The sequence below is a fragment of the Streptomyces sp. NPDC085927 genome, assembly GCF_044540975.1.
Taxonomy (GTDB): Bacteria; Actinomycetota; Actinomycetes; order Streptomycetales; family Streptomycetaceae; genus Streptomyces; species Streptomyces hirsutus.
In genome coordinates, this window is record NZ_JBITSN010000012.1 from 186966 (window position 1) to 232376 (window position 45411).

33 protein-coding genes are annotated in these 45411 nt (G+C 72.0%); 23 read left to right on the forward strand and 10 right to left on the reverse strand.

All coding sequences use genetic code 11. The features are described 5' to 3' along the window. Positions 1–164: 164 nt before the first annotated feature. Complete coding sequence (locus ACIF80_RS27670; protein WP_399809666.1) at positions 165–3083, reverse strand: glycoside hydrolase family 48 protein; 2919 nt, start codon at positions 3081–3083, stop codon at positions 165–167. A gap of 837 nt (positions 3084–3920) precedes the next feature. Here ACIF80_RS27670 and ACIF80_RS27675 point away from each other — a divergent pair. The 3 genes from ACIF80_RS27675 (at position 3921) to ACIF80_RS27685 (ending at position 7537) form a co-directional block, all read left to right on the forward strand. Then, positions 3921–5642, forward strand: a complete 1722-nt coding sequence (locus ACIF80_RS27675; protein WP_399809667.1) for a glycoside hydrolase family 6 protein — start codon at positions 3921–3923, stop codon at positions 5640–5642. A 182-nt stretch (positions 5643–5824) separates the two neighbouring features. Beyond that, entirely contained in the window at positions 5825–6748 is a 924-nt protein-coding gene (locus ACIF80_RS27680; protein WP_399809669.1) for a class I SAM-dependent methyltransferase, read from the forward strand. 87 nt (positions 6749–6835) lie between these two features. Continuing rightward, the gene (locus tag ACIF80_RS27685) at positions 6836–7537 is read left to right on the forward strand and encodes an SDR family oxidoreductase (RefSeq protein ID WP_399809671.1); all 702 of its coding nucleotides are present in this window, start codon (positions 6836–6838) and stop codon (positions 7535–7537) included. A gap of 84 nt (positions 7538–7621) precedes the next feature. Here ACIF80_RS27685 and ACIF80_RS27690 read toward each other — a convergent pair whose 3' ends face one another. The 3 genes from ACIF80_RS27690 to ACIF80_RS27700 all read right to left on the reverse strand — a co-directional run bounded on the left by ACIF80_RS27690 (position 7622) and on the right by ACIF80_RS27700 (position 11713). Next, complete coding sequence (locus ACIF80_RS27690; protein WP_399809736.1) at positions 7622–8443, reverse strand: aldo/keto reductase; 822 nt, start codon at positions 8441–8443, stop codon at positions 7622–7624. Positions 8444–8586: 143 nt separating this feature from the next. Beyond that, positions 8587–10413, reverse strand: coding sequence for an AMP-dependent synthetase/ligase (locus ACIF80_RS27695; protein ID WP_399809673.1), 1827 nt, complete (start codon positions 10411–10413; stop codon positions 8587–8589). A gap of 421 nt (positions 10414–10834) precedes the next feature. Next, positions 10835–11713: a LysR family transcriptional regulator gene (locus ACIF80_RS27700; RefSeq protein WP_399809738.1), complete on the reverse strand. Its 879-nt coding sequence runs from the start codon at positions 11711–11713 to the stop codon at positions 10835–10837. A gap of 206 nt (positions 11714–11919) precedes the next feature. Between ACIF80_RS27700 and ACIF80_RS27705 the strand changes: the two genes are divergently transcribed. Beyond that, positions 11920–12987, forward strand: a complete 1068-nt coding sequence (locus tag ACIF80_RS27705) for a bile acid:sodium symporter family protein (RefSeq protein WP_399809740.1) — start codon at positions 11920–11922, stop codon at positions 12985–12987. Here the strand turns inward: ACIF80_RS27705 and ACIF80_RS27710 are convergent. The 6 genes from ACIF80_RS27710 to ACIF80_RS27735 all read right to left on the reverse strand — a co-directional run bounded on the left by ACIF80_RS27710 (position 12923) and on the right by ACIF80_RS27735 (position 20960). Next, the gene (locus tag ACIF80_RS27710; RefSeq protein WP_399809741.1) at positions 12923–14128 is read right to left on the reverse strand and encodes a DUF4185 domain-containing protein; all 1206 of its coding nucleotides are present in this window, start codon (positions 14126–14128) and stop codon (positions 12923–12925) included. The genes ACIF80_RS27705 and ACIF80_RS27710 overlap by 65 nt on opposite strands. A gap of 288 nt (positions 14129–14416) precedes the next feature. Next, positions 14417–15262: a formate dehydrogenase accessory sulfurtransferase FdhD gene (gene fdhD / locus ACIF80_RS27715; protein ID WP_399809675.1), complete on the reverse strand. Its 846-nt coding sequence runs from the start codon at positions 15260–15262 to the stop codon at positions 14417–14419. 26 nt (positions 15263–15288) lie between these two features. Then, the gene (locus tag ACIF80_RS27720; protein ID WP_399809677.1) at positions 15289–16149 is read right to left on the reverse strand and encodes a 2Fe-2S iron-sulfur cluster-binding protein; all 861 of its coding nucleotides are present in this window, start codon (positions 16147–16149) and stop codon (positions 15289–15291) included. Further along, positions 16146–17999 (reverse strand): NAD(P)H-dependent oxidoreductase subunit E, encoded by a 1854-nt coding sequence (locus ACIF80_RS27725; RefSeq protein WP_399809679.1) that lies wholly within the window; start codon positions 17997–17999, stop codon positions 16146–16148. Before ACIF80_RS27725 ends, ACIF80_RS27720 begins: the two co-directional genes overlap by 4 nt. A 28-nt stretch (positions 18000–18027) precedes the next feature. Continuing rightward, entirely contained in the window at positions 18028–19992 is a 1965-nt protein-coding gene (locus ACIF80_RS27730) for a molybdopterin oxidoreductase family protein (RefSeq protein ID WP_399809680.1), read from the reverse strand. Beyond that, positions 19989–20960 carry a 2-dehydropantoate 2-reductase gene (locus ACIF80_RS27735; protein WP_399809682.1) on the reverse strand — a complete coding sequence of 324 codons (972 nt, stop codon included), beginning with the start codon at positions 20958–20960 and terminating at the stop codon, positions 19989–19991. Before ACIF80_RS27735 ends, ACIF80_RS27730 begins: the two co-directional genes overlap by 4 nt. Positions 20961–21242: 282 nt before the next feature. On the opposite strand from ACIF80_RS27735, the gene ACIF80_RS27740 reads away from it, so the two are divergent. From ACIF80_RS27740 to ACIF80_RS27830, 19 genes are all read left to right on the forward strand, one after another. Further along, positions 21243–22586, forward strand: coding sequence for an OFA family MFS transporter (locus ACIF80_RS27740; protein WP_399809683.1), 1344 nt, complete (start codon positions 21243–21245; stop codon positions 22584–22586). Beyond that, positions 22555–22710: a hypothetical protein gene (locus ACIF80_RS27745; protein WP_399809685.1), complete on the forward strand. Its 156-nt coding sequence runs from the start codon at positions 22555–22557 to the stop codon at positions 22708–22710. Before ACIF80_RS27740 ends, ACIF80_RS27745 begins: the two co-directional genes overlap by 32 nt. Positions 22711–22900: 190 nt before the next feature. Further along, positions 22901–23848, forward strand: a complete 948-nt coding sequence (locus ACIF80_RS27750) for a beta-ketoacyl-ACP synthase III (protein ID WP_399809687.1) — start codon at positions 22901–22903, stop codon at positions 23846–23848. 161 nt (positions 23849–24009) lie between these two features. Then, positions 24010–24687 (forward strand): GntR family transcriptional regulator, encoded by a 678-nt coding sequence (locus ACIF80_RS27755; RefSeq protein WP_332431850.1) that lies wholly within the window; start codon positions 24010–24012, stop codon positions 24685–24687. A gap of 193 nt (positions 24688–24880) precedes the next feature. Continuing rightward, positions 24881–26062 (forward strand): ROK family protein, encoded by a 1182-nt coding sequence (locus ACIF80_RS27760; RefSeq protein WP_399809743.1) that lies wholly within the window; start codon positions 24881–24883, stop codon positions 26060–26062. A gap of 310 nt (positions 26063–26372) precedes the next feature. Beyond that, positions 26373–27890, forward strand: a complete 1518-nt coding sequence (locus ACIF80_RS27765) for a sugar ABC transporter ATP-binding protein (RefSeq protein ID WP_399809689.1) — start codon at positions 26373–26375, stop codon at positions 27888–27890. Continuing rightward, positions 27887–28906: an ABC transporter permease gene (locus ACIF80_RS27770; RefSeq protein WP_399809691.1), complete on the forward strand. Its 1020-nt coding sequence runs from the start codon at positions 27887–27889 to the stop codon at positions 28904–28906. Before ACIF80_RS27765 ends, ACIF80_RS27770 begins: the two co-directional genes overlap by 4 nt. A 17-nt stretch (positions 28907–28923) precedes the next feature. Continuing rightward, complete coding sequence (locus ACIF80_RS27775; RefSeq protein ID WP_399809693.1) at positions 28924–29973, forward strand: substrate-binding domain-containing protein; 1050 nt, start codon at positions 28924–28926, stop codon at positions 29971–29973. 79 nt (positions 29974–30052) lie between these two features. Further along, positions 30053–31261, forward strand: a complete 1209-nt coding sequence (locus ACIF80_RS27780; protein WP_399809694.1) for a Gfo/Idh/MocA family protein — start codon at positions 30053–30055, stop codon at positions 31259–31261. A gap of 15 nt (positions 31262–31276) precedes the next feature. Beyond that, complete coding sequence (locus ACIF80_RS27785) at positions 31277–32275, forward strand: sugar phosphate isomerase/epimerase family protein (RefSeq protein ID WP_399809696.1); 999 nt, start codon at positions 31277–31279, stop codon at positions 32273–32275. Positions 32276–32540: 265 nt separating this feature from the next. Then, positions 32541–36254 (forward strand): ThuA domain-containing protein, encoded by a 3714-nt coding sequence (locus tag ACIF80_RS27790; RefSeq protein WP_399809698.1) that lies wholly within the window; start codon positions 32541–32543, stop codon positions 36252–36254. Positions 36255–36385: 131 nt separating this feature from the next. Then, complete coding sequence (locus ACIF80_RS27795) at positions 36386–37561, forward strand: inositol-3-phosphate synthase (RefSeq protein WP_399809699.1); 1176 nt, start codon at positions 36386–36388, stop codon at positions 37559–37561. Beyond that, positions 37558–38634 (forward strand): SCO3242 family prenyltransferase, encoded by a 1077-nt coding sequence (locus ACIF80_RS27800; RefSeq protein WP_399809701.1) that lies wholly within the window; start codon positions 37558–37560, stop codon positions 38632–38634. Before ACIF80_RS27795 ends, ACIF80_RS27800 begins: the two co-directional genes overlap by 4 nt. Then, complete coding sequence (locus ACIF80_RS27805) at positions 38631–39593, forward strand: sugar phosphate isomerase/epimerase family protein (RefSeq protein ID WP_399809703.1); 963 nt, start codon at positions 38631–38633, stop codon at positions 39591–39593. Before ACIF80_RS27800 ends, ACIF80_RS27805 begins: the two co-directional genes overlap by 4 nt. Beyond that, positions 39590–40429, forward strand: coding sequence for an EboA domain-containing protein (locus ACIF80_RS27810; protein WP_399809704.1), 840 nt, complete (start codon positions 39590–39592; stop codon positions 40427–40429). Before ACIF80_RS27805 ends, ACIF80_RS27810 begins: the two co-directional genes overlap by 4 nt. Continuing rightward, the gene (locus ACIF80_RS27815) at positions 40429–41322 is read left to right on the forward strand and encodes a TatD family hydrolase (RefSeq protein WP_399809705.1); all 894 of its coding nucleotides are present in this window, start codon (positions 40429–40431) and stop codon (positions 41320–41322) included. The genes ACIF80_RS27810 and ACIF80_RS27815 overlap by 1 nt, the downstream gene beginning before the upstream one ends. A 3-nt stretch (positions 41323–41325) precedes the next feature. Then, the gene (gene eboE, locus ACIF80_RS27820) at positions 41326–42495 is read left to right on the forward strand and encodes a metabolite traffic protein EboE (protein ID WP_399809707.1); all 1170 of its coding nucleotides are present in this window, start codon (positions 41326–41328) and stop codon (positions 42493–42495) included. Further along, the gene (locus tag ACIF80_RS27825; RefSeq protein ID WP_399809708.1) at positions 42492–43937 is read left to right on the forward strand and encodes a nucleotide pyrophosphatase/phosphodiesterase family protein; all 1446 of its coding nucleotides are present in this window, start codon (positions 42492–42494) and stop codon (positions 43935–43937) included. The genes eboE and ACIF80_RS27825 overlap by 4 nt, the downstream gene beginning before the upstream one ends. 129 nt (positions 43938–44066) lie before the next feature. Beyond that, positions 44067–45284 (forward strand): sugar phosphate isomerase/epimerase family protein, encoded by a 1218-nt coding sequence (locus tag ACIF80_RS27830; RefSeq protein WP_399809710.1) that lies wholly within the window; start codon positions 44067–44069, stop codon positions 45282–45284. Positions 45285–45411: the final 127 nt, after the last annotated feature.

Below are 45411 nucleotides of genomic sequence, written 5' to 3' on the forward strand. Positions count from 1 at the left end.
GGGGGGGGGGGGGGGGGGGGGGGGGGGGGGGCGGGGGGGCGCGCCGGGGGGGGGGCGGGGGGGGGGGGGGGGGGGGGGCCCCCCCGGGGGGGGGGGGGCCCCCCCCCGGCCGCCGTGACCCCGGCGTCAGGTGCCGGGGCCGGCACGCGGAGCGCCGGCGGGGGCTATTCGAGGAGCTCCGCGTACGAGCCCATGGCCAGGGCGATGTCGGCCTGGGCCCAGAACCGGTGGTACGTGAAGGTGGGCGCGGCGCCGCCCGCCAGATAGGACTCGATCTTCGACCAGGCCGGGTCGTCCTGGTAGAAGGAACGGATCGAGTCGAACGTCGACGACGAGTCGATCCTGTCGCCGTTCGGCATGGTGCCGGTCCAGCCGCTCGGGACCTGAAGGGGGTCGTCGAAGCGGTGGTAGTCGGCGCGGGTCTCCGGGACGGCGATGCCGAGGTCGTCCTGGTGGTGGTCCCACATGCCGTCGAGGAGTGCCTTCGCCGTGTCCGCGGCCTCGGTGTCGCCCGAGCGGTCCGCGTAGTACGTCAGCGTCTTGGCGTAGGCCGCGGCCACGCCGACGTCGTTGGTGTAGTCGGCGACGGTGACGTGCAGCGAGCTGTTGGCACCGGGGGAGGAGGGGTTCCAGGTGTCGGGCCTGCCCGACCACTGGAGCGTCGACGGGACCCGGAAGGTGCCGTCGGGGTTGACGGTCGTCTCGGACAGCGCCCAGTCGACCCACTTGTCGAGCACGGTCTTGGCGTCCGCGTCGCCGCTCTGCTGGTAGTACTCGGCGACCCGCTCCATGGACCACGCCTGGAAGCCGAACCACTGGTTGGACGGCGGGTCGTGGTACACCGGCTTCTCGTCGTAGTACATGCCGTGGAACGTCGGCGTCCCGGCCGGCGGCGTCGCGTAGCGGCCCGCCCAGCTGTTGGTGGCGCCGCCCGCGATGGCACCCTCGTCGGACTGCAGCCAGCGGTAGAACTCCAGCTGCCGGTCCAGGGACCTGCCCCAGTCCTGCGCACCCGTCGCCGACTTCGGCTTCAGGGCGTCGTAGGAGCTGAGGGCGTAGGCGGCGAGGGGGTTCTGGTAGCCGCCGTGCGCGTGGCTGGAGCCGATGCGCCAGGCCCAGCCCGCCGAGGTGTCGGTCGCGCCGCCCCAGGCGTAGTACCAGGACATCAGGTAGTGCGAGGCGTCCTTGCCGGTGCCGGCCGGGCAGGAGGACGGGCTCGTGCAGTTCCCGACCTTCTTGAAGTACTTGTCATACATGGAGTAGCGCAGGTAGTCGCCCATTTTGGCGGCCTTGGCGACGGTCGCGGAGATGTCCCCGCCGTTGCCCTGCTCCTTCGCCCACAGGTCCGCCCAGTAGGCGGCCTGCACCGCGCGCGCGTCGGCGTCCGGGGCGTTGGTGAACTTCCACTGCTTCGCGTAGGAGGCGTCCTGGGTGAACAGGTCCAGATACCCGTTCGGGCCGCCGTACTTGAAGGCGTCGCAGGTGGGCTGCGGCACCGTCTCCCACACCGACTCCTGCGAACCGCGCTGGAAGGTGTTGATGTACGACGGCCCGGTCGCCGCCGGACCCGCCTCGCACGTGCCGGGCTCGTTGCCGTAGCCGTAGGTGTTGTCCACGTCCTGGAGCCAGTGCATACCGTAGACGTCGTCCGTGCCGTACGCGGACTTCAGCTCGGCGGCGATCGGATCCGGACCGACGGAGACGCCGGTGTCCAGCGGCGCCGGGTACTGCGCCGGGGTGTCGAGCTCGGGCGCGTACGTCGCCGGCTTGGAGGCGTTGTAGAAGGAGTTGGTCGGCTGGTCCGCGTGGGTCGGGATCATGTACCGCTCCATGATGTCCCAGGCCCCGTTGAACTTCGACCAGTCACCGGTCACCTTGCCGTACATGGCCTGCAGCCACAGCAGATAGCTGTACGCCTCCGAGGTGGTCTCGTGGCCGTGGTCCGGCGCCTCGACGATCAGCGTCTCCACCGAGTGGTACGGGATGCCCTCGGGCGAGAAGTAGCCGTTCGCCGGGTCGGTGATCTTCCCGTACAGCTCCAGGAAGCGCGCGTCGTACGCCTTCGTCGCGCCCAGCTGCGTCACCGTGACCGCGGCCTTGCCGTGGCCTGGGGCCGAGGATTCGAAGAGCGCCGAACCGGTGCCCGAGGCGGCGGCGGAGATCGTGACCCTCTGCGCGGTGTTCCAGTTCGACGGTGTGAAGGTGAGCGAGCCGCCCGCGGTGACCGACAGCCCGGAGTTGCCGCTCGCACGGGTCGTCGTGATGGTCGTGTTCGCACTGGGCCGGGTCGACAGCTTGACCTCGTACGTCCCGGACTGGCCCTGACGGACGCCCAGTTGGGACGGTGTCGCCACCACGGCCGGGCCCGAGGCGACGGTGATGCCGACCGGGGTCGAGTTCGCGGAGGCGCCCAGACTGTCGTAGGCCTTCGCCGTCAGCGAATGACTGCCCACGGTCAACCCAGCGGCGGAGAGCGTGAAAGGCGCGCTCGTGTCCGTGCCCAGCAGCTCGGTGTCGTCGTAGAACTCCACCTCGGTGATCGTCGCGTTGTCGGCCGCCGCCGCGGTCGCCGCGAGCGGAACCGTTTCGCCCCGCGTGTAGACCGCGCCGGCCTCGGGGCTGGTCAGCACGGTGATGGGCGGCTGGTGGGCCCCCGTGCAGGTGGTGCCGTTGACGGCGAAGGAGGCGGGCGCGGTGTTGCTGCCGCTGTAGGAGAACTGCGCACCGGTGGTGACGGCGCCGCCGGCCGCGATCCGCGCGTTGTGCCCGGCGTCGCGCACCGTGACGGTGCCGCCGGACTGGCTCCAACTGCCGTTCCAGCCGTTCACCAGCCGCTGGCTGCCCGCGTAGTCGTAGGTGAGGGTCCAGCCGTCGATGGCTTCCGCGGCGCGGTTGGTGAGGGTCAGATCCGCGGTGAAGCCGGAACCCCAGTCATTGGTGCGGTAGTCCACGCTGCACTGAACAGCGGCCGCCTGAGCGGGAGTCGATCCTGAGGAGAGCATCGTCAGCGGAAGTGCGAGCGCTGCCGCGGCGGCCGTCAGCAGTCGCCGGACGCCGCGGCGTCTTCTGGGTGGGGGGCGCATGGTGCTGGTTCCTCCTGCGACTCGGAGAGGTCAAGGCTTGAACCAGTGGGAGCGCTCCCATAGTGAGGATGGGGTCAGAGGCGGTCAAGGCTTGTGGAGAGTCGAAAAGATTCGATGACCGGAGTTCATTGAATGTCGGTGACTCCCCTGTTCTTTGCCGTCACTTGGCGCTAGCTTCATGTGCACCAGTGGGAGCGGTTCCATCAGTCGACGCGTCCGTCACGACGCGTCCGAACTGCAAGGAGTCGCTCATGCGGCACCCCCCGCGTTCAGTACTTTTACGTCCTGTCGCCGGTACGTCCGTGCCCCGCGCGGGCATCCCGGTCGCACCGGTCGTCACGACGCACGAGTTCGCACCCGTGTGCACGGCGGAGCACTCCGCCACGGCCTCCCCGAAGGACGCCGGCACCGGAACCGCGATGTTCCCGCTCCACGGCACCACCCGCACCTCCGGCGCGGGGGCAGCGCACTTCCGTGGGACCCCTCCGGGCCCCGTCGTCACACTCCCGTCTGCCGCGCGACACCCTGCACGCTTCCCCGAGTTCTCGGCTGCGCCCGAGCAGGGGGGAGCCCCATGACGCCGCACGGCCCGCCCTCCGGCCGGACGACGCGAGTCCGACGACAGGACCCGGGCCGGTCCGGCCCCCGCACGCCCCGTACCGCGGACCGGACCACGTCCTGATCCTCCGCTCCCGAGGCACCCCCACGCCGTACGGCACCGGGCGTGCGAGCCACGCGCGCCCGGGTCCGGCCACTGCCGGCCTTCGACTCCCCCTATGGACACCCCTCTTCGTACAGCGCGTCCGGACACCCCCAACGGATAGGAAACCCGCACTCATGAGTCGCACGAGAACCGCGCTCCTCGCTGCCATGGCGCTGGTCGCCGGCGCCACCGGCACGGCGTACGCCGTCGTCCCCGACGGTGTCGGTGCCGCCGCCGTTCCCTGCACCGTCGACTACCAGGTGCAGAACCAGTGGGACACCGGCTTCACCGCCGCCGTGACCGTCACCAACCTCGGTGCCGCCAAGTCGTCCTGGGCGCTGAAGTGGTCCTACGCGGGCAACCAGCGGATCACCAGCGGCTGGAACGCCAAGGTCACCCAGTCCGGCAGCAACGTCACCGCCGCCAACGAGTCCTACAACGGCACGCTGGCGACCGGTGGTTCGGCCACCTTCGGCTTCCAGGGCACCTACAGCGGCAGCAACGCGGTCCCCGCCACCTTCACCCTCGACGGTGTCACGTGCAACGTCGACGGCGGCGGCCCGACCGACCCCACGGACCCGACCGATCCGACCGACCCCGGCGACCGCGTCAACAACCCGTACAGCGGCGCCAAGGTGTACGTGAACCCCGAGTGGTCCGCGAAGGCCGCCGCCGAGCCGGGCGGCAGCCGCATCGCCGACCAGCCCACCGGCGTCTGGCTGGACCGCATCGCCGCCATCAACGGCGTGAACGGCGGCATGGGCCTGCGCGACCACCTCGACGAGGCACTCGTGCAGAAGGGCTCGGGCGAACTCGTCATCCAGCTGGTCGTCTACAACCTGCCCGGCCGTGACTGCGCCGCCCTCGCCTCCAACGGCGAACTCGGCCCGACGGAGATCGGCCGCTACAAGACCGAGTACATCGACCCGATCGCCGCGATCCTCGCCGACGACAAGTACAGCTCGCTGCGGATCGTCACGACCGTCGAGATCGACTCCCTGCCCAACCTCGTCACCAACACCGGCAGCCGGCCCACCGCGACGCCGGAGTGCGACGTGATGAAGGCCAACGGCAACTACGTCAAGGGCGTCGGCTACGCCCTGAACAAGCTCGGCGACGTGGGGAACGTGTACAACTACGTCGACGCCGGCCACCACGGCTGGATCGGCTGGGACGACAACTTCGGCGCCTCCGCCGACGTGTTCCACGACGCGGCCACCGCCGAGGGCGCGACCCCGTCGGACGTGCACGGCTTCATCACCAACACCGCCAACTACAGTGCGCTGAAGGAGAGGAACTTCACCATCAACGACTCCGTGGCCGGCAAGTCCGTCCGCGAGTCCAAGTGGGTCGACTGGAACCGGTACGTCGACGAACTGGGCTTCGCCCAGGCCTTCCGCAACGAACTCGTCTCGACCGGTTTCGACACCAACATCGGCATGCTCATCGACACCTCCCGCAACGGCTGGGGCGGCAACGCCCGGCCCACCGGACCGGGCGCGACGACCAGCGTCGACACCTACATCGACGGCGGACGCTACGACCGCCGCATCCACATCGGCAACTGGTGCAACCAGTCCGGCGCCGGACTCGGCGAACGCCCGAAGGCGGCACCGGAGACCGGCATCGACGCCTACGTGTGGATGAAGCCCCCGGGTGAGTCCGACGGGGCCAGCAAGGCCATCCCGAACGACGAGGGCAAGGGTTTCGACCGGATGTGCGACCCCGCCTACACGGGCACCCCGCGCAACGGGAACAACCTCACCGGCGCCCTGCCGGACGCCCCGGTCTCCGGTCACTGGTTCTCGGCCCAGTTCCAGGAGCTCATGCGGAACGCGTACCCGCCGCTGCCCTGACCGGCGGCCCGACCGGCCGGCCGACCTCCGGCTGACTCCGATCCACCGGTAGGCCCCCGGCGGACCGCTCACGCCCGGAGGAGCGATTTCGGGAAACCGCTTTGCCGTAACGGCAACAATACTGGCCTCTCCCCGGTGCGTCGGCGCACTCTGTCCGCATCCGAGCGGAGAGGCTGACCTCCATGGCGCACCACGACCACCATCACCACGAGCCCCGGAACGACGACCGGCACGGCCACCACCACGGCCACGGCACCACGGACACCGGGACCGACTGGGCGGAGATGGCCTCCCTGCTCGAATCGGAGGCCGAACTGTTCACGCCCCTGTACGAACGGGCCCTCGGCTGGCTCGCGAAGGAGGTGACGGAGCCGGGACTCGTCGTGGACGCGGGCAGCGGGCCGGGCGTCATCTCGTGCCTGTTCGCCGAGGTCTTCGAGGGCGCCCGCATCGTGGCCGCAGACAGCTCGGCCCCGCTGCTCGACCGGGCAGCGGAACGCGCCGCCCGGTACGGCTTCGGCGACCGCTTCGGCACCCTCGCCGGTGAACTCCCCGGCGTGCTCGACGAACTGGAGTACCCGGCCGACCTGTTGTGGGCCAGCCGCAGCGTCCACCACCTGGGCGACCAGCGCGCCGCACTCGCCGCCTACGTCGCCCGGCTCGCGCCCGGCGGCACGCTGGGCGTCATGGAGGGCGGCCTGCCCACCCGGTACCTGCCGCGCGACATCGGTATCGGCCGGCCAGGACTCCAGGCCCGCATCGACGCCGTGGAGGCCGACTGGTTCACCCGCATGCGCACCGAACTGCCGGGCTCCGTCGCGCACACCGAGGACTGGCCCGCCCTGCTGACCGCGGCCGGACTGCACCACAACCGCTCCCGCACCTTCCTCCTCGACCTCCCCGCCCCGGCCCCCGACCGTGCCCGTGCCCACGTCGTCGAGATCCTCACCCGCACCCGCGACAGGCTCGCCGGGGAACTGGACGCCGACGACCGCGCCACCCTCGACCGCCTCCTCGACCCGGCCGACGAGGCGAGCGTGCACCACCGCCCCGACGTCTTCTACCTGGCGGCCCACACGGTCCACACGGCCGTCCGCCCGGTGTAGCCCGCCCGGTCCGGTGGCGCGGGCTTGACTTGGAGAACTCTCCAAGTGATGGACTTCCCGGCACTCGACGACACACAGGGGGTATCCATGACCGACTCACCGGTCACGCTCATCACCGGCGGGGGGAGCGGAATCGGCGCCGCCGTGGCCCGGCGGCTGCTGGACGCGGGAGAGAGAGTGGCCGTCACGGGCCGCGGCCAGGAGCGGCTGTGCCGCTTCGCGAAGGAGCTCGGGGAACCGGAAGGACTGGTGACGATCCCCGGAAACGCGGCCGAGTACGCTGACGTGAGGTTCGCGGTCGACACCGTGCTGACGGCATTCGGCCGGCTGGACACGGTCGTCGCCAACGCCGGTGTCGCCACCCACGATTCGGTCGCCGAGGGCGACCCCGCCGGGTGGACCGAGATGGTGCTGACCAACGTTCTCGGCCCCGCCCTGCTGATCAGGGCCTCCATCGACGCCCTGAAGGAGACCCGCGGACGGATCGTCCTGGTCGGCAGCGTCGCCGGGTTCGTGCCGACGCCGGGCAACCTCTACGGTGCGACCAAGTGGGCGGTGACCGGGCTCGCCGAGAACGCCCGGCGGGAGGTCACCGAGTGGGGCGTCGGTGTCACCCTCGTCGCGCCCGGTCGCGTCGAGACCCCGTTCTGGGACTCGTACGGCAGCCTCCCGCCCGGTCGTCTGCTCACCGCCGACCGGATCGCGGAGTCGATCGTGTGGGCGATGCGGCAGCCGGCCGGGGTGGACGTCAACACCGTGGTCGTCCGTCCCGTGGGCCAGCCCAACTGACGAGCCCCGGCCGGACGGCCGGACGGCGGCCTCCCCGGCGAGGGGGAGGCCGCCGCCGTGTCCGCGGCCGGGCGGGCCCGGAGGTCAGTTCACCGTCGCCGGGTCCGGGCCCAGACGGCGGTCCTCGTCGAGGGCGCTGATCGCCGCGAGGTCCTCCGCGTCCAGGCTGAAGCCGAACACGTCGATGTTCTCCTCGATCCGCGACGGCGTCACCGACTTGGGGATGACGACGTTGCCGAGCTGGAGGTGCCAGCGCAGTACGACCTGTGCCGGAGTGCGCCCGTGCTTGCGGGCGATGGCCACGATCGCCGGGACCTCCAGCAGGCCCTTGCCCTGGCCGAGCGGCGACCAGGCCTCCGTGGCGATGCCCCGCTCCGCGTGGTACTCCCGGGCGGCGGACTGCTGGAGATGCGGATGCAGCTCGATCTGGTTGACGGCCGGTACGACCGACGTCTCGTCGATCAGGCGCTCCAGGTGCTCGGGCAGGAAGTTGGACACGCCGATGGCACGGACCCGGCCCTCGGCGTACAGCTTCTCGAACGCCCGGTACGTGTCGACATAGCGGTCGCGGGCCGGTGTCGGCCAGTGGATGAGGTACAGGTCCACGTAGTCCAGGCCGAGCCTGGACAGGGAGGTGTCGAAACCGCGCAGGGTGGCGTCGTACCCCTGGTCGTCGTTCCAGAGCTTGGTGGTGACGAAGAGGTCCTCGCGGGGAACGCCCGAGGCGGCGACGGCCCGGCCGGTTCCCTCCTCGTTGCCGTACACGGCCGCGGTGTCGATGCTGCGGTAGCCCGCCTCCAGCGCCGCCGCGACGGCCGTCTCGGCCTCGTCGTCCGGTACCTGCCAGACGCCGAAACCCAGTTGGGGCATCGCGACGCCGTTGTTCAGGGTGATCGGGGGGACCATGCTCACGAGCTCTCGATCCTTCGGTCGGGGTCCGGTGTAACTTCCATGGTCAACGATCATCGCCCGTGATGCGTTCCTGACGGCACGATTCACGCACGGTGAGCGCGCCTCCGGGGCGCGGAGCACCGCCGTGCGGCGGTACCTCACACGCGGTACAGCGCCTCGACCTCTTCCTCGTACGCCTTCTCGATCGCCCTGCGCTTCAGCTTCAGCGACGGTGTGAGCAGCCCCTGCTCCTCGGTGAACGGCTGCGCCAGAATCCGGAAGGTCCGGATCGACTCCGCCTGCGAGACCAGGGTGTTGGCCGCCACCACCGCCCGCCGCACCTCCGCCTCCAGCGCCGCGTCCCGCACCAGCTCGGCCGGCGCCGGACGCGGCTTGCCGCGTATCGACAGCCAGTGCTCGACCGCCTCCGGGTCCAGGGTGACCAGGGCGGCGACGTACGGGCGGTCGTTGCCGACGACGATGCACTGGTTCACCAGCGGATGGTCCCGCACCCGCTCCTCCAGCAGTCCCGGTGAGACGCTCTTGCCGCCCGAGGTCACCAGGATCTCCTTCTTGCGCCCGGTGATGGTGAGATAGCCGTCCTGGTCCAGGGAGCCCAGGTCGCCGGTGGCCAGCCAGCCGTCGTGCAGGGTCTCGTCGGTGGCCTCGGGACGGTTGAGATAGCCCTGGAAGACGGTGCCGCCGTTGAGCCAGATCTCACCGTCGTCCCCGAGACGCACGCTCACCCCCGGAATGGGCCGGCCGACCGTGCCGTACCGGGTCCGCTCGGGCGGGTTGGCGGTGGCGGCCGCCGTCGACTCCGTCAGCCCGTACCCCTCGTAGACGTGCACGCCCGCGCCCGCGAAGAACAGCCCGAGCCGGCGGTCCATCGCCGAACCGCCCGACATGGCGTGCCGGATCCTCCCGCCCATCGCGTCGCGGATCTTCGCGTAGACCAGCTTGTCGAACAGCTGGTGCTGCATCCGCAGGGACGCCGAGGGGCCGGGCCCGACGCCCCAGGCCTTCGCCTCGACGGCGTCCGCGTATCTGACGGCGACCTCGACGGCCCGCTCGAACGGTCCCGAGCGGCCCTCCCGCTCCGCCTTGCGCCGCGCCGTGCTGAACACCTTCTCGAAGACGTAGGGCACGGCCAGGATGAACGTGGGCCGGAACGCGGCCAGATCGGGCATCAGGACCGCCGCGTCGAGCCGCGGCTGGTGCCCCAGCCTCACCTTGCCGCGGATGCCGGCCACCTCCACCATCCGCCCGAAGACGTGCGCCAGCGGCAGGAACAACAGCGTCGCCGGCCGGTCGCCCTTCCGGGAGTGGAACACCGGCTCCCAGCGGTCCATGACGGTGTCGGCCTCGTACATGAAGTTGCCGTGCGAGAGGACACAGCCCTTGGGGCGGCCGGTGGTGCCGGAGGTGTAGATGACGGTCGCCACCGTGTCGGGGGTGACCGCCCTGCGGTGCCGGTGCACCACCTCGTCGTCCAGGTGCGCGCCCGCCTCGTACAGCTCCTGCACCGCGCCGGAGTCGAGCTGCCACAGCCGGCGCATCCGCGGCAGCCGGTCGATGACGGTGGCGATCGTCATCGCGTGGTCCTCGTGCTCCACCACCGCCGCCGTCACCTCGGCGTCGTGCAGCATCCAGCAGCACTGCTCGGCGGACGACGTGGGGTAGACCGGCACGACCTGCGCGCCGACCGTCCACAGCGCGAAGTCGAACAGCGTCCACTCGTAGCGGGTACGGGACATGATCGCGACCCGGTCGCCGAACCGGATGCCGTCGGCCAGCAGGCCCTTGGCCAGCGCCAGCACCTCGTCACGGAACTCGGCGCTCGTCACGTCCTGCCACTCGCCGGCCGCGTCCTTGCGGCCCAGCGCGACCCGCCGCGGGTCCTCCTCGGCGTACTGGAAGACCACGTCGGCCAGACCGCCCACCGGGGGCGGCAACGCCGGGGCAGGGCTGGTGAACTCGCGCAATCCCCGCTCCCCGCTCCTCGGCCGTCGAATGGTGGACCCGCATTCCCCCTGCACAGCGCGGTGAAAGCTACCCCAACCGGTCGGAGGGCGGGAGGGGCCGGAAAACCGGCCGGTACGCTCGTCCGGGCCGGCCGGCGAAGGAAAAATGCGCTCACATGGGGAAGGGCCGGACAGAAACCTGACCGTTGAGTAAGGTTCGGCGCCGCAATCTCCACCGAATCTCTCCATCGAAGGGGGCGGGGTGCGTCGGCGGGCGCGGGGCGGGAGTTCCGGGCGCGCAGGGTGCGCAGGGCGCGCCTGGTGTGCACGGTGCGCCTGGTGTGCACGGTGCGCCTGGTGTGCACGGTGCGCAGGGTGGGGCCTGTGCGTCGGAGAGGGCCCCCGGGCTCCCGGGGCGGCGGATCCCGGACGGCGCCCCCGGTCAGCGGGCCTGGCCGCCGGTGCGGTGCAGGCGGTCGCCGCCCGACAGGATCGCCGCCGCCAGCGCGTGCGCCGCGCCCTGCGCGGAGGGGCGCCGCCGGCCGTGCGCCACCACGAAGTCCACCCGGCCCGGCTCCGGCAGCTCCGCCCGGTCCGGCACCCGCACCAGCCCCGGCGGGATCATCCCGCGCGCGTGCACCATCACGCCGAGCCCGGCGCGGGCCGCCGCGACCAGGCCGTTGAGACTGCCGCTGGTGCAGACGATCCGCCACTCACGGCCCTGCCGCTCCAGCGCCCGCAGCGCGAGTTCGCGGGTGATGCCCGGCGGTGGGTACACGATCAGCGGCACCGGACGGCCGGGAGCGAGACGCAGCCCCTGCGCACCGATCCACACCAGCTCGTCGTGCCACACCAGCTCGCCCCGCAGGTCCTTCGGCCGCCGTTTGGCGAGCACCAGGTCCAGCTCACCCGCGGCCAGCTTCTCGTGCAGCGTGCCCGACAGCTCGACCGTCAGCTCCAGGTCGACCTCCGGATGCTCGTACCGGAACCGCTCCAGGATCTCCGGCAGCCGGGTCAGGACGAAGTCCTCCGACGCCCCGAACCGCAGCCGGCCGCGCAGCCGGGTGCCGGTGAAGAACTGCGCCGCCTGCTCGTGCACGTCCAGGATCCGCCGCGCGAAGCCCAGCATCGCCTCACCGTCCCCGGTGAGCTCCACCGAGTGCGTGTCCCGGGTGAACAGCTGCCGCCCGGTGGCGTCCTCCAGCCGCCGCACATGCTGGCTGACCGTCGACTGCCGCACCCCGAGGCGGCGCGCCGCCCGCGTGAAGGACAGCGTCTGCGCCACGGACAGGAAGGTCCGCAGCTGCGCCGGGTCGTACATCTCGTCCGCCATCCCGGCAGACTAACGCGGCTATCGCGGTAAGCGATGACAGTGAGAGCGGTATACGGGATTCCCGATCACGGAGGGAGGGAGCAGGATGGGGAGGGGTCCCCCGTGCCCGTACGGGGACGCCCCGGCGGAATCCAGTGGACCCGAGTGAGTGGAGCAAGTGAAACACCGTGAAACGCCCGCACTGGCCGAGCCGGATGCCGGTCGACCCGTACATCCTGCTCCTGCTCGGGACGGTGGGCCTGGCCGCGCTGCTCCCGGCGCGCGGCACCGGCGCCGACATCGCCTCCGGCGCCTCCACCGCGGCCATCGCCTTCCTCTTCTTCCTCTACGGAGCCCGCCTCTCCACCCGTGAGGCACTGGACGGACTCCGGCACTGGCGGCTCCACGGCACCGTCCTGGCCTGCACCTTCGTCGTCTTCCCGCTGCTCGGCCTGGCCGCCCGCGGCTTCGTCCCGGCCGGGATCCTGAGCGACCCCCTCTATCAGGGCCTGCTCTTCCTCACCCTCGTCCCGTCCACCATCCAGTCGTCGATCGCCTTCACCTCCCTCGCCCGCGGCAACGTGCCCGCCGCGATCTGCGCCGGCTCCTTCTCCTCGCTGGCCGGCATCGTGGCGACCCCGCTGCTGGCGGCGGCGCTGCTCGGCGGGGGCGGAGACGGGAGCCTGGGCGCCGGCGGGTTCTCCGCCGGCTCGGTGACGAAGATCGTGCTGCAGTTGCTGGTGCCGTTCGTCGCCGGGCAGGTGCTGCGCCGCTGGGTGGGGGAGTTCGTCCTCCGCCACCGGAAGGTGCTCGGGCTCGTCGACCGGGGCTCGATCCTGCTCGTCGTCTACACCGCGTTCAGCCAGGGCATGGTCGAGGGCGTCTGGCACCGGGTGAGCCCGGCCCGGCTCGGCGGCCTGCTCGCCGTGGAGGTTGTACTCCTCGCCGCGATGCTGCTGCTGACCTGGTACGGGGCCAAGGCGCTGAAGTTCGGCCGGGCGGACCGGATCGCGATCCAGTTCGCCGGTTCGAAGAAGTCCCTGGCCGCCGGACTGCCCATGGCGAGCGTGCTGTTCGGCGCGCAGGCCTCGCTGGCCGTGCTGCCGCTGATGCTGTTCCACCAGATGCAGCTCATGGTGTGCGCGGTGATCGCCAAACGCCGCTCGCGCGACGCAGTCGGCCCGCCCGGGGCCGTCACCCCGGCGGTCACCGAGGAGGTCACCGCCCCGGTCCCAGCCGGATCGTCACGAACCGGGGCCGGTACAGGGACACGTTCCGGCTGAGCGTCACGGCGGCGCCGGCACCGGACGTCTCGAGCAGGTTCACGTCGTAACTGAGCACCAGCCGCCCGTCCCCGCTCAGCTCCGGGTGCGTCTGCGGGTTGTACGCGCCGGTCCCGCCGTGCGGCAGCGCGGGGCTGAACTCCTTCGCCGGGCCGCGCCACGGCCCGGTGGGGGAGCAGGACCAGTACGCCGCCACCGCGGTCAGCCCCTTGACGCCCGCGGCCATCGTGAACAGGACGTACGTCCCGCCCTCCCGCACCACCGAGAAGGCGCTGCCCACACCGGTGCGCCGTCCGTCCCCGAGCACCGGGCGCGGGCGGGCACGGGTCTGCCACGCCGTGCCGTCCCAGTGCTCCCAGGCAGCCGGGTCGGCGAGCCCGCCCTCCGGGACCCGCGCCACGTACGCCTGCGAGGCCTCGCGGCCCACGGCCCGGCCGTCGTCGCCGCCGAAGACGTACGTCCAGCCGTCCTCCTCGACCAGGGTCGTGCCGAACAGCACCCGCCGGGACGGATCGCTCACCTCCCGCTGGTCGAGCACCGTCTCCACCGACTCCAGGCGCAGATCGGGCAGGGAGAGCGTGGCGACCTCGGTGGCGGTGGGCACCCCGTAGATCCACGGGGACCGCCCCGCCGTACGCACCCACAGCAGGACGCGGACGACCTGCTCCGTGGAACCGGGGGAGCGGGGTTCGACCCGGGCGCCGACCGGCCAGCGCCACTGGTCCGGGGCGGGATCGGGGAAGAGCGGGGCGGGGAGCGTGGACTCCAGCCGGCCGTCGCGCATCAGGACGGCCGAGTTGCGCACCATCGGCGCGGTCATGTCCCGCCAGGCGTACGACTCGCCGACCGGGTTGGGCGGGCCGTGCACGCGGCCCAGGAACGTGTCGGAGAACAGCCACAGCAGCCGGCCGTCGGGCAGCCGCACCGAGTGCGTGCCGTCGCCGCCCGTCCAGTCGTCGGTACGGGCGCCGTCGTCGCCGTAGCGGGCGAACTCGGAGGTGAGGGCGTCGTCCTCGGCCCAGGACGCGACGGTGTGCGGAGTGCAGGCGCCGCCGCCGTCCTGCCGCCCGGCCTCGCGGTCCGGGAGGCCGAGGACCAGCAGGGTCCCCAGGAGCAGGGCCAGGGCCAGGACCGGGCCGATCCAGGGTCCTGCTCCCCGTCGTGGCCGCGGTGGTGTCTGTGGCGGTGACGGTGGCTGTGTCGGGGGCTCCGTGCGTGTTCCTGCGCGTGCTGGCGCTGCGTCGTCGGGCACGCTCCGGGACGTTAGTGGCAGGAGTGGCCCGGGTCCATGGGGCCTGCCGCCCTGCCGCACCGCCGCCCTGCCCCGTGGAGCACGGCGCGGCGGCGGTGGGTTCGAGGCGGGGCCCCGGCGGCGCAGGGGGCGCTCCCCGCCGGCAGGGGCCCCGCCGCCGTGCCGCGGGGGACCGGGTCAGCCCTGGGCCGCCGCCCGCAGGGCTATGCGGTCCTCACCCGCGTACACGTTCATGGAGCTGCCCCGCAGGAACCCGACCAGCGTCAGGCCCGTCTCCGCCGCCAGGTCCACGGCCAGCGAGGACGGCGCCGAGACGGCCGCGAGCATGGGGATGCCCGCCATGACAGCCTTCTGCGCCAGCTCGAAGGAGGCACGGCCGGAGACCATCAGGACGGCCCGGGACAGCGGCAGGTTCCCGCCCTGCAGGGCGCGGCCGACCAGTTTGTCGACCGCGTTGTGCCGGCCCACGTCCTCCCGGACGTCCAGCAGCTCCCCGGCCTCGTCGAACAGGGCCGCCGCGTGCAGGCCGCCCGTCCGGTCGAAGACCCGCTGGGAGGCGCGCAGCCGGTCGGGCAGGCCCGCCAGCAGCTCCGGGCCGACGCGCAGCGGCGGACTGTCGGCGATGGGATGGCGGGTCGTGGTGCGCACCGCGTCCAGACTCGCCTTGCCGCACAGGCCGCAGGACGAGGTCGTGTACACGTTCCGCTCGAGCGTGATGTCCGGGATCCGCACGCCGGGGGCGGTCTGCACGTCGACCACGTTGTACGTGTTCACCCCGTCCGCGGTCGCGCCCGCGCAGTACACGACGTTCCGCAGATCGGATGCCGTCGCCAGGACTCCTTCGCTCACCAGGAAGCCGACGGCCAGCGCGAAGTCGTCACCCGGGGTGCGCATCGTGATCGCCAGCGGCTTCCCGTTCAGCCGGATCTCCAGGGGCTCCTCGGTGACGAGCGTGTCCGGGCGGCTGGACACCACCCCGTCCCGGATGCGGACCACCTTGCGTCGTTCTGTGACTCGTCCCATGTCCCCAGTCCCTGGTCGGTTCCTGGTCAGTCCCGGTTCTGTACGTGCTGATAGCCGAAGCGGCCCTTGATGCACAGATTGCCGTGGGTCACCGGATTGTCGTGCGGTGAGGTGACCTTGACGATCTCATTGTCCTGCACGTGCAGGGTGAGGTTGCAGCCCACACCGCAGTAAGCGCACACCGTCGTCGTTTCCGTCTGCGCCGACTCGTCCCAGGTACCCGCCGCCCGCATGTCGAACTCCGACTTGAACGACAGCGCGCCCGTCGGGCACACCTCGACGCAGTTCCCGCAGTACACGCACGCCGATTCGGTCAGCGGACCGTCGTGCTCGACCGCGATCCGGGCGTCGAAGCCGCGGCCCGCGACCGAGATCGCGAAGGAGTTCTGCCACTGGTCGCCGCAGGCGTCCACGCACTTGTAGCAGAGGATGCACTTGCCGTAGTCGCGCACGTACAGGTCGTTGTCGACCCTCGGTTCCTCGTCGACCCGGGCCGCGTCCGGGCCGAAGCGGTCCGGCTTCGCCTCGTACTCCTTGATCCACTCGGCGGCCCGCGGGGTCGTCGACAGGTCGACGGAGGACGCGAGCAGTTCGAGGACCACCTTCCGGGCGTGCCGGGCCCGCTCGGTGCCGGTGCGCACCTCCATGCCCGGCTCCGCCTTGCGCGAGCAGGCCGGGACCAAGGTGCGAGCGCCCTCGACCTCCACCACGCACACGCGGCACGCGTTCTTCGGGGTCAGGGTGTCGCCCTCGCACAGGGTCGGCACGTCCTTCCCGGCCGCCCGGCAGGCGTCCAGGATCGTCGCCCCCTCGGGCGCCCGGACCGGCTCGCCGTCGAGGGTGAACTCCAGCAGACGGCGGGGAATCCCCAGCGATGTCACGGTCATTCGTAGGCCCCCAGACGGTCGATGGCGGATTCCACGGCGTTCCACGCGGTCTGGCCCAGACCGCAGATCGAGGCGTCCCGCATCGCGCTGCCCACCTCGCGCAGCAGGGCGATGTCACCGGCGGCCCCGGCCCCGGTGCGCTCCACGATCCGGGTGAGCGCCTCCTCCTGGCGCACGGTCCCCACCCGGCACGGCACGCACTGCCCGCACGACTCGTCACGGAAGAACTGGGCGATGCGCAGCAGCAGCCGGGGCAGCGGGACGGTGTCGTCGAAGGCCATGACGACCCCCGAGCCGAGCGTCGTGCCTGCCTGACGGGTCCCTTCGAAGGTGAGCGGGATACCGAGTTCGTCGGCGCGGACGAAGCCGCCCGCCGCCCCGCCGAGCAGCACCGCCCGCAGCCCGTCCCGTACGCCGGCCAGCTCCAGCAGCCCGCCCAGCGTCGCCCCGAACGGCACCTCGTAGACGCCGGGCCGCCCGACGCTGCCGGAGACGCAGAACAGCTTGGGACCGGTGGACCGTTCGGTACCGATCGCCGCGTACGCCGCGGCGCCCATCGTCAGGACGGGCAGAACGTTGACGAGCGTCTCGACGTTGTTCTCCACCGTCGGCTTGCCGAACAGGCCCTTCTCCACCGGGAAGGGCGGCTTGGAGCGGGGCTCGCCCCGGTAGCCCTCGATGGAGCTGAACAGCGCGGTCTCCTCGCCGCAGATGTAGGCGCCCGCGCCGCGCCGGATCTCGATGTCGAAGGCGAAACCCTGGCCGAGGATGTCGTCGCCGAGCAGCCCGCGCGCCCGCGCCCGGTCGATCGCCCACCGCATACGGTGCAGCGCCCGCGGGTACTCGCCGCGCAGATAGAGGTACCCCTTGTGGGCACCGGTCGCGTACGCGGCGATCGTCATCGCCTCCACCAGCGCGAACGGGTCGCCCTCCATGATCACCCGGTCCTTGAAGGTCCCGGGCTCGGACTCGTCGGCGTTGCACACGAGATGGTGCGGCCGGTCCGGCTGGGACGCCGTGGCCTGCCACTTGCGGCCGGTGGGGAAGGCGGCACCGCCCCGCCCGACCAGACCCGAGTCGGTGACCTCCCGGATCACCCCGGCCGGGCCCAGCGCGAAGGCCCGGCGCAGGGCCGCGTAACCGCCGTGGGCGCGGTAGTCGTCCAGCGATTCCGGGTCGGCCACCCCGACCCGGCGCAGCAGCGTCAGCGTGGGGTCCCCCGCCTGGGGCACGGCCATCACCGCGGGCGGCTCGTCGGGGGCCGCGTCGGGCGCGGTCGCCGCGAGCACCGCGGACTCCACCGTCGCCGGCGCGGAGACCGCCGTACGCACCGGGTCCCCGGCCCGGATCGCCAACGCCGCCGGGGCGCGTTCGCACAGGCCCAGACAGGGGCTGCGCTCCACGCTCACCCCGCTGATGCCGCCGGCGGCGCCGCCGGCCCCGGGCGTGGTCCCGAGCCGTGATTCGATCCCGGCGCACAGGGCGCCGGCCCCGGCCGCCGCGCACGCGAGGTCGGTGCACACGTGCAGTACCGTCGCGGGGCGCGGGCGGACCGAGAACATCGCGTAGAACGTGGCGACCCCGTACGCCTCCGACGGCGGCACCGTCAGCCGCCGGCACAGGTAGTCCAGGGCGCCCTCGCTGATCCAGCCCACCCGGTCGTTGACCGCGTGCAGCCCCGGCAGCAGCAGGTCGCGGCGGCCCCGGGCCTCCCGCCCGCCCCGGGCCCACCTCAGATCGGCGTCGGTACGGTCGGCGCCCTCCCACGAGGACTCGGGAGGGCCGAGCAGCGCGTCGACCGCCGCCCGCTCCTCGTCCGTCGGTTTGCTGTCACCGAAGCGCAGGTCCACTTACGTCACCTCACCTGGGTCCCATGGGTCACATGGGTCGGATGGCAGGAGGAGCCGGACGGTTCGCGCGGCCGGGAACCGGAAGTTTCTCGATCCGGATCGCCGACGCCTTGAACTCCGCCGTCCCCGCGATCGGGCAGTTCGCCTCGATCGTCAGCTTGTTGGTGTCCACCTCGTCGGGAAAGTGGAACGTCATGAACGCCAGGCCCGGCCGCAGCGCGGTGTCCACCCACACCGGCGCCAGAACCGATCCGCGCCGCGAGGTCACCCGCACCTCCTCGCCGACCACCACCCCGTAGTGCTCCGCGTCCTCGGGGCACAGCTCGACGGACTCGCCGCGCCGCAGCGGCGACGGGTAACCGCTGCTCTGAACACCGGTGTTGTAGGAGTCGAGCCGTCGTCCCGTGGTGAGCCGGATCGGGAACTCCTCGTCGGTGAGGTCGACCGGCGGATCGTGCTGCACGATCCCGAACGGCGCCGGCCTGCCCCGCCGCCGCTCATCCGGCTCCCACAACCTGCCGTGCAGATAAGGCGGTTCGAGGGACTCGGTGCTCGGGCACGGCCACTGGATGCCCTGGTGCTCCTCCAGCCGCCCGTAGGTCATGCCGTGGTGGTCGGGGGAGAGCGACCGGAGCTCGTTCCAGACGGCCTCGGCGTCCGCGTACTTCCAGTCGTGGCCGAGGCGGGCGGCGAGATCGCACAGGATGTCGATGTCCTCGCGCGCCTCGCCGGGCGGGGTGACCGCCCGGCGGACGCGCTGCACCCGGCGTTCGCTGTTGGTGGTGGTGCCGTCGGTCTCCGCCCACCCGGCGGTCGCCGGCAGCACCACGTCCGCCAACTCGGCGGTCTTCGTCAGGAAGATGTCCTGCACCACCAGGAAGTCCAGCCCGCTCAGCCGCCGGACCGCCTGGGCGCTGTCCGCCTCGGACTGCGCCGGGTTCTCGCCGATGCAGTAGACGGCCCGCAGCGAACCGTCCTCCATGGCCTCGAACATCTCCGTCAGGGTCATCCCGTGACGCGGCTGGAGGGCGGTGCCCCAGGCGGACTCGAACTTCAGCCGGACGGCGGGGTCGAGGACGTCCTGGAACCCGGGCAGCCGGTTGGGGATCGCCCCCATGTCGCCGCCGCCCTGCACGTTGTTCTGGCCGCGCAACGGCTGCAGACCGGCGCCGTAGCGGCCGACCTGGCCGGTGAGCAGGGACAGGTTGACCAGGGCGCGGACATTGTCGGTGCCGTTGTGGTGCTCGGTGATACCGAGGGTCCAGCACAGCTGGGCGCGCTCGGCCCGGGCATAGGCGTGCGCCAACTCCCGTATGGCGGCAGCCGGAACCCCCGTCACCTTCTCGGCGAGGGACAGCGTCCACGGTTCGACGAGTTCCCGGTACTCCTCGAACCCGGTCGTCGCCCGCCGGACGAACGCCTCGTTGACCAGGCCGGCGTGGATGATCTCGCGGCCGATCGCGTGCGCCATCGGGATGTCCGTGCCGACGTTCAGCCCGAGCCAGCTCTCCGCCCACTCGGCGGTCGACGTCCGCCGCGGGTCGACCGCGTACATCCGGGCGCCGTTGTGGATGCCCTTCAGCACGTGCTGGAAGAAGATGGGGTGGGCGAAGCGGGCGTTGGAACCCCACATCACGATGAGGTCCGTGTGCTCGATCTCCTCGTACGACGACGTCCCTCCGCCGGAGCCGAAGGCGGCCGACAGCCCGGCCACGGACGGGGCGTGACAGGTACGGTTGCAGGAATCGACGTTGTGGGTGCCCATGACGACGCGGGCGAACTTCTGGGCCACGTAGTTCATCTCGTTCGTCGCGCGGGCGCAGGAGAACATCCCGAACGCGCCGCGCGCGGCGCCGAGTCCCCGGGCGGCCCGGTCCAGGGCCTCCTCCCAGGTCGCCCGCCGGAACGGCTCGTCCCGCGCGTCACGGACCAGCGGATGGGTGAGCCGGGTGTAGGTCTTCGGGCTCCGGTCGCGTTTCCTGGTGCTCTTCATGCGGCGCTCCTCAGCGCGAGCAGGTCCGAAAGGGCGTGCACGGTGCGCAGGGTGGGCACCTCCACGCCGGTGATCTCCGCCAACTCGACGACGGCGGCGAGCAGTACGTCGAGCTCGAGCGGTTTGCCGCGCTCCAGGTCCTGGAGCGTGGACGTGCGGTGGTCGCCGACGCGCTCGGCACCGGCCAGCCGGCGCTCCACGGACACGCCGACCTCGCAGCCCAGGGCACGGGCGACCGCGAGCGTCTCGTGCATCATGATCTCGATGACCCTGCGGGTGCCGCCGTGCAGACACATCTGCCGCATGGTCGCGCGGGCGAGGGCGCTGATCGGGTTGAAGGAGATGTTGCCGAGCAGCTTGACCCAGATGTCGCCGCGCAGTTCGGGCTCCACCGGGCACTTCAGCCCGCCGTCCACCATCGCCCCGCTGAACGCGAGACAGCGCGCGGAGACACTGCGGTCGGGCTCCCCGATCGAGAACCGGGTGCCCTCCAGATGCCGTACCACGCCCGGCCCTTCGAGCTCGGTGGCCGCGTAGACGACACAGCCGATCGCCCGCTCGGGCGCGAGCACCGCACCGACCGCGCCGCCGGGATCCACACTCTCGAGACGATGGCCGTCGTGGGGGCCGCCGTGCCGGTGGAAGTACCACCAGGGGATGCCGTTCTGGGCGGCCACGACCGCCGTGGTGTCGTGCAACAGGGGTGCGATCAGCGGCCCGCACGCCGCGTACGCGTTGGCCTTGAGGCCGAGGAAGACGTAGTCGGCCGGGCCGACCTCGGCCGGGTCGTCGGTCGCGTGGGGGCGGGCGGTGAAGTCACCGCGTGGGCTGAGCACCCGCACGCCGTGCTGCCTCATGGCCGCCAGATGCGGTCCACGGGCGACGAGGTGCACATCGGCACCCGCGCGATGGAGCGCGGCGCCGACGTAGGCGCCGATGGCCCCGGCGCCGAGAACTGCCACTTTCACTGGGGAACGCTCCGTTCGGTCGAGGGAGTACCGCGGAGGTGGCTGCCGACGGATCGGATTCCGCATCATGTCGACGAAATATTGTCTACAGTATGGAAGAGGGTGCAGCAAGGGTTCGCGTACGGTCTGCTTCGCACGGCCCGCCCCTCGGCCCCGCCACCCTGCCCCTACTGAAGAAACCGGTTGGTCCGACCGTTCGTCGCAGACCGCATACCGTTCACCGCATACGGTCGGCCCGCGGGGTTTTCAATTCCCTGATGATCTCCCTACCGTCCGGGTTTCATGAGTCCTCCCGTCGCACCCCCGGGCTGGAGCCGCTGGCTCGTACCGCCCGCCGCTCTCGCAGTCCACCTCTCCATCGGCCAGGCCTACGCGTGGAGCGTGTTCAAGCCGCCGCTCGAGTCCGCGCTCGGCCTCAGCGGCACCCAGAGCGCACTGCCGTTCCAGCTCGGCATCGTCATGCTCGGTCTGTCCGCCGCCTTCGGCGGCACCCTCGTGGAGCGCAGGGGGCCGCGCTGGGCGATGACCGTCGCCCTGATCTGCTTCTCCTCCGGCTTCCTGCTCTCCGCCCTCGGCGCGGCCACCGAGCAGTACTGGCTGATCGTCTTCGGCTACGGCTTCGTCGGCGGCATCGGCCTGGGCATCGGTTACATCTCGCCCGTTTCGACCCTGATCAAGTGGTTCCCGGACCGGCCCGGCATGGCCACCGGCATCGCGATCATGGGGTTCGGCGGCGGCGCGCTGATCGCCTCGCCCTGGTCGGCGCAGATGCTCGATTCCTTCGGCGGCGACCACACCGGCATCGCGCTCGCCTTCCTCGTGCACGGGCTGACGTACGCCGTGTTCATGCTGCTCGGCGTCCTGCTGGTGCGGGTGCCCCGCCCCGCCCGGCCGACGAGCGGTGCGCCCGCCGCCGCCCTCACCGGACCGCAGGTCTCGGCCCGCGACGCCCTGCGCACCCCGCAGTTCTGGCTGCTGTGGCTGGTGCTCTGCACGAACGTCACCGCCGGTATCGGGATCCTCGAGAAGGCCGCCCCGATGATCACCGACTTCTTCGCGGACACCTCCGCGCCGGTGTCGGTGACCGCCGCCGCCGGCTTCGTCGCCCTGCTGTCGGCGGCGAACATGGCGGGCCGCATCGGCTGGTCCTCCACCTCCGACCTGATCGGCCGCAAGAACATCTACCGTCTCTACCTGGGCGTCGGCGCGCTGATGTACGCCCTGATCGCGATGTTCGGCGACTCCTCCAAGCCGCTGTTCGTCCTGTGCGCGCTGGTGATCCTCTCCTTCTACGGAGGCGGTTTCGCGACCGTCCCGGCCTATCTGAAGGACCTCTTCGGCACCTACCAGGTCGGCGCCATCCACGGGCGGCTGCTCACCGCGTGGTCCACGGCCGGTGTGCTCGGCCCGCTCATCGTGAACTGGGTCGCCGACCGGCAGGAGGAGGCGGGACGGCACGGCTCCTCGCTGTACGGACTGTCCTTCATCATCATGATCGGGCTGCTGGTGGCCGGCTTCGTCGCCAACGAACTCGTCCGCCCCGTGCACCCCCGGCACCACGTGTCCCGCCCCCACGAGACGAAGGAGGCCGCCGATGAGCGGCGAGAGCAGCACGAGTCCGCCTGACGCGCCCGCGACGGGCCCCGACCGCCGCGGGCTGATCGTCTTCGCCTGGCTGTGGGTGGGCGTTCCCCTCGCCTACGGCCTGTACGAACTGGTACGAAAGGCGACCCAACTGTTCACCGGATGACGTACGGCCCCGGGCGCGGACGTCCGGACGCGCCCGCGGGGCGCGCCGAAGGGCGCGTCCCGGCGTCCGCGGGCCTGACCGAAGCCGACAAGCCCGGCCTCCGAATCCTGTCGTATCACCTGTCGGCGTACCCGTGGGTCACTGATCAGACTGGTGAATCCCGCAACCGCAACACGAGGGGGACCCACCCATGATCGGCTCGCGCATCGCCGCCGTCGGCCACTACCAGCCCGCCCGGGTGCTCACCAACGAGGACCTGGCGGGCATGGTCGACACCAGCGACGAGTGGATCACGAGCCGGGTCGGCATCCGCACCCGCCACATCGCGGGCCCGGAGGAGCCCGTCGACGAACTGGCCGCGCACGCCGCGGCCAAGGCGCTGGCGGCGGCCGGCCGCACCCCCGCCGACGTCGACCTGGTGCTGGTCGCCACCTCCACCGCGATCGACCGCTCGCCCAACATGGCGGCCCGGGTCGCCGCACGCCTCGGCATCCCCGGCCCCGCCGCGATGGACATCAACGTGGTGTGCGCCGGATTCACCCACGCGCTCGCCACCGCCGACCACGCGGTACGGGCCGGATCGGCGCGCCGCGCGCTGGTGATCGGCGCCGACAAGATGTCCGAGGTCGCCGACTGGACCGACCGCACCACCTGCGTACTCGTCGGCGACGGGGCGGGCGCCGCGGTCGTCGAGGCGACCGAGGCCGCCGAGGAGCCCGGGATCGGGCCCGTGCTGTGGGGCTCGGTGCCGGAGATGGGCCACGCGGTGCGGATCGAGGGGACGCCGCCGCGGTTCGCGCAGGAGGGCCAGAGCGTGTACCGCTGGGCGACCACGCGGCTGCCGTCCATCGCCCGCCAGGCCTGCGAGAAGGCGGGGTTCGCGCCGGAGGACCTCGCCGCGGTCGTGCTGCACCAGGCCAACCTGCGGATCATCGAACCGCTCGCGTTCAAGATCGGCGCGGTCAACGCGGTCGTCGCCCGGGACGTCACCGAGTCGGGCAACACCTCGGCCGCGAGCATCCCGCTCGCCTTCGCCAAGCTCGTCGAGCGGGGCGAGGTGTCGTCCGGCGACCCGGTCCTGCTGTTCGGCTTCGGCGGAAACCTCTCCTACGCGGGGCAGGTCGTCCGCTGCCCCTGACCGTCCCCCGCGAGAAGTCCCTCGTAAGGGTGTGACGCGGTCGACTCTCCCTCCCCCTGGCATCCGTGCGCTGTAGACTGTAGACGAAAGACAATCACTACAGGCGGTGCCGTACGACCGGCCGTGCGGCCGGGCGGGGGCTGCCGAGGAGGGGGACCGCGATGCTGTCGACCGGACTGCCCCAGGGGGCGGTGCCCAAGCTCGAACGTCCGGGCCCGCTGCGCGACCGTGTCTACGAGGCACTGCTCGAACTCATCACCACCCGCGCTCTCAGGCCCGGCCAGCATCTGGTCGAGAGTGAACTCGCCGGCCACCTCGGCGTCTCCCGGCAGCCCGTGCGCGAGGCGCTCCAGCGGCTGAACACCGAAGGATGGGTCGATCTGCGCCCCGCCCAGGGCGCGTTCGTGCACGAGCCGACGGAGGCGGAGGCCGACCAGCTCCTCACCGTCCGCACGCTGCTGGAGGCCGAGGCCGCCCGGCTCGCCGCGCTCAACGCCGACAGTGCGGGCATCGAGGCCCTGGACGAGATCGTGGCCCTGGGCCTGCGGGCCGTCGCCTCCGACGACGTGGACGAGGCCGTCGCCCTCAACGCCCGCTTCCACGCCAAGATCATGGAGCTGGCCGGCAACGCCGTCCTCGCCGAACTCGCCGCCCAGGTGGGCCGCCGCGTGCGCTGGTACCACACCCCCGTCGCCCGGCAGCGTGGCGGGAAGTCCTGGGCCGAGCACCGCGACCTCATCACCGCGATCGTGAACCGCGACGAACGGCTGGCCGAGCGGCTCATGCGCGAACACACCGAGCACACCCGGCGCTCGTACCTCGAACAGGCGAAATCCTGACGACGGACACCCGGGGAAGCGGCTCCGCGCCGGCCCCTTTGTCCTGCGAGTGGAAAAAGTAGGGGGCAATTCCTGCGCGACTTCTTCCCACCTCCGGCAGCCGCTGCTACTTTCCCTTCGAAAGCACGCCACACACGTGGCCGGAATCCGGCGCGCAGAGGCCGATCGAGGCGGGGAGGGGTTCGTGAGACGCATGACGGCACGGCCCGCGAACGCCCACCAGGCCCGACTGCTCAGGCTGTTGCGCGACGGCGGACCCAACTCCCGTGCCCAGCTGGGTGACCAGGTCGACCTCTCCCGGTCGAAACTGGCCGTGGAGGTGGACCGGCTGCTGGAGACGGAACTCGTCGTGGCCGACGGACTCGCCGCCTCGCGCGGCGGCCGGCGTTCCCACAACATCCGTCTCAACCCGCACCTGCGGCTCCTCGGCGTCGACATCGGCGCGACCTCGGTCGACGTCGCCGTCACCAACGCCGAACTGGAGATCCTCGGACACATCAACCAGCCCATGGACGTACGCGACGGACCGGTCGCGGTCTTCGAGCAAGTGCTGTCCATGGCGGCGAAGCTGAAGGCCTCGGGACTCGCGGAGGGGTTCGACGGCGCCGGCATCGGTGTCCCGGGCCCGGTCCGGTTCCCCGAGGGCATACCGGTGGCACCGCCGATCATGCCCGGCTGGGACGGCTTCCCCGTGCGGGAGGCGCTCAGCCAGGACCTCGGCTGCCCGGTCATGGTCGACAACGACGTGAACCTGATGGCGATGGGGGAGCAGCACGCGGGCGTCGCCCGCACCGTCCCCGATTTCCTCTGCGTCAAGATCGGTACCGGCATCGGCTGCGGCATCGTCGTCGGCGGTGAGGTCTACCGCGGTACGACGGGCAGCGCCGGCGACATCGGCCACATCCAGGCCGTACCCGACGGGCGCCCGTGCGCCTGTGGCAACCGGGGCTGCCTGGAGGCCCACTTCAGCGGTGCGGCCCTCGCCCGGGACGCACTGGAGGCCGCCCAGCAGCAGCTCTCCGCCGAACTCGCGAGCCGTCTGGAGACGAACGGCACGCTGAGTGCCGCCGACGTCGCCGCCGCGGCCGCAGCGGGGGACGCCACCGCGATCGACCTGATCCGCGAGGGCGGCAGCCGCACCGGCCAGGTCATCGCCGGCCTGGTCAGCTTCTTCAACCCCGGCCTGGTGGTGATCGGCGGCGGGGTGACCGGTCTCGGCCACACCCTGCTCGCCGCCATCCGCACCCAGGTCTACCGCCAGTCGCTGCCTCTGGCGACCGGCAACCTGCCCATCGTTCTGGGGGAGTTGGGCCCCACCGCCGGAGTCATCGGCGCGGCCCGGCTCATCAGCGACCACCTGTTCTCACCCGCGTAAGCAGCCCACCGCTCCACCGCTCCACCGCACGCAGCAGCAAGCCCGGCTCCACCGCCCAAGACAGCTCCGCCCTCCACCGCGCGGAGCACCCACCGTTTCCACCGACGGAACAGCGCACCGGCACCACGTACCCCCACCCCGCCGCACGCACGGCCCGGCACCACCCGAACCACCCGCTCCGCCCGTGTCCCCCACCCCGTCCCTCCCACACAGCGCCGCACCGTCCCGGCACCCCGGCCTGCCCGAAAACACCCTCCCCGCAAGGGGACCGCCCTGACACCGGCCCGCACGCCCGCCGAGGGGAATCCGCATGGCACCCGAACCACCGCTGCTCAGCATGTCCGGCATCACCAAGTCCTTCCCCGGCGTCCGGGCCCTGGACGGCGTCGACCTCGACGTCCAGGCCGGCGAGGTGCACTGCCTGCTCGGCCAGAACGGCGCCGGCAAGTCCACCCTGATCAAGGTGCTGGCCGGCGCCCACCAGCCCGACACGGGCACCATCCGCTGGCACGGCGAAGCCGTCACCCTGCGCTCGCCGATCGCCGCCATGCGCCTCGGGATCGCCACCATCTACCAGGAACTCGACCTGGTGGAGCACATGACGGTCGCCGAGAACGTCCACCTCGGCCAGGAACCGACCACCGCCGGGTTCGTCGTCCGTCCCAGGACGGCCAGGGAGTCGACGGCCGAGCTGCTGACCCGGCTCGGGCACCCGGAGATCGAACCGGGGCGCACGGTAGGGGAGTTGTCCGCCGCCCAGCAGCAGATCGTCTCGATGGCGCGGGCGCTCTCGCACGACGTACGCCTCATCGTGATGGACGAGCCGTCGGCCGCGCTCGACCCGGACGAGGTCGACAACCTCTTCCGCATCGTCGACGGCCTCACCGCCGACGGGGTCGCCGTCGTCTACATCTCGCACCGCCTCGAGGAGATCCGGCGCATCGGCGACCGGGTGACCGTGCTCAAGGACGGCCGCGCCGTCGCGGGCGGGCTGCCCGCCAGGTCCACCCCCACCCGCGAGGTGGTCGCCCTGATGACGGGCCGCGACGTCGAGTACGTCTTCCCCCGGCGGCCGGCCTCCCCGCCCACCGGAGAACCGGTGCTGACCGTCGAGAACCTCTCCCGCAAGGGCGAGTTCGCCCCCCTCGACCTCGAACTGCGCCCGGGGGAGATCGTCGGGCTCGCGGGGCTCGTCGGCTCCGGGCGCTCCGAGATCCTGGAGACGGTCTACGGTGCCCGCAAACCGGACTCCGGCCGGGTCCTGGTCGACGGACGCCCCCTGCGGCCGGGCAGCGTGCGCGCCGCCGTCCGCGCCGGGATCGGACTCGCCCCCGAGGAACGCAAGGCGCAGGCCCTGCTCATGCTGGAGTCCGTCACCCGCAACGTGTCGCTCTCCGCCATGTCCCGCTTCTCGCGGGCCGGCTGGATCGACCGCGGCGCCGAACTGGGCGCGGCCCGCGCGGCCACCCGCGAACTGTCGCTGAGGCCGGACAACCCGGACGTGCCCGTGCGCACCCTGTCCGGCGGCAACCAGCAGAAAGCCGTGCTCGCCCGCTGGCTGCTGCGCGGCTGCCGGGTGCTGCTGCTGGACGAACCCACCCGCGGCGTCGACGTCGGCGCCCGCGCCGAACTGTACGCAGTCATACGGAGACTGGCCGACGAAGGCCTCGCCGTCCTGCTCGTCTCCAGCGAGGTGCCCGAGGTGCTCGGCCTCGCCGACCGCGTCCTGGTGCTCCGGGAGGGCGACGTCGTCCACACGGCCCCCGCCCCGGAACTCGACGAACACCGTGTACTCGACCTCGTCATGGAAGGAAGCCCGGCGTCATGACGCAGCCCGTCTCCCCGCCGCGGGACAGCACCGACAAGGTGCCGGCGGCCGGCCCCCCGCCCGCCTGGCGCACCGTGCTGTTCCGCGCCGACGTCCGCACCCTGTCGCTGCTCGGCGTCCTCGCCGCACTCGTCCTCATCGGCGGCATCACCAGACCGGACGAGTTCCTGGACACCCGCAACCTCCAGCTCGTCCTCACCCAGGCCTCCGTCATCGGCGTCGTCACCGTCGGCATGACCTTCGTCATCACCTCCGGCGGCATCGACCTGTCGGTCGGCGCGATCGTCGCCCTGGCCTCGGTGTGGGCGACCACGGTCGCCACCCAGGAGTTCGGGTTCGCCGGCATCCTGTTCACGGCCGTCCTCGTCGGCGTCGGCTGCGGTCTGGTCAACGGGGTGCTGATCGCGTACGGCGGGATGGTCCCGTTCATCGCGACGCTCGCCATGCTCGCCTCGGCCCGCGGCCTCGCCCTGCAGATCACCGACGGGCGGACCCAGGTCGTCACCATCGACAGCGTCCTCGACCTCGGCGAACGCGACGCCTACGTCCTCGGCATCCCGCCGCTGGTCCTGGTGTTCGCGGCGGTCACCGTCATCGGCTGGCTGGTCCTCAACCGGACCACCTTCGGGCGCCGCACCGTCGCCGTCGGCGGCAACGCGGAGGCGGCCCGGCTCGCCGGCATCGACGTCCGCCGCCAACGCCTGTACCTGTACCTGCTGTCGGGGCTGTGCTGCGGCATCGCCGCCTTCCTGCTGATCGTCCTGTCCGGCTCCGGCCAGAACACCAACGGCAACCTCTACGAGCTCGACGCCATCGCCGCCGCGATCATCGGCGGCACCCTGCTCACCGGAGGCCGCGGCACCATCGTCGGCTCCGTGCTGGGCGTCCTGATCTTCACCACGATCACGAACATCTTCGCCCTGAACAACCTGCAGAGCGACGTCCAGCAGATCGCCAAGGGCGCGATCATCGTCGCCGCCGTGCTGGTCCAGCGCCGTACCGCGAGCACGACCTGACGAAAGGGTTCACCACCATGCCAGAGCCGACACCTCTCACGAGCCGCAGAGGGCTGCTCTTCGGAGCCGCCGCCGTGTCCGCCGGAGTCCTCGTCACCGGCTGTACCAGCAACGAGCCGAGCGACGCCGAGCCGACCGCCAGTGACCGGCCGGCCGCCGACGACAAGCCCGGCAAGCCGGTCACCATCGGCTTCGCGGGACCGCAGGCCGACCACGGCTGGCTCAACGCCATCAACGACAACGCCCAGAAGCGCGCCGAGACGTACTCGGACGTCACCATGGAGACCACCGAGGGCTCCAACGACACCGCCCAGCAGATCGGCCAGATCGAGACCCTCATCAACAAGAAGGTCGACGTCCTGGTGGTGCTCCCCGCGGACGGCAAGGCGCTCACCCAGGTCGGCTTGAAGGCGATGCGCGCCGGCATCCCCGTCGTCAACCTCGACCGCATCTTCAACTCCCCGCAGGCGTACCGCTGCTGGATCGGCGGCGACAACTACGGCATGGGCCTGAACGCCGGGCACTACATCGGTGAGAAGCTCAAGGACACTCCGGACGCCCGGGTCATCGAACTGGCCGGCCTGGACAACCTGGAGCTCACCAAGCAGCGCACCCAGGGCTTCGACGACGCGCTGAAGAACTACCCCAACATCAAGAAGGTGGCCCGCCAGGCCGCCGACTTCACCGTCGAGTCCGGCCAGGCCAAGATGGCCCAGCTCCTCCAGGCCCAGTCGAAGTTCGACGCCCTGTGGAACCACGACGACGACCAGGGCGTGGGCGCGCTGCGCGCCATCGAACAGGCCGGGCGCGACGACTTCCTCATGGTCGGCGGCGCGGGCGCGCTCTCCGCCTTCCAGGCCATCAAGGCGGACAACGGCGTCCTCAAGGCGACCGTGCTCTACCCGCCGTCGATGGCCGCCTCCGCGATCGACCTCGCCCGCGCCCTCGGCCAGGGCAAGGGTGTCGGCGGCCTCGCCGAGTTCGAGATCCCCACCTCGCTGACCTGCTACTCGGCCGTCGTCGACAAGGAGAACGTCGACCAGTACATGTCCACCGGCTTCAAGTGAGGAACCCCGCCCCACGGGCCTGACCAGCCCACCGGGCGGGGCCACCCCCGCCTGCCACGACGACGAGGAGGACATCCGTATGGCACAGCCGCAGCAGTCAGATGGGGCGGAGACGGGGAAGCCACCCCTGCGCGTCGGCATGGTCGGCTACGCCTTCATGGGCGCCGCCCATTCCCAGGGCTGGCGCACCGCGGGCCGCGTTTTCGACCTGCCGATGAGCCCCGAACTGGCCGTCGTCTGCGGCCGGGACGCCATCGCGGTGCGCGCGGCGGCCGACCGACACGGCTGGGCGGACACCGAGACCGACTGGCGCGCCCTGGTCGAACGGGACGACGTCGACCTCGTCGACATCTGCACCCCCGGCGACAGCCACGCCGAGATCGCGGTGGCCGCGCTCGCCGCGGGCAAGCACGTGCTGTGCGAGAAACCCCTCGCCAACACCGTCGCCGAGGCCGAGGCGATGGCCGACGCCGCCGAACAGGCACGGCGACAGGGCCGGTTGGCGATGGTCGGCTTCAACTACCGCCGGGTCCCCGCGACCGCGCTGGCCCGGCGGATGGTGACCGAGGACCGCATCGGCACCCTCCGGCACGTCCGGGTGACGTACCTCCAGGACTGGCTGGTGGACCCCGCGTTCCCGCTGACCTGGCGGCTGCGCCGGGAACAGGCCGGCTCCGGCTCGCTCGGCGATCTCGGCGCGCACATCGTCGACCTCGCCCAGCACCTGGCGGGGGAGCGGCTGGCAGGGGTCTCCGCGCTCACCGAGACGTTCGTCCGGCAGCGGCCGCTGCCCACCGAGCCCACCAGCGGACTGGCCACGGCCGACGCCGCCGGCACCGGTGAGGTCACCGTGGACGACGCCGCCCTGTTCACCGGCCGCTTCGCCTCCGGCGCCCTCGCCTCCTTCGAGGCCACCCGGTACGCCACCGGCCGCAAGAACGCGCTGCGCATCGAACTCAACGGCGAACGCGGATCGCTGGCCTTCGACCTGGAACGGCTCAACGAACTCTCCTACCACGACGGCACCGAGTCCGGGGCGCACGCGGGCTTCCGCCGCATCCTGGTCACCGAACCCGACCACCCCTACCTGGACGCCTGGTGGCCGCCGGGCCACGGCCTCGGCTACGAGCACACCTTCGTGCACCAGGCCCGCGACCTGGTCCACGCGGTCGCCGAGGGCCGCACGCCCGAACCCTCCTTCGCCGACGGGCTGCAGGTGCAGCGCGTCCTGGCGGCGGTGGAGGAGAGCGCCCAGAAGAACTCCGTCTACACGCCGATCGCCGCCTGAGAAAGGCAGACCCGCATGCCCCGCGACTTCACGCTGTTCACCGGCCAGTGGGCGGACCTCCCCATCGAGGAGGTCTGCCGGCTCGCCCGCGACTTCGGCTACGACGGCCTCGAACTCGCCTGCTGGGGCGACCACTTCGAGGTCGACAAGGCACTGGCCGACCCGTCCTACGTGGACTCCCGGCGCAGCCTCCTCGACAAGTACGGCCTCAAGGTCCGGGCGATCTCCAACCACCTGGTCGGCCAGGCGGTGTGCGACGCCATCATCGACGAACGCCACCAGGCCATCCTGCCCGCCAGGATCTGGGGCGACGGCGAGGGAGAGGGCGTACGGCAGCGGGCCGCCGCCGAGATCAAGGACACCGCGCGCGCCGCGGCCCTCCTCGGCGTCGACACCGTGATCGGGTTCACCGGCTCGGCGATCTGGCACCTGGTCGCCATGTTCCCGCCCGTGCCCGAGTCGATGATCGACCGCGGCTACGAGGACTTCGCGACGCGCTGGAACCCGATCCTGGACGTCTTCGACGCCGAGGGCGTGCGGTTCGCGCACGAGGTCCACCCCAGCGAGATCGCCTACGACTACTGGACCACCGTCCGCACACTGGACGCGGTCGACCGCCGGCCGGCCTTCGGGCTCAACTTCGACCCCTCCCACTTCGTGTGGCAGGACCTCGACCCGGTCGGCTTCCTGTGGGACTTCCGCGACCGGATCTACCACGTCGACTGCAAGGAGGCCCGCAAGCGCCTCGACGGCCGCAACGGCCGCCTCGGCTCCCACCTGCCCTGGGGCGACCCCCGGCGCGGCTGGGACTTCGTCTCCGCCGGCCACGGGGACGTCCCCTGGGAGGACGTCTTCCGCATGCTGCGCTCCATCGGCTACCAGGGCCCCGTCTCCGTCGAATGGGAGGACGCCGGCATGGACCGCCTCCAGGGCGCCCCGGAGGCGCTGACCCGGCTGAAGGCGTACGACTTCGACCCGCCGTCGGCCTCCTTCGACGCGGCGTTCAACAGCTGAACCGCACGCCCGACGGCAGGTCGGGGACGGGGGCCGGAACGTCCGCCGGTCCCCGGTCCGACCTGCCCGGATCCCGCTTTGTCCTGAGTTGGGAAAAAGTTCGACCAGCTCCGGCCCAAGGGGTGTTCGCCCCGGATGAACCCGGTTACCGTCCCTGAAGTGTTCAGGACATCCATGCCTCCGGGGTGACGGCGCACCCCGGCGCCCGCACCGCACGCCTTCGCACCCGTTCCGTACGGCCCCACCCCGTTCCCGGAGGGACTTCGTGCACAGAAGCAGACTCACATCCACCCACACCACGAGGCGTCCCAGACTTCGCACCGCCCTCGCCCTGCTCACCGGCCTGATGCTGGCCGTGGGCACCCCGGCAACCGTCGCCGGCGCCCACCCCGGCCATCCGGAACACGATGAACCGGCAGCCGCCGAGGGGCAGTTCCAGCAGGTACCGCTCGCCAAGGGCGAGCCCGAGACGGGCGAGCCGATGTCGCTCGCCGTGCTCCCGGACCGCAGCGTCCTGCACACCGCGCGCGACGGCACGCTGCGCCTCACCGACCAGGGCGGCGTCACCAAGGTCGCCGGCAAGATCCCCGTCTACAGCCATGACGAGGAGGGCCTGCAGGGCGTCGGCATCGACCCGGACTTCAAGAACAACCGGGCGGTCTACCTCTACTACGCCCCGCCGCTCGACACCCCCGAGGGCGACGCCCCGGAGACCGGCACCGCCGAGGACTTCAAGAAGTTCGACGGCGTCAACCGCCTCTCCCGCTTCGTCCTCAACTCCAACGGCACGCTGGACATGGCCAGCGAGAAGAAGGTCCTGGACGTCGCGGCCTCCCGCGGCACCTGCTGCCACGTCGGCGGCGACATCGACTTCGACGCCGAGGGCAACCTCTACCTGTCCACCGGCGACGACACCAACCCCTTCGCCTCCGACGGCTTCACGCCGATCGACGAGCGGCCGGACCGCAACCCGGCCTTCGACGCCCGCCGCAGCTCCGGCAACACCAACGACCTGCGCGGCAAGATCCTGCGCATCAAGGTCGCCGAGGACGGCTCGTACACCGTCCCGGAGGGCAACCTCTTCGCCCCCGGCACCGAGAAGACCCGTCCCGAGATCTACGCGATGGGCTTCCGTAACCCGTTCCGGATCAGCGTCGACGACAAGACCGGCACCGTCTACGTCGGCGACTACGGCCCCGACGCCGGCGCCGCCGACCCGAAGCGGGGCCCGGCGGGACAGGTCGAGTTCGCCAAGGTCACCGAGGCCGCCAACTTCGGCTGGCCGTTCTGCACCGGCAACAACGACGCCTACCTCGACTACGACTTCGCCACCAAGACCTCCGGTGAGAAGTTCGACTGCGCCGCCCCCAGGAACACCTCGCCGCACAACACCGGCCTCACCGACCTGCCGCCCGCCCAGCCCGCCTGGATCCCGTACGACGGCGGCTCCGTGCCCGAGTTCGGCAGCGGCTCCGAGTCCCCGATGGCCGGCCCGGTCTACCGCTACGACCCCGAGCTCGACTCCAGTGTGAAGTTCCCCGAGGCGTACGACGGCGACTTCTTCGCGGGCGAGTTCGGCCGCCGCTGGATCAAGCGGATCGAGCAGACCGAAGACGGCTCCGTCGCGAAGATCAACGACTTCCCGTGGACCGGCACCCAGATCATGGACATGGAGTTCGGCCCCGACGGCGCGCTCTACGTCCTGGACTACGGCGTCTCCTGGTTCCAGGGCGACGAGAACTCCGCGCTGTACCGGATCGAGAACGCCGAGGACGGCTTCTCCCCGATCGCCGAGGTGAGCGCCGACAAGACGTCCGGCGCGGCCGGCCTGAAGGTCGCCTTCACCGCCTCCGTCAAGGACGCCGACTCCCCGGACCTCACCTACAGCTGGGACTTCGGCGACGGCACCAAGGGCGAGGGCCTCAAGCCCACCCACAAGTACAAGAAGGTCGGCACCTACACCGCGACCTTCACCGCCAAGGACCCCGAGGGCAACACCGGTAACGCCAGCGTCCGGATCGTGGTCGGCAACACCGAACCCAAGGTGAAGATCGAGACCCCGGGCAACGGCAGCCTGGCCGCCTTCGGCGAGCCCGTTCCGTTCAAGGTGACCGTCACCGACCCCGAGGAGAAGGTCGACTGCTCCAAGGTCAAGGTCGCCTACAGCCTCGGCCACGACTCCCACGCCCACGAACTGACCAGCGAGACGGGCTGTGAGGGCACCCTCAAGCCGCCCGCCGGAGACGGCGGCCACGACCCCAACGCCAACATCTACGGCGTCGTCGGCGCCAGTTACACCGACGGCGGGGCCAACGGCCAGGAGGCACTGACCGGTACCGCCCGCACCGTGCTCCAGCCGCTGCACCGCCAGGCCGAGCACTTCACCACCCAGTCGGGCGTGCGGACCTTCGACAAGACCGGCGCCAACGGCGGCAAGACCGTCGGCGACATCAACGACGGAGACTGGATCTCCTTCAGCCCCTACCGGTTCGACGGGCAGAAGAAGCTGACCGTGCGGGCCTCCTCCGGCGGCGCCGGCGGCTTCGTCGAACTGCGCACCGGCTCGCCCGACGGCAAGCTGCACGGCTCGGCGTACATCCCGCCGACCGGCAGCTGGGAGACGTTCCAGAACGTCGACGTGCCGCTGCGGTCGCTGCCGAAGGGCACCACGGAGATCTACCTGGTCTTCAGGGGCGGCGACGGCGCACTGTACGACGTGGACGACTTCGAGTTCTCCACCGAGCCGTTCAAGGGCGGCAAGAAGGTGCTGGTCTTCTCCAAGACCGCCGGCTTCCGCCACGACTCCATCCCGGAGGGCGTCGCCGCGCTGAAGGAACTGGGCGGCCCGGCCGGCATCACCGTCGACGCGACCGAGGAGGCCGGACAGTTCACCACGGCCAACCTCGCCAAGTACGACGCGGTGGCCTTCCTCTCCACCACCGGTGACGTGCTCAACGCCGACCAGCAGAAGGCGTTCGAGAACTACGTCAAGAACGGCGGCGGCTACCTGGGCATCCACGCCGCCGCCGACACCGAGTACGACTGGGAGTTCTACGGCGGTCTCGTCGGCGCCCACTTCGACTCGCACCCGGCCATCCAGAAGGCCACCGTGCGCGTCGAGGACCACGACCACCCGTCCACCGCGCACCTGGACGACGCGTGGGAGCGCACCGACGAGTGGTACAACTACCGCACCAACCCGCGCGAGCAGGCCAAGGTCCTCGCCACCCTCGACGAGACGACGTACCAGGGCGGCACCATGAAGGGCGACCACCCGATCGCCTGGTGCCAGAGCTACGGCGGCGGCCGCTCCTTCTACACCGGCGGCGGCCACACCAAGGAGTCCTACGCCGAGGAGGCCTTCCGCGGCCATCTGCTCGGCGGTCTGCAGTACGCCACCGGCCAGGTCAAGGCGGACTGCAAGCCGGGCAAGGACTACCGGAAGATCTTCAACGGCCAGACCCTGGACGGCTGGAAGCAGGCCGGCCCCGGCACGTTCGACGTCAAGGACGGCACCCTGGAGTCCGAGGGCGGCATGGGGCTGCTCTGGTACCAGGCCAAGGAGCTGAAGTCGTACTCCCTCAAGCTCGACTGGAAGATGCGGGGCGACGACAACTCCGGGATCTTCGTGGGCTTCCCGGCCTCCGACGACCCCTGGTCCGCGGTGAACAAGGGCTACGAGATCCAGATCGACGCCACGGACGCGCCCGACCGCACCACGGGCTCCGTCTACTCGTTCAAGTCGGCGAACATCAAGGCCCGTGACCAGGTCCTGCGTCCGCCCGGCCAGTGGAACTCCTACGAGATCAAGGTCCAGGGCGAACGCCTCCAGGTGTTCCTCAACGGAGTCAAGATCAACGACTTCACCAACAAGGACCCCGAGCGGAGCCTGACCGACGGACACATCGGCCTCCAGAACCACGGCGCCGACGACCATGTCTCCTTCCGCAACATCCAGCTGAAGGAACTGCCCTCCTAAGGGCGACCGGAACGGCGGCGGGCGGAGGACGCCGGACCTCCGCCCGCCGTCCCGCCGGGCCCCGCGCCCGGCACCCCGCTCGTCCCCCTCCGGCGCTCCCACCCGGTTCGCGTACGACAAGGAGGCTGCCCATGTCCGCCGAACCGTCCCTCCCCACCCCCTCCCCGGCCCCCCGCTACGGCGTCTGGCTCATCGGGGCGCGCGGATCCGTGGCCACGACCGCGATCGCGGGCTGCGCCGCCGTCGCCGCCGGACTCCATCCGCCGACCGGCATGGTCACCGAGACCCCCGACTTCACCTCGTGCGGCCTGCCGCCGCTGTCGTCCCTCGTCTTCGGCGGCCACGACACCGTCGACTGCCCGCTGCCCAAACGTGCCGAACACCTCGCCGCCGGCGGCGTCCTGCCGCACGGCCTGCCGTCCGCCGTGCACGCCGAACTCGTCGCCGCCGACCGGGAGATCAGGCCCGGCGGCCCCCTGACCGGTGACACGGACGACGGCTCGGACCGCCACGACGACGAACTGATCGACGTGTTCGCGGCCGACATGCGCGACTTCGTACGCCGCCAGGGACTCGCGGGCGCCGTCGTGGTGAACGTCGCCTCCACCGAGCCCGCCCCCGCCGACGGCTCCCTGCCGCCGAGCTCCCTCTACGCGGCGGCCGCCCTGCGCGCCGGCTGCCCCTACGTCAACTTCACCCCCTCCGCAGGCCTGCACCACCCGGCGCTGGCCGAGCAGGCGGCGACGGCCTCCGTCCCCCACGCGGGCCGCGACGGCAAGACCGGGCAGACCCTGCTGCGCTCCGTGCTCGGCCCGATGTTCCTGCAGCGCGCCCTCGCCGTGCGCGCCTGGTCCGGCACCAACCTCCTGGGCGGCGGCGACGGTGCCGCCCTCGCCGACCCCGCGACCGCCGCCGCCAAGAACGCCGGCAAGGAACGCGTCCTCGCCGACACCCTCGGCACCACCCCCGAGGGCGAGGTCCACATCGACGACGTGCCCGCGCTCGGCGACTGGAAGACGGCCTGGGACCACATCGCCTTCGACGGCTTCCTCGGCGCCCGCATGATCCTGCAGACCACGTGGCAGGGCTGCGACTCGGCGCTCGCCGCGCCGCTCGTCCTCGACCTGGCCCGGCTGGTCGCCCGCGCCCGGGAGAGGGGCCTGTCCGGTCCGCTGGGCGAACTGGGCTTCTACTTCAAGGACCCGGTGGGGGACGGCCCGTCCTCGCTGGCCGAACAGTACGCGGAGCTCAGGCGCTTCGCCGGGCGGCTGCGGGACGACACCCTCGACCGCGGGGCGCAGCGATGAGCCGCACGGCCGCCCCGGCGCGGGGCACACCCGCTCCGGCCGGGTCGACGGCGGCAGACGGCCCGGCCCCCGGGGACGCCTCCACACCCCACCCCGGCCCCGCGCCCCGCACCTCCCGCCCCCGCTCCGGCCGCGCGGGCGCCTGGGCCGAACTGCTGCGCCTGCCCGCGCTGTTCACCGTCCCCGGCGACGCCCTGGCCGGCGCGGCGGCGTCCGGCGCGCGCCCCGGCCCCCGCACCCTGCTCGCCATCGGATCCTCCTTGTGCCTGTACGAGGCCGGCATGGCCCTGAACGACTGGGCGGACCGCACCGAGGACGCCGCGGAACGCCCGCACCGCCCGCTTCCGTCCGGCCGTATCCGTCCGGCCGCCGCCCTCACCGCCGCCGGTGCCCTCACCGGCGCCGGACTGGCGCTCGCCGCCGGTGCGGGGCGCCCCGCCCTCGCGGTGGCCGCGCCCCTGGCGGCGACCGTCTGGGCCTACGACCTCGCGCTGAAGCACACGCCCGCCGGTCCCGTGGCCATGGCCGCCGCCCGCGGACTGGACCTGCTCCTGGGCGCGGCCGCCACCGGCGGCGGCACCCGGACGGCACTGCCCTCCGCCGCGCTGCTCGGCACGCACACCCTCGCGGTCACGGTGGTCTCCCGCCGGGAGACCACCGGCGGTTCGGTCCTGGCCCCGCTGGCGGCCCTCGCGACGACGGGGGTGCTGACCCGGCTGGTCACCCACCGCCGCACCCGACCCCCGGCAGGCCGGCGGGCAGCAGCCGCCCCCGGCCTGCCGGGCTCCGGCCCGGCCGGGCGCCCGCCCCGGGCCACCGGCGTCCTCGCCACCGCCCTGGGCGCGGCCTACGCCGCCACGGCCGCCCGGCCCTACTTCCACGCCGCACTCAACCCCTCGCCCCCGCTCACCCAGCGCGCCGTCGGCGGCGGCATCCGGGCCACGATCCCGCTCCAGGCCGCGCTCGCCGCCCGCTCCGGCTCGGCCGGCACCTCCCTGCTCGTCGCGGCCCTGGCCCCGGCCGGCCGGATGTTCGCGAAGAGGTCCGGCATGAGGAAGGTGAGCATCACGTGAGCCGGAACCCGGACGGCGTCCCTCCGTCCCCCCTCCGCTTCGGCTACGGCACCAACGGTCTCGCCGACCTGCGTCTCGACGACGCCCTCGCCCTGCTCGCCGATCTCGGCTACGACGGTGTGGGGCTGACCCTCGACCACATGCACCTCGACCCGTTCGCCCCGGATCTCGCCGCCCGCACCCGCCGGGTCGCCCGACGGCTGGAGGAACTCGGTCTGGGCGTCACCGTCGAGACCGGCGCCCGCTATGTGCTGGACCCGCGCCGCAAACACGGCCCCTCGCTCCTGGAGGCCGACCCGGAGGACCGCGCCCGCCGCGTGGACCTGCTCGTCCGGGCCGTCGGGGTCGCCGCCGACCTCGGCGCGCACGCCCTGCACTGCTTCAGCGGCATCCTCCCCACGGGCACGGACGAGGACACCGCGTGGAAGCGTCTCGCCGAGGCGCTCACCTCCGTCCTGGACGCCGCCGCCACCGCGGGCGTGCCCCTCGCCGTGGAACCGGAACCCGGTCACCTCCTCGCCACCCTCGCCGACTTCCACCGTCTGCGCCGCACCCTCGGGGACCCCGAACTCCTCGGCCTCACCCTGGACATCGGCCACTGCCAGTGCCTAGAACCCCTCCCTCCCGCGGACTGCGTGCGGGACGCCGCACCCTGGCTGCGCCACGTCCAGATCGAGGACATGCGTCGCGGTGTCCACGAGCACCTGCCCTTCGGGGACGGCGAGATCGACTTCCCGCCCGTCCTCGCGGCCCTCGCCGCCACCGGCTACCAGGGCCTGACCGTCGTCGAACTGCCCCGCCACTCCCACGCGGGCCCCCACTTCGCCGCCCGTTCCCTCCCGTTCCTCCACGCCGCGGTCCGCACCGCGGCGACCGTCACCGGCGCCGGCACCGCTTCCGTCCCCGCGCCCCCACTCGGCGATCCCTCCGCCACCCCCGAAGGGAGCAGTACCCCGTGAACCACCCCCATGCCGCTTCGGCGACCCCGGCGACCCCGGAGGCAGCCACCCTCAGCGGCTCCGAAGCGGCCCCCCGCCCCCCGGGAGCCCCGGCAGCCGACGGCACCACCCCTGCCGCTCCCGCCGCCCCTGCCGCCACCCCGCTCCACCCCGCCGTCACCCCGCTCGCCGAACTGCACCGTCTCCTCTCCGCCCGTCTCGATGCCGCCGCCCGCGCCTGGCTGGACCAGGCCCTGGACGAGGCCGCCGCCCACCCCGGCACCCATGGCCCCATCTCCGTGTGGGAGCTGCGCCTGGCCGAGGCCGGCCGCCGCTGCGGCGGAGCCCACGCCGACGCCGCCCGCGTCCTGATCCTGCACGCGGCCCGCGCCGGCACCGAGGCGCTGACCCGGGTCTACGACCAGGGCACCGCCGACGAACGCCGGGCGGTCCTGCACGCCCTGCCCCACCTCGTGCCCGGCCCCGACGCCCGCCCGCTCGTCGAGGACGCCCTGCGCACCAACGACACCCGGCTCGTCGCCGCCGCCGTCGGCCCGTACTGCGCCCGGCACCTCGACGCCCACGCCTGGCGGCACGCCGTACTGAAGTGCCTGTTCACCGGCGTCGCCCTGGACCGGGTGACGGACCTGGACCGACGGGCCCGCGGCGACGGCGAACTCGCCCGCATGCTCGGCGACTACGCCGACGAGCGCACCGCCGCCGGCCGCCCCGTCCCGGAGGACCTGCACCGCGTCCGGGCCCTGGCCCTGGCCCCGGCCCCCGCCGAACCGACCTCCGCCTCCGCCTCCGCCACTCCGAGTCACACCACGGACGACCCCCACGGCAAGGAGTCCTGATGCGCCTCTTCGACCCCCACATCCACATGACGTCGCGGACCACCGACGACTACGAGGCCATGTACGGGGCGGGCGTCCGCGCCGTCGTCGAACCCGCCTTCTGGCTCGGCCAGCCCCGCACCTCGCCGGCCTCCTTCGTCGACTACTTCGACTCCCTCCTCGGCTGGGAACCCTTCCGCGCCGCCCAGTACGGCATCGCCCACCACTGCACCATCGCCCTCAACCCCAAGGAAGCGAACGACCCGCGCTGCACGCCCGTCCTCGACCTGCTGCCCCGGTATCTCGTCAAGGACAACGTCGTGGCCGTCGGCGAGATCGGCTACGACTCCATGACGCCAGCGGAGGACACCGCGCTCGCCGTCCAGCTCCAGCTCGCCGCCGACCACGGCCTGCCCGCCCTGGTGCACACACCGCACCGCGACAAGCTCACCGGACTGCGCCGCACCCTCGACGTCGTACGGGAGTCCGCGCTGCCCACGGAGCACGTCCTGATCGACCACCTCAACGAGACCACCGTCAAGGAGGCCAAGGACAGCGGCTGCTGGCTCGGCTTCTCCGTCTATCCCGACACCAAGATGGACGAGGAACGGATGGTCGCGATCCTGCGCTCCCACGGCCCCGAGCGGGTCCTGGTGAACTCCGCCGCCGACTGGGGCAAGAGCGACCCGCTCAAGACCCGCAAGGTCGCCGACCTGATGCTCGCCGAAGGCTTCACCGAGGACGACGTCGACCGGGTCCTGTGGCGCAACCCCGTCGCCTTCTACGGACTCAGCGGCCGGCTCACCCTCGACGTCGCCGCCCCCGAGGCCACCCACGAGGGCAACTCCATCCAGCGCGGCGTACCGAGGGACGAGTCCCCGCGGTCGGCCGGCGTCGCCGCCGCGGAGGCGTGAGCCATGCGCTTCCGCCACCCCGACGGATCCACCGTCCACCTCGCCTACTGCACCAACGTGCACCCCGCCGAGACCCTCGACGGGGTCCTCGCCCAACTGCGGGACCACTGCGAACCCGTCCGCCGCCGGCTCGGCCGCGACCGGCTCGGCATCGGCCTGTGGCTGGCCAAGGACGCCGCCCACGCCCTCGTCACCGACCCGTCCGCCCTGCGCGGTCTGCGCTGCGAACTCGACCGGCGCGGCCTCGAGGTCGTCACCCTCAACGGCTTCCCCTACGAGGGATTCGGCGCCGAGGAGGTCAAGTACCGGGTCTACAAACCGGACTGGGCCGACCCCGAACGCCTGGAGTACACCACCTCCCTGGCCCGCCTTCTCGCCGGACTGCTCCCCGACGATGTTTCCGACGGCAGCATCTCCACCCTGCCGCTGGCCTGGCGCACCGCCCACGACACGGAACGCGCCGAAGCCTCCCGCACCGCCCTGCGCACCCTCGCCGAACGCCTCGACGCGCTCCAGGAGCTGACCGGGCGCTCCATCCGCATCGCCCTGGAACCGGAACCCGGCTGCGTCGTCGAAACCACCCACGACGCCATCGGACCGCTCACCGAGATCGGCCACGACCGCATCGGCATCTGCGTCGACACCTGCCACCTCGCCACCTCCTTCGAAGATCCGCACACCGCCCTGGACGACCTCGCCCGGGCCGGCATCCCCGTGGTCAAGTCCCAGCTCTCCGCCGCCCTGCACGCCGAGCAGCCCCATCTGCCCGAGGTCCGCGAGGCCCTGCGCGCCTTCGCCGAGCCCCGCTTCCTGCACCAGACCCGCACGTCCACCGCCGCAGGACTGCGCGGCACCGACGACCTCGACGAGGCCCTGGCCGGCGACACCCTGCCCGACGGGGCGCCCTGGCGCGCCCACTTCCACGTCCCGCTGCACGCGGCTCCCACCGAGCCCCTCACCTCCACGCTGCCCGTGCTGAAGACCGTCCTGACCCGGCTCGTCGGCGGCCCGCAGCCCCTCACCCGCCACCTGGAGGCCGAGACCTACACCTGGCAGGCCCTCCCACCCGAGCTGCGGCCCAAGGGCCGCGCCCAGCTCGCCGACGGCATCGCCGCCGAACTCACCCTCGCCCGCGACCTGCTGACGGACCTAGGCCTGAAGGAACTCCCATGACCCCGGACCCCACCCCGGACCCCACACCAGACCGCACCGCGGAACCGGTCCCAGAACCCGCGGCCGCCGGCCCCACCCCCCTTCTCGTCCTCGACGTCGTGGGTCTCACCCCCCGCCTCCTCGATCACATGCCCCACCTCAAGAAGCTCGGCCAGTCCGGCTCCCGCGCACCGCTCGGCACCGTGCTGCCCGCCGTCACCTGCGCCGCCCAGTCCACCTTCCTCACCGGCACCCTCCCCTCCGAACACGGCATCGTCGGCAACGGCTGGTACTTCCGCGAGCTCGGCGACGTCCTGCTGTGGCGCCAGCACAACGGTCTCGTCTCCGGGGACAAACTCTGGGACGCCGCCCGCCGCACGCACCCCGGCTACACCGTCGCCAACATCTGCTGGTGGTACGCCATGGGCGCCGACACCGACATCACCGTCACCCCCCGCCCGGTCTACTACGCCGACGGCCGCAAGGAACCGGACTGCTACACCCGGCCGCCCGCCCTGCACGACGAACTCACCGAGAAGTTCGGCACGTTCCCCCTCTTCCACTTCTGGGGGCCCGGGGCCGACCTCGTCTCCAGCCAGTGGATCATCGACGCCACCCGCCACATCATGCGCACCCGCCACCCCGACCTGACGCTGTGCTACCTCCCTCACCTCGACTACGACCTGCAGCGCTTCGGCCCCGACGACCCGCGCTCCCTGAAGGCCGCCGCGGACCTGGACGCCGCCCTGGCCCCGCTGCTCGACGACGCACGCGCCGAGGGCCGTACCGTCGTCGCCCTGTCCGAGTACGGCATCACCCGGGTGAACCGGACCGTGGACATCAACCGCGCCCTGCGCCGCGCGGGCCTGCTGGAGGTGCACACGCAGGACGGCATGGAGTACCTCGACCCGATGGCCTCGCGCGCCTTCGCGGTCGCCGACCACCAGATCGCCCACGTCTACGTGCGCCGCCCCGAGGACCTCGACGCCACCCGGGCCGCCCTCGAAGGACTGCCCGGCATCGACCAGCTCCTGGACGACGAGGGCAAGAAGGCCCATCACCTCGACCATCCGCGCGCCGGCGAACTGGTCGCCGTCGCCGAACCCGACGCCTGGTTCACGTACTACTACTGGTTCGACGACGAGCGCGCGCCCGACTTCGCGCAGCTCGTCGAGATCCACCGCAAACCCGGCTACGACCCGGTCGAGCTGTTCATGGATCCCCTCGACCCGTACGTCAAGGTGAAGGCGGCCACCGCGCTGGCACGCAAGAAGATCGGCATGCGCTACCGGATGGCGGTCGTGCCCCTCGACCCGTCACCTATTCGGGGCAGCCACGGCCGCCTCCCGGCGAGCGACGACGACGGTCCGCTCCTCATCTGCTCCACCCCCCGTGCCCTCGGAGACCGCGTCGCGGCCACCGATGTCAAGCAACTCCTGCTCCGGCTCGCCGGACTCGGCTGACGCACCACGCACCATGCACCACTGCGTACGACCCTCCGAGATCCAGCTACGGAGAGTGAAACACACGGCACTGACAACGGTCGGTCCGGCGGGACCGGAACCGGCCACGACCGAGAAGGCAGGCCACTCGTGACCCTGTACTCCGATCCCTCCCGCACCGAGGCCGTCACCGCCCCGGCCACCGACGCCCCGGACGAGGGGCTGCGCCGCTCCCTGGGCCTGGACCGGCGCCGTTTCATCAGCACCTGCACCGCCGTGGCGGCCGGAGCCGTGGCGGCCCCCGTCTTCGGCGCCGCCCCCGCCCTGGCCCACGACCGCGGCAGAGAACACGGGCACGGCCACGGACACGGCCACGGGCATGGCGGGCAGGTGCTCGTCCCGCCGCACAAGCGCGGCATCATCCTCTACACCGTCCGTGACGCCACCGGCCGCGACCCCCTGTCCACCGATCTGCCCTCCGGCTTCCGCGAGGTGTTCAAGCAGCTGGCCCGCCACGGCTACCGCCAGGTGGAGTTCGCCGGCTACAACCAGCACGCGAACGCACCCGGCGGCGCCAGTCTCGAATCCGTCGCGGGAGCCAGGCTGCTGCGCTCCTGGCTCGACGACTACGGCCTGCGCGCCCAGGGCAACCACGGCTTCATCCCGTCCTCCTGGCCGTTGACCACGGCGGACCTGGACACCTTCAAGAAGCACCTCGAGATCGCCAACATCCTCGGCCTGGACCACATGGGCACCGGCGGCGACCCCACGGGCAGCTCCCACCGCGCCGACTGGGACGTGGCCGCCGACAAGTGGAACGCCCTCGGCGCGATCGCCCGCCGCGAGGGCATCAAGCTCTACACCCACAACCACGACGGCGCCTACGGCTTCCTGCTCGACGGCGGTCCCCTGGACGACCAGGGCCGGCCGACGCGCAGTTCGGGCATCCGGAAGCTGGAGTACTTCCTCAAGGTCACCGACCCCAAGGCCGTCTGGCTGGAGATGGACATCTTCTGGGCGCATGTCGCCCAGTACAAGTTCCACACGTACACCGCCCACGACGGCTCCACGCGCAGGAACGTCTTCGACCCGGCCGGTCTGGTCGCCCGCAACAACAAGCGCTACCCGCTGTTCCACGCCAAGGACGGCGTCGTCAGCACGACCAACGGCATGGGCTACGAGATGGTGCCCTTCGGCACCGGCGTCATCGACTACACGACGTTCTTCTCCCAGGTCGGGCAGCGGAACTACCACAACCCGATGGTCGAGGACGACACCGCTCCGAGCGCCACCGACCCCGGGCAGTCGCTGCGCGAGGCCAAGATCAGCTACGACAACCTGGCGGCCCTGCGCAAGCGGCGCCGCTGACCGGGTACACGGACCGGGCGGGGCCCCCCCCCCCCCCCGGGGGGGGGCCCCCCGCCCGCGGGGGGCCGCCCCCCCCCCCCGCGGGGGGGGGCGGGGGGGGGGGGGGCGTCGGGGGGGCGGGGGGGGA

Bases quoted from the DNA above. Each gene is read 5' to 3' on its own strand.
- ACIF80_RS27670 (WP_399809666.1), bottom strand. From the start codon at position 3,083: ATGCGCCCCCCACCCAGAAGACGCCGCGGCGTCCGGCGACTGCTGACG.
- ACIF80_RS27675 (WP_399809667.1), top strand. From the start codon at position 3,921: ATGAGTCGCACGAGAACCGCGCTCCTCGCTGCCATGGCGCTGGTCGCC.
- ACIF80_RS27680 (WP_399809669.1), top strand. From the start codon at position 5,825: ATGGCGCACCACGACCACCATCACCACGAGCCCCGGAACGACGACCGG.
- ACIF80_RS27685 (WP_399809671.1), top strand. From the start codon at position 6,836: ATGACCGACTCACCGGTCACGCTCATCACCGGCGGGGGGAGCGGAATC.
- ACIF80_RS27690 (WP_399809736.1), bottom strand. From the start codon at position 8,443: ATGGTCCCCCCGATCACCCTGAACAACGGCGTCGCGATGCCCCAACTG.
- ACIF80_RS27700 (WP_399809738.1), bottom strand. From the start codon at position 11,713: ATGTACGACCCGGCGCAGCTGCGGACCTTCCTGTCCGTGGCGCAGACG.
- ACIF80_RS27705 (WP_399809740.1), top strand. From the start codon at position 11,920: ATGCCGGTCGACCCGTACATCCTGCTCCTGCTCGGGACGGTGGGCCTG.
- fdhD (WP_399809675.1), bottom strand. From the start codon at position 15,262: ATGGGACGAGTCACAGAACGACGCAAGGTGGTCCGCATCCGGGACGGG.
- ACIF80_RS27720 (WP_399809677.1), bottom strand. From the start codon at position 16,149: ATGACCGTGACATCGCTGGGGATTCCCCGCCGTCTGCTGGAGTTCACC.
- ACIF80_RS27730 (WP_399809680.1), bottom strand. From the start codon at position 19,992: ATGAAGAGCACCAGGAAACGCGACCGGAGCCCGAAGACCTACACCCGG.
- ACIF80_RS27740 (WP_399809683.1), top strand. From the start codon at position 21,243: ATGAGTCCTCCCGTCGCACCCCCGGGCTGGAGCCGCTGGCTCGTACCG.
- ACIF80_RS27745 (WP_399809685.1), top strand. From the start codon at position 22,555: ATGAGCGGCGAGAGCAGCACGAGTCCGCCTGACGCGCCCGCGACGGGC.
- ACIF80_RS27750 (WP_399809687.1), top strand. From the start codon at position 22,901: ATGATCGGCTCGCGCATCGCCGCCGTCGGCCACTACCAGCCCGCCCGG.
- ACIF80_RS27755 (WP_332431850.1), top strand. From the start codon at position 24,010: ATGCTGTCGACCGGACTGCCCCAGGGGGCGGTGCCCAAGCTCGAACGT.
- ACIF80_RS27760 (WP_399809743.1), top strand. From the start codon at position 24,881: ATGACGGCACGGCCCGCGAACGCCCACCAGGCCCGACTGCTCAGGCTG.
- ACIF80_RS27765 (WP_399809689.1), top strand. From the start codon at position 26,373: ATGGCACCCGAACCACCGCTGCTCAGCATGTCCGGCATCACCAAGTCC.
- ACIF80_RS27770 (WP_399809691.1), top strand. From the start codon at position 27,887: ATGACGCAGCCCGTCTCCCCGCCGCGGGACAGCACCGACAAGGTGCCG.
- ACIF80_RS27775 (WP_399809693.1), top strand. From the start codon at position 28,924: ATGCCAGAGCCGACACCTCTCACGAGCCGCAGAGGGCTGCTCTTCGGA.
- ACIF80_RS27780 (WP_399809694.1), top strand. From the start codon at position 30,053: ATGGCACAGCCGCAGCAGTCAGATGGGGCGGAGACGGGGAAGCCACCC.
- ACIF80_RS27785 (WP_399809696.1), top strand. From the start codon at position 31,277: ATGCCCCGCGACTTCACGCTGTTCACCGGCCAGTGGGCGGACCTCCCC.
- ACIF80_RS27795 (WP_399809699.1), top strand. From the start codon at position 36,386: ATGTCCGCCGAACCGTCCCTCCCCACCCCCTCCCCGGCCCCCCGCTAC.
- ACIF80_RS27800 (WP_399809701.1), top strand. From the start codon at position 37,558: ATGAGCCGCACGGCCGCCCCGGCGCGGGGCACACCCGCTCCGGCCGGG.
- ACIF80_RS27815 (WP_399809705.1), top strand. From the start codon at position 40,429: ATGCGCCTCTTCGACCCCCACATCCACATGACGTCGCGGACCACCGAC.
- eboE (WP_399809707.1), top strand. From the start codon at position 41,326: ATGCGCTTCCGCCACCCCGACGGATCCACCGTCCACCTCGCCTACTGC.
- ACIF80_RS27825 (WP_399809708.1), top strand. From the start codon at position 42,492: ATGACCCCGGACCCCACCCCGGACCCCACACCAGACCGCACCGCGGAA.